The sequence below is a fragment of the Actinomycetota bacterium genome (genome assembly GCA_040905475.1).
In the GTDB taxonomy this organism is placed as follows: domain Bacteria; phylum Actinomycetota; class AC-67; order AC-67; family AC-67; genus DATFGK01.
In genome coordinates, this window is sequence record JBBDRM010000085.1 from 55,849 (window position 1) to 112,829 (window position 56,981).

General features: G+C 67.9%; 58 protein-coding genes (2 of these 58 only partly in view). 19 read left to right on the forward strand and 39 right to left on the reverse strand.

The genetic code is table 11. The annotated features are described in order from the left end of the window. Together WEB06_09170 and WEB06_09175 are read right to left on the reverse strand one after the other, a co-directional pair. Positions 1-115 carry the 5' end (the start) of a PIN domain nuclease gene (locus tag WEB06_09170; GenBank protein MEX2555790.1) on the reverse strand. It extends 287 nt beyond the left edge of the window, so the window shows 115 of its 402 coding nt (coding positions 1-115); it begins with the start codon at positions 113-115; its stop codon lies beyond the left edge, outside the window. Beyond that, positions 112-324 carry a type II toxin-antitoxin system VapB family antitoxin gene (locus WEB06_09175; GenBank protein ID MEX2555791.1) on the reverse strand — a complete coding sequence of 71 codons (213 nt, stop codon included), beginning with the start codon at positions 322-324 and terminating at the stop codon, positions 112-114. Before WEB06_09175 ends, WEB06_09170 begins: the two co-directional genes overlap by 4 nt. Before the next feature lie 131 nt (positions 325-455). Between WEB06_09175 and WEB06_09180 the strand changes: the two genes are divergently transcribed. The 4 genes from WEB06_09180 to WEB06_09195 are packed head-to-tail and all read left to right on the forward strand — an operon-like array spanning position 456 to position 3,692. Continuing rightward, the gene (locus WEB06_09180; protein ID MEX2555792.1) at positions 456-893 is read left to right on the forward strand and encodes an OB-fold domain-containing protein; all 438 of its coding nucleotides are present in this window, start codon (positions 456-458) and stop codon (positions 891-893) included. Next, a complete protein-coding gene (locus WEB06_09185) occupies positions 872-2,083 on the forward strand; it encodes a lipid-transfer protein (protein ID MEX2555793.1) in 1,212 nt (403 codons plus the stop codon). Before WEB06_09180 ends, WEB06_09185 begins: the two co-directional genes overlap by 22 nt. A 3-nt stretch (positions 2,084-2,086) precedes the next feature. Continuing rightward, complete coding sequence (locus tag WEB06_09190) at positions 2,087-3,235, forward strand: acetyl-CoA C-acetyltransferase (GenBank protein ID MEX2555794.1); 1,149 nt, start codon at positions 2,087-2,089, stop codon at positions 3,233-3,235. Between the two features lie 4 nt (positions 3,236-3,239). Beyond that, complete coding sequence (locus WEB06_09195) at positions 3,240-3,692, forward strand: VOC family protein (GenBank protein ID MEX2555795.1); 453 nt, start codon at positions 3,240-3,242, stop codon at positions 3,690-3,692. Positions 3,693-3,758: 66 nt separating this feature from the next. On the opposite strand, the gene WEB06_09200 is transcribed toward WEB06_09195, so the two are convergent. Then, entirely contained in the window at positions 3,759-5,156 is a 1,398-nt protein-coding gene (locus WEB06_09200) for a wax ester/triacylglycerol synthase family O-acyltransferase (protein MEX2555796.1), read from the reverse strand. A 56-nt stretch (positions 5,157-5,212) separates the two neighbouring features. On the opposite strand from WEB06_09200, the gene WEB06_09205 reads away from it, so the two are divergent. Then, positions 5,213-6,277: a serine hydrolase domain-containing protein gene (locus tag WEB06_09205; protein ID MEX2555797.1), complete on the forward strand. Its 1,065-nt coding sequence runs from the start codon at positions 5,213-5,215 to the stop codon at positions 6,275-6,277. An 86-nt stretch (positions 6,278-6,363) separates the two neighbouring features. Here the strand turns inward: WEB06_09205 and WEB06_09210 are convergent, their stop codons facing one another. The 11 genes from WEB06_09210 to WEB06_09260 all read right to left on the reverse strand — a co-directional run bounded on the left by WEB06_09210 (position 6,364) and on the right by WEB06_09260 (position 12,984). Beyond that, positions 6,364-6,963 carry a TMEM175 family protein gene (locus tag WEB06_09210; GenBank protein MEX2555798.1) on the reverse strand — a complete coding sequence of 200 codons (600 nt, stop codon included), beginning with the start codon at positions 6,961-6,963 and terminating at the stop codon, positions 6,364-6,366. Continuing rightward, complete coding sequence (locus tag WEB06_09215) at positions 6,963-7,103, reverse strand: hypothetical protein (GenBank protein ID MEX2555799.1); 141 nt, start codon at positions 7,101-7,103, stop codon at positions 6,963-6,965. Before WEB06_09215 ends, WEB06_09210 begins: the two co-directional genes overlap by 1 nt. Before the next feature lie 9 nt (positions 7,104-7,112). After that, complete coding sequence (locus WEB06_09220) at positions 7,113-7,451, reverse strand: type II toxin-antitoxin system PemK/MazF family toxin (GenBank protein MEX2555800.1); 339 nt, start codon at positions 7,449-7,451, stop codon at positions 7,113-7,115. Next, entirely contained in the window at positions 7,451-7,687 is a 237-nt protein-coding gene (locus tag WEB06_09225; GenBank protein ID MEX2555801.1) for a CopG family transcriptional regulator, read from the reverse strand. Before WEB06_09225 ends, WEB06_09220 begins: the two co-directional genes overlap by 1 nt. Positions 7,688-7,754: 67 nt before the next feature. Further along, positions 7,755-9,011 (reverse strand): RNA polymerase sigma factor, encoded by a 1,257-nt coding sequence (locus WEB06_09230; GenBank protein ID MEX2555802.1) that lies wholly within the window; start codon positions 9,009-9,011, stop codon positions 7,755-7,757. Positions 9,012-9,065: 54 nt separating this feature from the next. Further along, a complete protein-coding gene (locus WEB06_09235) occupies positions 9,066-9,503 on the reverse strand; it encodes a YciI family protein (GenBank protein ID MEX2555803.1) in 438 nt (145 codons plus the stop codon). Positions 9,504-9,534: 31 nt separating this feature from the next. Continuing rightward, a complete protein-coding gene (locus WEB06_09240; protein ID MEX2555804.1) occupies positions 9,535-9,963 on the reverse strand; it encodes a YciI family protein in 429 nt (142 codons plus the stop codon). Positions 9,964-10,103: 140 nt separating this feature from the next. Further along, positions 10,104-10,961, reverse strand: coding sequence for a sulfotransferase domain-containing protein (locus WEB06_09245; GenBank protein MEX2555805.1), 858 nt, complete (start codon positions 10,959-10,961; stop codon positions 10,104-10,106). Positions 10,962-11,115: 154 nt separating this feature from the next. Continuing rightward, positions 11,116-11,406 (reverse strand): NadS family protein, encoded by a 291-nt coding sequence (gene nadS, locus WEB06_09250; protein ID MEX2555806.1) that lies wholly within the window; start codon positions 11,404-11,406, stop codon positions 11,116-11,118. After that, positions 11,403-11,720 (reverse strand): type II toxin-antitoxin system RelE/ParE family toxin, encoded by a 318-nt coding sequence (locus WEB06_09255; protein ID MEX2555807.1) that lies wholly within the window; start codon positions 11,718-11,720, stop codon positions 11,403-11,405. The genes nadS and WEB06_09255 overlap by 4 nt, the downstream gene beginning before the upstream one ends. 451 nt (positions 11,721-12,171) lie before the next feature. Further along, positions 12,172-12,984, reverse strand: coding sequence for a class I SAM-dependent methyltransferase (locus WEB06_09260; GenBank protein MEX2555808.1), 813 nt, complete (start codon positions 12,982-12,984; stop codon positions 12,172-12,174). A gap of 671 nt (positions 12,985-13,655) precedes the next feature. Between WEB06_09260 and WEB06_09265 the strand changes: the two genes are divergently transcribed. Then, positions 13,656-13,817, forward strand: coding sequence for a hypothetical protein (locus WEB06_09265; protein ID MEX2555809.1), 162 nt, complete (start codon positions 13,656-13,658; stop codon positions 13,815-13,817). Between the two features lie 143 nt (positions 13,818-13,960). Here WEB06_09265 and WEB06_09270 read toward each other — a convergent pair whose 3' ends face one another. The 9 genes from WEB06_09270 to WEB06_09310 all read right to left on the reverse strand — a co-directional run bounded on the left by WEB06_09270 (position 13,961) and on the right by WEB06_09310 (position 21,830). Next, the gene (locus WEB06_09270) at positions 13,961-14,203 is read right to left on the reverse strand and encodes a hypothetical protein (protein ID MEX2555810.1); all 243 of its coding nucleotides are present in this window, start codon (positions 14,201-14,203) and stop codon (positions 13,961-13,963) included. After that, a complete protein-coding gene (locus WEB06_09275) occupies positions 14,200-14,436 on the reverse strand; it encodes a hypothetical protein (GenBank protein ID MEX2555811.1) in 237 nt (78 codons plus the stop codon). The genes WEB06_09270 and WEB06_09275 overlap by 4 nt, the downstream gene beginning before the upstream one ends. A 230-nt stretch (positions 14,437-14,666) precedes the next feature. Continuing rightward, positions 14,667-16,508: a hypothetical protein gene (locus WEB06_09280; protein MEX2555812.1), complete on the reverse strand. Its 1,842-nt coding sequence runs from the start codon at positions 16,506-16,508 to the stop codon at positions 14,667-14,669. After that, positions 16,505-17,359 (reverse strand): ABC transporter ATP-binding protein, encoded by an 855-nt coding sequence (locus tag WEB06_09285; GenBank protein ID MEX2555813.1) that lies wholly within the window; start codon positions 17,357-17,359, stop codon positions 16,505-16,507. Before WEB06_09285 ends, WEB06_09280 begins: the two co-directional genes overlap by 4 nt. After that, positions 17,359-18,177, reverse strand: coding sequence for a zf-HC2 domain-containing protein (locus WEB06_09290; protein MEX2555814.1), 819 nt, complete (start codon positions 18,175-18,177; stop codon positions 17,359-17,361). Before WEB06_09290 ends, WEB06_09285 begins: the two co-directional genes overlap by 1 nt. Beyond that, the gene (locus WEB06_09295; protein ID MEX2555815.1) at positions 18,174-18,656 is read right to left on the reverse strand and encodes an RNA polymerase sigma factor; all 483 of its coding nucleotides are present in this window, start codon (positions 18,654-18,656) and stop codon (positions 18,174-18,176) included. Before WEB06_09295 ends, WEB06_09290 begins: the two co-directional genes overlap by 4 nt. 617 nt (positions 18,657-19,273) lie before the next feature. After that, positions 19,274-19,801, reverse strand: coding sequence for a 2'-5' RNA ligase family protein (locus tag WEB06_09300; GenBank protein ID MEX2555816.1), 528 nt, complete (start codon positions 19,799-19,801; stop codon positions 19,274-19,276). An 80-nt stretch (positions 19,802-19,881) separates the two neighbouring features. Further along, positions 19,882-20,346 (reverse strand): hypothetical protein, encoded by a 465-nt coding sequence (locus WEB06_09305; protein MEX2555817.1) that lies wholly within the window; start codon positions 20,344-20,346, stop codon positions 19,882-19,884. Positions 20,347-20,564: 218 nt separating this feature from the next. After that, entirely contained in the window at positions 20,565-21,830 is a 1,266-nt protein-coding gene (locus WEB06_09310) for an alpha/beta hydrolase (protein ID MEX2555818.1), read from the reverse strand. Positions 21,831-21,894: 64 nt separating this feature from the next. Between WEB06_09310 and WEB06_09315 the strand changes: the two genes are divergently transcribed. Genes WEB06_09315 through WEB06_09325 form a run of 3 tightly spaced genes read left to right on the forward strand, consistent with a single transcriptional unit; the run spans position 21,895 to position 28,894 of the window. Continuing rightward, positions 21,895-23,499, forward strand: a complete 1,605-nt coding sequence (locus WEB06_09315) for an acyl-CoA synthetase (GenBank protein ID MEX2555819.1) — start codon at positions 21,895-21,897, stop codon at positions 23,497-23,499. Between the two features lie 14 nt (positions 23,500-23,513). Further along, positions 23,514-24,908, forward strand: a complete 1,395-nt coding sequence (locus tag WEB06_09320) for a wax ester/triacylglycerol synthase family O-acyltransferase (protein MEX2555820.1) — start codon at positions 23,514-23,516, stop codon at positions 24,906-24,908. 44 nt (positions 24,909-24,952) lie between these two features. Continuing rightward, positions 24,953-28,894, forward strand: a complete 3,942-nt coding sequence (locus WEB06_09325; protein ID MEX2555821.1) for an adenylate/guanylate cyclase domain-containing protein — start codon at positions 24,953-24,955, stop codon at positions 28,892-28,894. Positions 28,895-28,899: 5 nt separating this feature from the next. Here WEB06_09325 and WEB06_09330 read toward each other — a convergent pair whose 3' ends face one another. Beyond that, on the reverse strand, positions 28,900-30,216 hold the full coding sequence (locus WEB06_09330; GenBank protein ID MEX2555822.1) for a hypothetical protein: 1,317 nt from the start codon (positions 30,214-30,216) through the stop codon (positions 28,900-28,902). A 172-nt stretch (positions 30,217-30,388) separates the two neighbouring features. Here WEB06_09330 and WEB06_09335 point away from each other — a divergent pair, with 172 nt between their 5' ends. Genes WEB06_09335 through WEB06_09345 form a run of 3 tightly spaced genes read left to right on the forward strand, consistent with a single transcriptional unit; the run spans position 30,389 to position 33,397 of the window. Beyond that, complete coding sequence (locus WEB06_09335; GenBank protein MEX2555823.1) at positions 30,389-31,135, forward strand: acetoacetate decarboxylase family protein; 747 nt, start codon at positions 30,389-30,391, stop codon at positions 31,133-31,135. A gap of 4 nt (positions 31,136-31,139) precedes the next feature. Next, positions 31,140-31,757, forward strand: coding sequence for an RNA methyltransferase (locus tag WEB06_09340; protein ID MEX2555824.1), 618 nt, complete (start codon positions 31,140-31,142; stop codon positions 31,755-31,757). Between the two features lie 20 nt (positions 31,758-31,777). Then, on the forward strand, positions 31,778-33,397 hold the full coding sequence (locus WEB06_09345; GenBank protein MEX2555825.1) for a hypothetical protein: 1,620 nt from the start codon (positions 31,778-31,780) through the stop codon (positions 33,395-33,397). A gap of 11 nt (positions 33,398-33,408) precedes the next feature. On the opposite strand, the gene WEB06_09350 is transcribed toward WEB06_09345, so the two are convergent. The 6 genes from WEB06_09350 to WEB06_09375 form a co-directional block, all read right to left on the reverse strand. Next, complete coding sequence (locus WEB06_09350; protein ID MEX2555826.1) at positions 33,409-34,470, reverse strand: nitronate monooxygenase; 1,062 nt, start codon at positions 34,468-34,470, stop codon at positions 33,409-33,411. Then, positions 34,467-35,195: a CoA-transferase gene (locus WEB06_09355; GenBank protein ID MEX2555827.1), complete on the reverse strand. Its 729-nt coding sequence runs from the start codon at positions 35,193-35,195 to the stop codon at positions 34,467-34,469. Before WEB06_09355 ends, WEB06_09350 begins: the two co-directional genes overlap by 4 nt. Further along, positions 35,192-36,040, reverse strand: coding sequence for a CoA-transferase (locus WEB06_09360; protein MEX2555828.1), 849 nt, complete (start codon positions 36,038-36,040; stop codon positions 35,192-35,194). Before WEB06_09360 ends, WEB06_09355 begins: the two co-directional genes overlap by 4 nt. Then, on the reverse strand, positions 36,037-36,783 hold the full coding sequence (locus WEB06_09365) for an enoyl-CoA hydratase family protein (protein MEX2555829.1): 747 nt from the start codon (positions 36,781-36,783) through the stop codon (positions 36,037-36,039). The genes WEB06_09360 and WEB06_09365 overlap by 4 nt, the downstream gene beginning before the upstream one ends. A gap of 79 nt (positions 36,784-36,862) precedes the next feature. Continuing rightward, entirely contained in the window at positions 36,863-37,969 is a 1,107-nt protein-coding gene (locus tag WEB06_09370; protein ID MEX2555830.1) for a hypothetical protein, read from the reverse strand. 48 nt (positions 37,970-38,017) lie between these two features. After that, positions 38,018-39,085 carry a PaaI family thioesterase gene (locus WEB06_09375; GenBank protein ID MEX2555831.1) on the reverse strand — a complete coding sequence of 356 codons (1,068 nt, stop codon included), beginning with the start codon at positions 39,083-39,085 and terminating at the stop codon, positions 38,018-38,020. A 21-nt stretch (positions 39,086-39,106) separates the two neighbouring features. Here WEB06_09375 and WEB06_09380 point away from each other — a divergent pair, with 21 nt between their 5' ends. Together WEB06_09380 and WEB06_09385 are read left to right on the forward strand one after the other, a co-directional pair. Continuing rightward, entirely contained in the window at positions 39,107-39,682 is a 576-nt protein-coding gene (locus WEB06_09380; GenBank protein MEX2555832.1) for a hypothetical protein, read from the forward strand. Between the two features lie 177 nt (positions 39,683-39,859). Next, a complete protein-coding gene (locus WEB06_09385) occupies positions 39,860-41,230 on the forward strand; it encodes a hypothetical protein (protein MEX2555833.1) in 1,371 nt (456 codons plus the stop codon). Positions 41,231-41,268: 38 nt separating this feature from the next. On the opposite strand, the gene WEB06_09390 is transcribed toward WEB06_09385, so the two are convergent. Further along, positions 41,269-45,090 carry an adenylate/guanylate cyclase domain-containing protein gene (locus WEB06_09390; protein MEX2555834.1) on the reverse strand — a complete coding sequence of 1,274 codons (3,822 nt, stop codon included), beginning with the start codon at positions 45,088-45,090 and terminating at the stop codon, positions 41,269-41,271. A gap of 76 nt (positions 45,091-45,166) precedes the next feature. On the opposite strand from WEB06_09390, the gene WEB06_09395 reads away from it, so the two are divergent. Both WEB06_09395 and WEB06_09400 read left to right on the forward strand, forming a co-directional pair. Then, positions 45,167-46,099: an NAD(P)-dependent oxidoreductase gene (locus tag WEB06_09395; protein ID MEX2555835.1), complete on the forward strand. Its 933-nt coding sequence runs from the start codon at positions 45,167-45,169 to the stop codon at positions 46,097-46,099. Then, positions 46,099-46,596, forward strand: coding sequence for an SRPBCC family protein (locus WEB06_09400; protein MEX2555836.1), 498 nt, complete (start codon positions 46,099-46,101; stop codon positions 46,594-46,596). The genes WEB06_09395 and WEB06_09400 overlap by 1 nt, the downstream gene beginning before the upstream one ends. Here WEB06_09400 and WEB06_09405 read toward each other — a convergent pair. Then, the gene (locus tag WEB06_09405) at positions 46,577-47,764 is read right to left on the reverse strand and encodes an aminotransferase class I/II-fold pyridoxal phosphate-dependent enzyme (protein MEX2555837.1); all 1,188 of its coding nucleotides are present in this window, start codon (positions 47,762-47,764) and stop codon (positions 46,577-46,579) included. The genes WEB06_09400 and WEB06_09405 overlap by 20 nt on opposite strands. A gap of 90 nt (positions 47,765-47,854) precedes the next feature. Between WEB06_09405 and WEB06_09410 the strand changes: the two genes are divergently transcribed. Beyond that, the gene (locus WEB06_09410) at positions 47,855-48,331 is read left to right on the forward strand and encodes a nuclear transport factor 2 family protein (GenBank protein MEX2555838.1); all 477 of its coding nucleotides are present in this window, start codon (positions 47,855-47,857) and stop codon (positions 48,329-48,331) included. Beyond that, positions 48,331-49,113: an SDR family oxidoreductase gene (locus tag WEB06_09415; GenBank protein ID MEX2555839.1), complete on the forward strand. Its 783-nt coding sequence runs from the start codon at positions 48,331-48,333 to the stop codon at positions 49,111-49,113. The genes WEB06_09410 and WEB06_09415 overlap by 1 nt, the downstream gene beginning before the upstream one ends. Positions 49,114-49,585: 472 nt before the next feature. Here the strand turns inward: WEB06_09415 and WEB06_09420 are convergent, their stop codons facing one another. Continuing rightward, a complete protein-coding gene (locus WEB06_09420) occupies positions 49,586-50,758 on the reverse strand; it encodes a DUF222 domain-containing protein (protein ID MEX2555840.1) in 1,173 nt (390 codons plus the stop codon). Positions 50,759-50,804: 46 nt separating this feature from the next. Beyond that, positions 50,805-51,377, reverse strand: a complete 573-nt coding sequence (locus WEB06_09425; GenBank protein ID MEX2555841.1) for a QsdR family transcriptional regulator — start codon at positions 51,375-51,377, stop codon at positions 50,805-50,807. Positions 51,378-51,479: 102 nt separating this feature from the next. Between WEB06_09425 and WEB06_09430 the strand changes: the two genes are divergently transcribed. Further along, the gene (locus WEB06_09430) at positions 51,480-52,775 is read left to right on the forward strand and encodes a serine hydrolase (protein MEX2555842.1); all 1,296 of its coding nucleotides are present in this window, start codon (positions 51,480-51,482) and stop codon (positions 52,773-52,775) included. On the opposite strand, the gene WEB06_09435 is transcribed toward WEB06_09430, so the two are convergent. The 5 genes from WEB06_09435 to WEB06_09455 form a co-directional block, all read right to left on the reverse strand. Continuing rightward, complete coding sequence (locus tag WEB06_09435) at positions 52,772-53,986, reverse strand: hypothetical protein (GenBank protein ID MEX2555843.1); 1,215 nt, start codon at positions 53,984-53,986, stop codon at positions 52,772-52,774. The genes WEB06_09430 and WEB06_09435 overlap by 4 nt on opposite strands. Positions 53,987-54,093: 107 nt before the next feature. Beyond that, positions 54,094-55,224 (reverse strand): acyl-CoA dehydrogenase family protein, encoded by a 1,131-nt coding sequence (locus WEB06_09440; protein MEX2555844.1) that lies wholly within the window; start codon positions 55,222-55,224, stop codon positions 54,094-54,096. A gap of 1 nt (position 55,225) precedes the next feature. Beyond that, positions 55,226-55,720 carry a hypothetical protein gene (locus tag WEB06_09445; protein MEX2555845.1) on the reverse strand — a complete coding sequence of 165 codons (495 nt, stop codon included), beginning with the start codon at positions 55,718-55,720 and terminating at the stop codon, positions 55,226-55,228. Beyond that, positions 55,717-56,232 carry a MaoC family dehydratase N-terminal domain-containing protein gene (locus WEB06_09450; GenBank protein ID MEX2555846.1) on the reverse strand — a complete coding sequence of 172 codons (516 nt, stop codon included), beginning with the start codon at positions 56,230-56,232 and terminating at the stop codon, positions 55,717-55,719. The genes WEB06_09445 and WEB06_09450 overlap by 4 nt, the downstream gene beginning before the upstream one ends. Continuing rightward, positions 56,232-56,981, reverse strand: the 3' portion of a protein-coding gene (locus WEB06_09455) for a CaiB/BaiF CoA-transferase family protein (protein MEX2555847.1). 330 nt of this gene lie beyond the right edge of the window; 750 of the gene's 1,080 nt are visible here — the last part of the coding sequence; its start codon lies off the right edge, out of view — the gene reads right to left on this strand; it ends in the stop codon at positions 56,232-56,234. Before WEB06_09455 ends, WEB06_09450 begins: the two co-directional genes overlap by 1 nt.

Here is a 56,981-nt window from a genome sequence, read left to right on the forward strand (position 1 = left end):
TCTCGGTGACCGCCACCTGCACGTCGCGCGCAAACAAGCGCTCGAGTGCACGCCCAGCCGGGTGATCCGTGCCGCGAAGATGTTCGATCCACGCGGAGCTGTCGGCGACGATCACTTCTTAGGGTGTGCTCGGCCGCGGATCTCGTCCAGGTCCCCCGGCCAGCCCATCCCTTGCAAGTCGAGCATGTCGCGCGGTCGGTACCGGCGTTTCCCGACGAGCGATTCCAGCGCGAACTGAACGGCCGCCCGCTTGGTCGGCAGGTCGTAGAGCTTCATGACCTTGGCCACCAGCTCATCGTCGATCACGATGTTCGTTCGCCCCATGATCTGCATGATACACCTCGATACACATCGCCCTTCCTGGTAGGCGAGCCTATGGCCCTGGATCATGGAGTCCAGAGCAGCAACCAGCGCGATCGGTTGAAATCTGACGGGTCGTCAGAAAGAATGACGACGTGCCCGAAGCCCCTTCCATCACCCCGGCTCCTGCCGTCGACGGCTGGTTCACCACCGGCGCCGATCCGCACCTGATCGGCGTCCGCTGTCCGGCCTGCGGGACGTACGCGTTCCCGCCCGAGATCTTCTCCTGCCCGAACCCGCGGTGCGGGTCCTCGGACCTCGAGCGCGTGGCGCTGTCGCGTCGAGGCCGGGTCTGGTCGTTCTCGGTCAACCACTACGCCGCTCCCCCGCCGGCGCTATCCCCCGAGCCGTTCGAGCCGTACGCGGTCGCCGCGGTCGAGCTGCCCGAGGAGCGGATAGTTGTGCTCGGTCGCGTGGCCGACGGCGTCGCCTTGGATGAGCTCCAGATCGGCTCCGAGATGGAGATCGTCGTCGAGCCGATCATCCCGGGCGCCGACGAGCTCGTCTGGAAATGGAAGCCGGTGGGAGCTTGAGCGCGGGTCGCGTCGCGGTCGCCGGCGTTGGGATGCACCCCTGGGGCAAGTGGGGGAACAACTTCGTCTCGTACGGCGTCGTCGCGGCGCGCGCGGCGCTGGCAGACGCGGGCATCGAGTGGACCGACGTCCAGTTCATCGCGGGCGGCGAGACGGTGCGCAACGGCTACCCCGGCTACGTCGCCGGGGCGACCTTCGCGCAGGCGCTCGGCTGGTCGGGCGCGCAGGTCGCGACCTGCTACGCCGCGTGCGCATCGGGCGCGCAGGCGATCGACGTCGCGCGAGCGCGGATCCTTGCGGGGCTGTGCGACGTCGCATTGGTGGTCGGATCGGACACCACGCCCCGAGGCTTCCTCGCGCCGTCGGGCGGCGAGCGGCGGACGGATCTCGACTGGCTGCGGTTCCGTCTCGTCGGGGCCACCAACCCGACGTACTTCGCGCTGTACGCGCGCCGGCGCATGGAGCTATACGGCGAGACCGAGGCCGACTGGGCGCAAGTGAAGGTCAAGAACGCGCGGCATGGGTTGAACAACCCGAACGCCCGCTACCGCAAGGAGGTCTCTGCGGACGAGGTGCTCGCGAGCGCGATGGTCTCCGACCCGCTGCGGCTGCTTCAGATCTGCACGACCTCCGACGGCGCCGCGGCCGTGGTCCTCACATCGCTCGAGTACGCGAAGCGGCACGGGGTCCCAGACCCGGTCAAGGTCGCGGCCGTGTCGACGGTCACGCCGACCTACCCGCAGACGGCCATCGAGATGCCGTATCTATCGACCGACTCGGCGGCCGCCGTCGCGCCTCCCGAACGCCTGTTCCGCGACGCGATCGCCCACGCGGCGCTGGAAGAAGCGGGTATCGGGCCCGAGGATCTCTCGCTCGCGGAAGTTTATGACCTATCCACGGCGTTGGAACTTGATTGGTACGAGAACATCGGCCTGTGCAAGGAGGGCGAGGCTGCGCGGCTGCTGCACGACGGCGACACGACGCTCGGCGGGCGCGTGCCGGTGAACCCGAGCGGCGGTCTGGCATGCTTCGGCGAGGCGGTTCCCGCACAGGCGATCGCGCAGGTGTGCGAGGTGACCTGGCAGCTTCGCGGGCAGGCCGAGGGCAGACAGGTGGCGAATGCAAACGTGGGACTGACCATCAACCAGGGGCTGTTCGGACACGGCTCCTCCGTGATCTGTGTGAGGTGAGCGATGGCTGAGGCATACATCATCGACGCGGCGCGTACGGCGGTCGGCAAGCGCGGCGGCGCGCTCTCGAAGGTGCACCCCGCCGACCTGGGCGCACACATCCTGAAAGCGATCGTCGAGCGCAGCGGCGTGGACCCGAACACGGTCGACGACGTCATCTTCGGCTGCATCGACCAGGTCGGCCCGCAGGCCGGCGACATCGCGCGCACCTCTTGGCTCGCGGCCGGGTTCCCCGAGGACGTGCCCGGCGTCACGATCGACCGCCAATGCGGCTCCTCGCAGCAGGCGGTTCACTTCGCGGCACAGGCCGTGATGAGCGGGACGATGGACGTCGTGATCGCCGGCGGTGTCCAGAACATGTCGCTGATCCCGATCGGCTCGGCCGGACGCGTCGGCAAGGACATGGAGCTCCCACACACCTTCCACGGGTCCGAGGGATGGGTGAAGCGCTACAACACCGAACCCGTCAGCCAGTTCTACGCCGCCGAGAAGATCGCGGAGAAGTGGAACATCAGCCGCCGGGACATGGAAGAGTTCGCGCTCGAGTCGCACACCCGGGCTCGCCGCGCGCAGGCCGAAGGACGGTTCGACCGCGAGATCGTGCCGTTCGGCGAGTTCACGGTGGACGAGGGCCCGCGCGACACCTCGCTCGAGAAGATGGCTTCGCTGGATCTACTGCCCGGCGCGAAGACGCTGACCGCGGCGGTCTCGTCGCCGACCAACGACGCGGCGTCGGCGGTCCTCATCGCGAACGAGGCGGCGGTCAAGCGGAACGGCTGGACGCCGCGCGCGCGCGTCCACTTCCTCGGCGTCCGCGGCGCCGATCCGATCTACATGCTCACCGCGCCGATCAACGCGACGTTCCACGCGCTCGAGAAGACCGGCATGTCGCTCGACGACATCGACCTGGTCGAGATCAACGAGGCGTTCGCGCCGGTCGTGCTCGCGTGGCAGAAGGAGACGGGGGCCGACCTGGGTCGCGTCAACGTGAACGGCGGCGCGATCGCGCTGGGTCACCCGATCGGCGCGACCGGGACGCGACTGATGACGACGCTGCTGCACGAGCTCGAGCGGTCGGGCGGCCGCTACGGGCTCCAGACGATGTGCGAGGGCGGCGGCCAGGCGAACGCCACGATCATCGAACGCCTCTAGCGCGATGCCGGCCGTTCCCGCGCGCGTCTCGTTCGTCACGATCGGCGCGCACGACCTGGCCGCGCTGCGCGCCTTCTACGCGGGGCTGGGCTGGCGTGAGGCGATCTCGACCGATGGCTTCGCGGCGTTCGAGACCGGTGGAGCGATCCTCGGGCTCTTCCCGATCGAGGAGCTGATCACCGACGCGAAGCTCGAGGTCTCGACGGAGCGCCCGGCATTTCGCGGCGTGACGCTGGCGATCAACGTGGAGTCGGCCGAGCGGGTCGACGAGACGCTCGACAACGCCCGGGACGCCGGCGCGATGATCCTGAAGGAGGGGACGACCGCCGAATGGGGCGGCCGTTCGGGTTACTTCGCCGACCCCGAGGGCAACATCTGGGAGGTCGCGTGGATGCCGGGCTCGTGGTTCGACCCGAACGGCGGGCTCGTCCTGCCGGAACCTGAGCCCTCGGGGTGAGCGTCGTCCCAATGGTGACTGTCATGACAGACATGTCTGTCATGTCTGTCACCTTCGTGGGACGGCTCAGGCGCGGTCGGCGGCCTTCAGCAGCTCATCGAGGGATCCATGCAGGCCGTCGGTGATCCGGTGAACATCGGGGAGCAGCGACGTGCACGAGATCGCTGCGAAGTTCATCTGGTCGATGTAGCTCCACACGGTGACGTTCAAGCCTATGCCCTCGAGGATCGGACCGACCGAGTAGAGCGCCGCGAGCTTCGCCCCGGCGATGTACAGAGGGGCGCGCGGCCCGGGCACGTTCGAGACGACCAGGTTGATCGGCGGCCGATGCTTCGCCGCCAGCCCGCGGCGCGAGTAGGTACGCATGAACCAGTTGAACGGCCGAGGCGGCGCATACTCGAGCCAGCTCGCCATCGTGTCGGCACCCAGGATGTTCTGCACGATCTTCGCTTCCTTCGTGATCTCGTGGATCGCGCGCAAGCGTTCGACGGGGTCGGCGATGTCGGTACACAGCGAGGTGAACATGTTCGAGACCTTGTTTCCACCCAGCCGCGCCACGTCGTCGGGCTTGTCGGTGGCGACCGGAACGCCGGCGATCAAGGGCCGGTCGAGCCTCTCGCCGCGCTCCGCGAGGTAGCGCCGCACCGAGCTGCCGACGACGTCGAGGACGACGTCGTTGAGCGTGACGTCGAACGCGGTCTTGACCCGCTTGAAGTCGTCGAGAGCGAGCGAGGTCGTCGCGAAGGCGCGGCTCGCAGAGAGTGGCCCGTTGAACGAGGTTCTCGGCGCGTCGCGGATCGGGCGGGGCGGCCGGATCGTGGTCTGCTCGCGGTGACGCGCGAGGGCCTTCGCGCCGGCGCGAGTGCGCTTATACAGGGCAGGAACCAGTCGCAACGCCGCTCGCTTGTCGCTCCGGCCGGAGCGCGCAAGCGCTCGCGCGTCGGGGATCGGCTCGCCGCTCCACGGCTCGGCTGGAGGCTCCGGGTCGGCCGGCTCAGGGTCGACGCTGAGCACGTTCGCGAGAAGGGCGGCCGCGGCAACGCCGTCGGCGGCCGCGTGGTGGATCTTCGCGACGAACGCGACGTGGCCGTCCTCCAGTCCCTCGAGCGCCCACAGCTCCCAGAGCGGCTTGTCGCGGTCGAGTTGCGAGCTCGCGATCTTCCCGATGATCGCATCCATCTCCCGCGCGCCGCCGGGGGCCGGAACCGTCGTGCGCTTGAGATGCTTGTCGAGCGAGAAGTTGGGATCCTCGATCCACACCGGGTGGTGGATGCCCCGGGGAAGATCCACGATCCGCCGGCGGAACGGTGGAAGCAGGTGAAGACGCTTGGCGAGCTCCTCGCGGAAGCGCTCGAACGAGTAACCGCCGGGGACGTTGACCGGATCGATGACGCCGATCTTGAGCGTGTGCATGTGGAGCGTGGGCGTCTCCATGTAGAGGAAGCCCGCGTCCAGACCCGTCATGCGCTCCACGAGCGTCAGTGTCACACAATGCCGGGCGCCGTGGAAAGGCCCGGGCGTTGAGCGTCGAAAGCTTGATCTCGCGCGCGCGCCGGGACGTTGACGAGGGTCTGGTTCCGTCGTGCCAACTCGCGCTCGCGCGCGGCGGCGAGCTCATCGCGTTCGAGACCATCGGCGAAGCGAGCGCCGCGAGCCGGTACACGATCTTCTCGGTGACCAAAGCGCTCGTCGCCGCCGCGGTATGGCGGCTCGTGGGCGACGGGAAGCTACGCTACGAGGAGCGCGTCGCGGACCTGGTCCCCGAGTTCGACGCGAACGGCAAACGCTCGGTCATCGTGGATCACCTGCTGCTCCACACGGCCGGGTTCCCTCGGGCCCCGATGCGGCCCGAGGAGGGTGCGGTGCGCGAGGGTCGCCTCGCGCGGTTCGCGACCTGGCGGCTCGACCGGGAGCCGGGGACCAGCACCGAGTATCACCCCACCGCCGCGCACTGGGTTCTCGCCGAGCTGATCGAATGCGTCTCGGGTCAAGACTTCCGAACGTTCGTGACCGCGACGGCCGACGGCGCATTGACGCTGGGCTCCGGCGATGCATTGGACCTGGAGATCGGCGGGGATCCGGCGGACATCGGGACCGTGGAGCGTGGTGACGGCGACACGCTCGTGATCCCAGAGATCAGCGGCGATCTCTTGCTCCGCTACAACGAGCCGGCCGTACGTGCCGCCGGGGTCCCGGGAGCCGGAGCGACCGGGACCGCCGCGGATGTCGCTCTGTTCTTCCAAACGTTGCTCCACAACCCGGGTGAGCAGTGGAACCCCGAGGTACTCGCCGACGGCACCGGCGTCGTTCGCAACGCGATGCCCGACCCGTACACGCGGGTCGCGGCGAACCGGACCCGAGGCGTCGTCCTGGCCGGCGGCGACGGGTTCGAGTCGCTGCGTGGGTTCGGGCCCGGCGTCTCGCCTCGGGCGTTCGCGAGCCCGGGGCTCGGCGGGCAGGTGGCGTGGGCCGACCCCGAGTCTGGACTGAGCTTCGCCTACCTCACGAACGGGCTCGACGCGGATCTGGTGCGCGCGTTCCGTCGCTCGATCTCGCTGTCGAAGCTCGCCGCGGCCGTTCGCTGAGGGTCTTCATGGAGAAGAGCAGGCTTTCGGCGGGCTGCCGGGGGGAAGGTTGGCGCCCGACACATCGAGATCCTCGCGGGGAAGAGCTAGCGTTCGGAATCTTCTCTTTCCGCATCGTCGTAAAGCGACTCGATACGACGATCGGGGACGAGCCACATCAGGGCGACGAACACGTAGAGGCCCACCGACACCCAGCGGCTCACGAACGCGAACGCGATCGCGACGGAATAGAGCAGCGGAGAGGCCTTCCCCTTGCGGTCTTTTCCCAGCGCCGCCTTGAGGGCCGAGTCCGGGCCGTGCGCGGAGAGGATCTGACCCTGAAGGATGTAGTACGCGATCGCGGACAGGAGCAGGACGATCCCGTAGGCAGCCACCGGCGCCGATGCGAACTCGTTCCCCATCCAGCCGGTGACGAACGGTGTCAGCGAGAGCCAGAAAAGCAAGTGGATGTTCGCCCACAAGATCCTTCCGTTCACGCGCTTCGTCGCTTGGATCAGATGATGATGGTTGCTCCAGTAGATGCCGAGGAACACGAAGCTCAGCGCGAACGTGAGGAACTCAGAGCGCATCTCTGTCAGCGCATTCCATCCCGCCTCATCCATCGGCGGGGTGAGCTCCAGCACCATGATCGTCATGATGATCGCGATGACCGCATCGCTGAACGCCTCGAGCCGGGCCGTCGTCATCAGAACGAAAGCATAGACCGAAGCGGCAATCCCAAGAAGCGCGCGGAGCGCTCCACCTCGGCACTGAGCGCGCTGCGGTCCTTGTAGGCGATGAAGTACTCGTCGCACGGGGGAAGCAGATGCACCAGGGGCTCCTTCAACAGCCGCCCCTACAACGCGAGCGCGAGCCGAAGCCCTGCGTCCACTTGGTCAACGACCCGCTTCGGAATCGACCGCACCTTCCTCGTGAGGAATCTCTTGTCGATCGTGATCACTTGGGAAACGTTCGCGACAGAAGTCTTCGGCAGACCACTCTCGCGTCGGCTGAGCAGCACGTTTCCGGGAGCTTCCGCGAGTCGCGTTGAGGAAGTCACGATGACCGCCAGGATCGTCTGGATGCGACTGCGATTGAATGCATCGGATTGGACGACGAGCACCGGCCTCGAGTACCCGGGCTCGGAGGCGCGAGGGTCTGGGAGCGTCGCCCACCAGATCTCGCCGCGGCGGATCACCACTCCCCGGGCTCCACCGAAGCACTCTGGAGCTGCGCGTCGCCAGGCTCCAGCTCGGACGCCGTTTCCGAGTACAGCGCGTCGAGCGCCGCGGTCACACCATCGTCTCGATGGTCGTCCACGAACCGCCCGAGTGCACGGGCGTAGAGCTCGCTCCGCGAGACACCCAGGCGTCGAGCCAAACGCTCGGCCGCGTCGAAGAGCTCGTCGCCGAGCGAGATCGCCGTCTTCATCGGGAAAGTATAACCACAGTTATACCGGTGAGTCCAGAGCGACCTTCGTCGCGATCGCTCCCCCCGCCTAGCAGGCGGCCGCGCGCCCCAGCAGCAGCGCGCGCTCGCGGACGTTGAGGGTGAGCGACGCGGCGCGCTCGAACTCCGCGCGAGCTTCGTCGAAACGGCCGAGCTTGGCCAGGAGGTCACCGCGAACGCTCGGCAAGAGGTGGTAGCCCTTCAGAGCCGGCTCCTCGGTCAGCGCGTCCACGACCTCGAGGCCCGCCGCAGGACCGAACGCCATCCCAACCGCCACCGCGCGATTCAGCTCGACGACCGGCGACGGCGTGATCTGAGCAAGCGCTGCGTAGAGCGCCGCTATCCGGGGCCAGTCCGTCTCCTCGGGAGTGCGCGCTCTCGCGTGACACGCCGCGATCGCCGCCTGCAGCGCGTACGGACCGCTCGCGCCGCCGAGTTCCTCGGCGCGGTCGAGCGCCGCGAGACCGCGACGGATGAGGAGCTGATCCCAGCGCGCACGGTCTTGATCGAGCAATAAGATCGGCTCTCCCGCCGGCCCGGTGCGCGCCCGCAAACGCGACGCTTGGATCTCCATCAGGGCGACGAGGCCGTGCACCTCCGGTTCCTTCGATGCCAGCCCGGCCAGGATCCGGCCGAGACGAAGAGCGTCCTCGCAGAGCGCCGGCCGCACCCAGTCCTCGCCTGCGGTCGCCGAGTAGCCCTCGTTGAAGATGAGGTAGACAACCTCGAGCACCGACGAAAGGCGGGGTGCTAGCTCGTCGCCGCTCGGGACCTCGAACGGGACGTGCTCGTCGGCGAGGGTCCGCTTGGCGCGAACGATCCGCTGCGCGACCGTCGGCTCAGGAACCAGGAACGCCCGCGCGATCTCCTCGGTCGTCAGACCGCCGAGCAACCGGAGCGTGAGCGCGACACGCGCTTCCGTGGAGAGCACCGGATGGCATGCGGTGAACACCAGCCGGAGGAGGTCGTCACCGATGTCGTCGTCGATCGCGGCGTCGAGGTCCGCCTCGCCCGTCTCCTGCCGGATAGCGATCTCGTTACCGAGCTCCTCGCGTTTCCGTTCGAGGCGCTCGTTGCGGCGGAACAGGTCGATCGCACGGTGCTTCGCGGTGGCCATGAGCCATGCTCCAGGGTTGTCCGGGATCCCCGACTCCGGCCAGCGCTCGAGCGCCGCGACGAGCGCGTCCTGCGCGAGATCCTCGGCGACGCCGACGTCGCGGACCATGCGTGCGAGGCCGGCGATGAGCTTGGCGGACTCGATCCGCCAGACCGCATCGATGGCACGACGTGGATCGGGAGCCGTCACGGCTCCCGATCACACCATCTCCGATCAGCCGGAGCAAAGCCGGCGCGTTTGTGGCTACCGCTGTGTGACTTTGCTCTGCAGCTCGTCGCGAAGGGCCTGCTCGCGCGCGGCCGCCTCGGCCGGGAACACGTCCTCGGGGAAGTCGTTCGCTTCGAACAGCGGGCGGATCTCGGACTCACCCTCGCCGATCGCTGCGGCGAAGCGCTCGCTCCACTTCAGGCACACCTCCCAGGACGGGAAGTCGGCGAGGACATACCCGGCGATCAGTTCCTTCGTCTCGGTGAACGGGCCGTCGATCACCTTGACGATCTTCCCGCCGGAGATCTTCAGGCGCTTGCCTTCAGAGCTCGGCTTGAGCCCGTCCGCAAGGATCAGGTGGCCCGCCTTGGCCATATCCTCCATGAGCTCACCCATCGCCGCGTACTCTTCCGGCTTCCCCAGGACCCCCGCCTCGGAGTCCTCCGTCGCCTTGACCATCATCAGGAATCGCATCGTCTTCTCCCTTGGGTTCGAGTTGGCCGCTTCAGCGCTGTGTGCTCTCCGTCAACTTCCGTACGCGCTCCTCTTGTTCCCGAAGTTCGGGCGTGAGTACCTCGCCGAAGTCGTCCGCCTCGAATACCTGGCGGATCTCGATCTCAGACTCACCGGGCATGGGGTTGGGGGCGCGCTTCACCCATTCGATCGCCTCTTCCTTCGACTTCACCTCGAAGATCCAGAAGCCGGCAACCAGTTCCTTCGTCTCGGAGAAGGGCCCGTCGATCACGGTGCGCTTGTCGCCGGAGAACCTGACGCGGGCGCCTTTGGAGCTCGGCTGGAGTCCTTCGCCCGCGAGCATCACGCCGGCCTTGGCCAGCTCTTCGTTGTATTTGCCCATCGCGGCAAGGAGCTCCTCGCTGGGGAGAACGCCGGCCTCGGAGTCCTTTTCTGCCTTGACCATGACCATGAATCGCATCGCGGTCCCCTCCTTGTTTGCCCTGGTCCAGAGCTCGGTTCCGGACCTTCCGACCTGCCTTCTACCCCTACGACGAACGGGTCGCCGCGAAATCGACAGACCGCACCGATCTTTTTCGGGTCGCCGGCAAACGCCCCGATCTAGTCTCCGATCGCGATCTCTTGGCGCCAGGTCGGGATCTCGTAGCCGAGCAGCTCGAAGAGCCGCTGGTTGTGCTCGGCGTAGCGGTTGTAGAGAAGCTTCCGAGCTCCTGCCGTCTCCTCCGCATGCACGCGAACGCCAGAGTACGTAAGCGGTCCGTCGAACGCCTGGATGCCGAGGAACCGACAGATCTCGTCGAGCGCACGGGTCGTGTGTTCAGTGGCGTCCTCGCCGGTCAGCTGACCTTCGAGCCGGCTCTCGCGCAAGCTCCCGCGGTCGATCGTGGCAGCGCTCGCGTCGGTCACGCTGATCAGCACCCGGTCGCGTGGGAAGTACGGTCGGATGTTCTCGCGGAGGTGCTTGGCGTAGAAGCCGCGGTCGAGCATGCGGCGGCCGCGAAGTGGGTCGCCGAGGATGTGCTTGCGCACGTAGTCCTCGTCTATCCGGTCGGCGACCGGGAGGGTGCCGCTCCGCATCCGGTGGTTGATCTCCGACAGCAGCCGCGCTACCGGCTCGCGGAGGAGCACGATGATCTTGGCGTTCGGAAGGACCCGATGGAGTCGGCGCATGAAGCGGTTCGTGCGCATGTACTCCGGGGTCTTCTCGCCGCAAATCTTCCCGGCCCCGTCCCGGAAGTGCGCGCGGTACCAGTCCAAGCCCTCGTGCCAGTGCTCGTTGAAGAACCGCACCTCGCGCCGAGGCATGAAGATCCTGGGATGCTGCTTTAGGTTCCCGGCGAGCGAGGTTGTCCCCGCCTTCGACGCACCCACGATCACGAAATCTGGGAGCGGGCCCGCCGCGGCGGAGCCCATAGGGGGACGGACGTCGCTCAGGCGATTGCGAACCTCGCGAACCACCTCCGCTCTCGTAGAGCGGAGGATACTCACGACGCCGGCGAATGATACTGCGGCGCCGAGGCCATCTAACGACCCTGCGGCTCATCGGCCGCGATAACCGCGAAGCGGGGACGCGGTCCGTTCCAGCCGCGCGTTATGCCGCGTTGCGCCATCATTAGACCGTCAAGGATTCTCTGACTGCATCGGGATGTGTGGCGGCGACGCGGAGCAGAGCCCGGGCAGGGCCTTCGGGACGCCGGCGGCCCTGTTCCCAGTTCTGGAGCGTCGCGACGCTCACGCCGATCATGAAGGCGAACTCGGGCTGGGATAACCCGAGTCGAGTCCGGATCTTCCGCACTTGAGCGGGTCGAAACTCGAACCGCCGCGACGGAGCCTTCACGCCGCGCCGAATCTTTCCAGCCTCCCGGACGCTCGCGATCAGTTCCTCGAATTCGTTCGCCTTCACTTCAGTTCCTCCCGGACAACACGCCCCAACGTCTTGATCTGCGCTGCTGTGAGGTCATCCTGTCGCGTCTTCTCGAACAGGTAGATCATGTACAACCGATCTGCGGCTCGATCCCAGTAGTACAGAACGCGAAGGCTCCCACGCTTTCCCCGGCCGGGCTGATTCCAACGCACCTTCCGTAGTCCACCAGCCCCTCGGATCACCGCTCCCTGATCCGGCCGAAGGACCAGCGCTAGTTGGAGCCGCCGGATCTCCTCATCAGGAAGAAGAGAGCAGATGAGCCTTGTGAAGATGGAGGTTTCAACGACAACCACAAGTTACTATACGCCATTGGCGTATAGTGGTCAAGACCGAATGCCAGGGGCTTAACGACCCTGCGGCTCATCGGCGCCGAGCCGCACTTGCGCGGCCGATGTCCGTTAGCAGCCGCGAGTTAACTCGTCCGAACTAATGGCTCGATCAACCGGAGTCACCACCGGGCTTGCACGATGATCGCAGCACCCGTCCAATGTGACGTTGATGGACTACCGGAGTGGTCGCATTTCGAGAACGTACCGCCGACGGGTAGGACTAGCAAGGTTGGCCCGCTTCAGTGCTTAGGAATCGCTGACGCGCCGCGGTGTGCGAGGCGCGCCTGTGCGCACTCGCATAACACCGGGAGCATCAGAAGCACCGACGCGCCGACGCCCCAGAGGCGAACTCGGCGTTGAACTCCACGGGCCTACCTAGCGGCGCATAACGGGGGCCTGATTCGCGCCTCCACCGTCAAAGCGCAACGGTCACGCGCAAGAACGTCGCGGGAATGGAGGTCATGTCCTTGCGCGAGCTCTTGTTCTGTGTTTCGAACAGGTCCTCCAGTTGCCTCTGCAGATCCGCAGCGCGCCCGCTCTTGTCTGCGGCTTCGAAAGCATTCATGGTCGGCCCGTAGTATTGCTTGAACAGACCGACGAACTCCGCCGGTGTGCCGGAACAGTTGAAGATAAAAGTGTCACGCGCGAAAGATACTTTCTCGGCCGGAACTCCGGCAGCGACAAGGCGCTCGGTCACGCTGCTCTCGACGCCCCAGGTCATCGGGCTGACGAAGCCTTCCGGCGGTGGCGGCGTGAACGCCGAGCTGATCTTCAAGATCTGCGCGACCAGCGTCGGATCGTTGGGGATCCAGTTGCCCATGATGATGCGTCCGCCGGCCCGGGTGACGCGGACCATCTCGCTCGCCACATCGAACGGCTTGGGCGCGAACATCGCGCCGAAGATGCTTACGACCAGGTCGAAGCTCCGATCCTGCACTCCCTGCAGGTCGGAGGCATCGCCCTCCTGAAACCTGCAGTTGGCGAGTCCCAGCTCCGCCGCACGCTTGTTGCCTGCGGCGACGAGGTTGCTGGCGATGTCAACGCCCAGTACGTCGGCGCCGCGTTTCGCCGCAGGGATGGCGGTGGTTCCGTCACCGCATCCGAGGTCGAGCACCTTGAGGCCTTCCGTGATGTCGAACTTGTCGACGAGCGCCTCCCCGCTTTCGCGCATGGTCTCCGCGATGCGCGTGAAGTCGCCCTTTTCCCATAGCGCCTGGTTCGGATTCATCTGATCGCTCCTTCCTCCGTGGTTCACGGTTGGTGACGGCATCTAAGTTACCGCTGCCACCCTGTGCGCTTCGGTTTGACGCCTAGCGACCCTGCGGCCCATCGGCCGCGATCAGAACGAAGTGCCGACGCGGTCCGTTGCAGCCGCGAGTCGAACTTCATGAAAATCATCAAGGCTTCGATCCATCTCGGTGAATGGTAGCGTCGCCGGACCGGGAGCGGGGCTTTGGAGGGAGAACGCGGTCGGACAGGCCGATGCAGCTTATGAGCTGAGAGCTCGTCGAGTTAGTTGGCCGCCCCTGCGACTGACCCGGTTGTGCTGCGAGCACGCATTCTTGGGTGTCGTTCGCCCACCTGTTCTCCCGCGTCTTGGATGAAAGGAGATGCACGTGCGCGCCATCGGCTTGGACGTCCACCGCGACTTCTGCGAGGTCGCCATCATCGAAGATGGGGTGATCCGCTGCGCTCGACGGGTCCGCACCCACTGCACGCCTTCGCCCACGCGTTGGAGCGCGACGTGGGCGCACCATCGCCGCGGTCGCCGTCGCACGAAAACTCGCAGTGCTGTGCTGGCATCTGCTCACCAAGCAGGCAGGATTACGCCTATCAACGCCCGAGCCTCACAAGATCCGCAAGCTCGAGTTGCTTGGTGGCGCGCCGCAGGCGCGAGGGGTGCGACGCACGGGCTATCGCAACGCCGAGGTCGCAAGCCAAGAGCGCGCCATCGCGGCGCAAGCGGAGGCTTCATACGCGCGCCTGGTCGCGGACTGGAAGGCGACCAGACCGTCGGGCAAGAACAAGGGCGCGGGTGCCACCACCGGGACGCGCATCTGATGAAAGCTCTCGCTCTCAAGCGGCGCGGCAGGCATCAGTCCCACACCTGCGCTTCGCTTCGGGGTCACCCGCACCCCGAACGGATTCAACCAAGGAGGGAGTGAGTGCGTCCAATCAGTTGACTTTCATCCTTAGCTCGCATGTCAACGCCCCGCGGAGCGAGCTCCTGGACCCAGTTCGCGGGCTGCTTCCTCCGAGACCTCGACGGGTGCGAAGAACTCCGCCGGGTAGAGATAGTCCTCACCGGACTCGTCTACCACCCTCAAGAAACCCTGAGCCGAGGCTGCGGCATCGGGAACAACGGCATAGAGCTTGCGCGGCTCCAGATCCTCCGCACCATCGTTACGAAGGCAAACCACGAAATCCGTCTTCCGAAGTGCGCTCATGAGTCCAGCAATCGCTTGATCTTGAACGTCCGGCGCCCGACGCCGTGCGCCTCGTACCAGTGTACTTCGGCCTGACGGATCGTCCCATCCCTCAGTTCCACCAAGGCCTTGCCCTTGAGCTTCCGCCATCTACCGCGCCCGAATTGCCTGATCAGTCGCGCACGCACACGAACGGAGACGCCTCGAGCGATGACCTCCACATCTGAGATGTCGCCAACAATCCGGAAGTACATGAGGGGAGGCTACCGCCCCATGCCGACACTCACGCTCGGTCGAGCTAACGAACGACCCTGCGGCTCATCGGCCGCGATCGACGCGAAGCGGCGACGCGGCCCGTTGCAGCCGCGAGTTCGACGGCAAGTCACATCCAACACAGGCTAACCGGTTTGTCATGTCCTCACGGCTAGGGGCTCTTCAGGCCTCCCGAGCCAGCGCCATCTCGGGACAGGATATTTCGGACGGCCTAAGGACATGGGACGCCAAGAGATAGCGCGTTTAGGCCACCGCTTTCGAGGATCCCTTCGAGCGACGCTTCCACCTTTTCCGGCTCCGCGCGGCCTAGGCCGGCCTTGTAGCGTTCGATGAACTCGGCCTCGCTGAGCCCGAGGTCTCTGATCTGTTCTTCCAGCGTGGGGAGAGGCTCGAGGCCGAAGAGACGGATGGCGTCTTCTGTCGTCGTCCGCGGATCGACGAGCTCGTCCCAGTGGCGGCGAACGAGCGTTGCGACCTCCTCGCCGGGGCGTTCGAGAAGCTGCCCGGCGTAATGGGCCTCGGCGGTGCCCCATTCCACGTTCGACTCCCTGGCGAACGGCCAATCGTTGAAGTAGATGTTGGGGCTTCCGAGGTCGATGGCAGGCCCGGTGTCCCACCCTTCATACATGCGGATCCCGTAGGGCTGGTCGTCGAGCCAGGAGCGCAGAGCGTTGCCCGCGCCCGTGGTGGATCGGCCGGCGAGCCATAGCGCCACCACGGTCCTCGCCTGCCCGATCGAGGTGCACGGACCTTGCGATTTGATGTCGCCGACGCGCGGCAATTCCGCATTCGGTTCGAGCTCTCTCCGCTCGAGCCGGGCGGCGTATTCCTCGACTTCGTCGGCGTTCCATCGGGCGACGAAGGTCTGCTCCGCCGACGGCAGGCCGACCGCCCACGACGCCACTCGGGAGGCGAGCGACATCTCGGAGATGCCGGCTTCGAACCGCGTGCCCCACAGCGTGCCCGTGTGGATGGTCCCCGGATCGGCAGACGGCTGGCGGAAGGACTCTTCGTAGATGTTTCCGAAGCGTTGGGAGATCGTCAGGCCTCTCGGCGTCGAGACGAAGTCTTGGAGAACTCCCGTGACGACGGTGCGCCATCGCTCCATCCACGGGGCGTAGGCGCGGTACGCGCAGTAGCGAACGCCATCGTGGGCCTCGCAGATCAGCGGCTCCCGGGTGGCCACCTGCTCGGCGTCGAAGATCCGTTCCCGTCCTTGCGGGCGTGTCTGACCCCAGACGCCCGTCGCGACGACCGCGATCGCCGCGAGGGCGGCGGCGACTCGGCCGAACCTGGGACCGTGACGCAGTCGCGCAGCCGCCAGAACGAGCGCTGCGAGGCCCGTGAGGTAGACGAGATGCCAGCCGGCCGGCCGAAAAACGAGCTCTCGCGCGTTCGCCTCGTCGAAGTTGATCCAGAACGCGCCCCACCGCAATGGGGAACCGACATCGCCCGCCTGGTACAGCTGCGTCCGCTGCATCAGGTAGAGCTGAATACCCCCGAGGGCGATCAGCCCCACGCTCCCCGCGATGATCGAGGGGACGACCCTTCCAATGAGCACACCGCACGCCCCCAGGAAGAGGACCATCATGGGGCCGGATGCAAGCTCGTTCACGCTCGGAGACCACACCCCGCCGATCAGCTTCAGATAGCCGACCTCGGCGGCGGTGAGAACGGCAGACGCGGCGACGGGATAGGCGAGCGCGAGCAGATGCGCGGAGGTACGCGACAGCGCCGACATCGGTTGCGCATCCAAGAGCTCTTCGGTGCCCGTACGCCGAGCACGCGTGGCAGCGACGTTGGACGCGAGGTAGGCGGCTACGGCAAGCGGCAGGATGGCCATCGTGATCCAGGAGTCGTCCCGATGCATCACGGGAGCCCGGGACCAGGTCACAAAGACGATCAAGGCAACGGAGAGCAGCACGCCGAACAGGAAGATCGGGCGGCGCAGGATGATGCGGCCCTCGACGTGGGCAAGCGCGACGGTCGCCCGCCATCGCGGGCCCGGCCGGCTCTCGACCTCGATGCGACGAGCCTCCGTGGCGCTGCTCATGCGACGTCTTCGAGCAGGTCCCGGCCGACGAGGAGCATGTATCCGTCCTCGATCGTCGGCTCGGTGAGCTCGGCGCCCGGCGGCGGATCGCCGATGCTGCGGAGACGTCCTTCTCCTGTCCGCCACGACAGTCGCGCGCCGGCGGCCCGCTGATCGGCGACCCAGACCCTGCCTCGGGCGAGCTCCGCCAGCTCGCGTGGCACTCCCTCGAAGACGCTCGCTCCGCGACGCAAGACGACGACGCGGCTGCACAGCGCTCGGACGTCCTCGGTCTGATGGGTGGAGAGAAGGACGGCCCGACTCTCGGCGAGGTCCGAGACCAGCTCGCGGAACCGGAGCCGCTGCTCGGGGTCGAGCCCCGCGGTGGGCTCGTCCAGGATGAGGAGCGACGGGTTCCCCAGCAGCGCCTGGGCGAGCGCGACGCGCCGGCGCATCCCACCGGAGAGAGCCTTGATCCGCCGCCCTGCGACGCTCGCGAGACCGACGACGTCGAGGACGCGCGCAACCTCCGCGTGCCGCTCGCGCCGGTTGGTCATCTCCTTCAGGATGGCGACGTAGTCGACGAACTCGAACGCGGTGAAGCTGCGGTAGAAGCCTGGCTCCTGCGGCATGTACCCCAGGCGGCGGCGGATCTCGACCCGCTGCCGCGCGTTCGACGGGTCGCGGCCCAGGATGCCGACCCGCCCCTCGTCGGCGGAGAGCACGGTCGCGACGATCCGCAACAGCGTCGTCTTGCCGGCGCCGTTGGGCCCGAGCAGGCCGGTGACGCCATGACCCGCCTCCAGCGTCACGCCGTCCAGCGCCTGCGTGCCGCCGAAACGCTTCCGGACGGCGGTCAACGAGATCGACATCAGCGCCTCCTCATCTCGAATCGTTCGCTACGGGCAGCGATCACGAGCGAGGAAACGATCGCGACGAGGGCGAAGAGGGCCTGGAATGGCCCGCGGAATGCCGCCAGGTCGTCGCGCGTCGCGGCGTATCCCACCGTGGTCAGCGCGATCCAGACGCCGGCCACCGCGCCGGCGGCGACCAGCGTCGTCGACACCTTCGTGGTCAGGGCAAGGGTCGACAGGGTCAAGCCGAGCGACGGCAGAAGCCAAGCAGCGGCGGTCCAGCTCAGGCGGGGAAGGAAAAGCGTTGCCACGGCAGCGAGGATCGTGGTGGTGGCGAGAACGGCGGCGGCTCGGAGGAACAGCAGCCGGAAGCTTCGCATGGGAGCTGTGAGGCCGATCTCGTACGTGGGGTCCATGCCGGGCCCGTAGGCGACTGCGACCCCCGCCACCGGCAGGAGCGGCGCGAGCATGAGGAACAGCAGCAGGCCGCCGGGCCCGGCGTGCGCCGCGCCGACGGCGAAGCCGAGCGCGGCCGCGACCGCCGCGATCCACGAGATGCGGAGCGATGGGGTTGCGGCGATGAGCCGGGCGACGTACTCGGGGATCCCCGCGCGCACCATCAGCGCCTCGATGGGACCGCGCCGCGGCGCGTGGATCTCCGCGACGACCCCGCCCCAGATCCTCTCCAGGCTCGCTCGCTCCACGGAATCGCTCAGCCCGGCGCGGCAACGCGCGCAACGGATCAAGTGCGCCTCGACGGAAAACGACAAAGCGGCGTCAGCACGGCCATGCGCATAGGTCTGAAGCAAGGCCGCGTCGGCGTGCCAGTCACTCATCCCAGCTCACCCCTCAGCTGCGCGCGGGCGCGCATCAGCCGCGTCCTCACGGTCCCCGCGGGGATGCCGAGCAGACGAGCCGCCTCCCGGGCGGTCAGGCCGTCGAGGATCGTGGCCTGAACGACGGCCCGCAGCTCCGGCGAGAGGCGATTGAGCGAGCCGGCCAGGTCCCCGTGCTCCACACCGAGAAGCACCTGCTCCTCGGCGGACGGCCACGACTCGGCGGCCGGACGCAGCACCGGCGCCGGCCGGCGCCGGAGCCGGTCGACCAACCGCCGGATCGCGATCCCCCACAACCAGGCGGCCACGTCCCCCTCGCCGCGCCAGCGGCGGGCACCGCGCCACGCGGCGACGAAGGTGTCCTGCACCGTCTCTTCCACGAGGCCGGGGTCCGCGCACCGCCGCGAGAGCCGGACGTGGAGCCAGGGTGCATGCCGCTCGTAGAGCGTCCGCAAAGCATCGCGGTCGCCTGCGGCCACTCCCGCCAGTAGATCTCCGTCCTCCGGTCTATCCCCCGACGTGTCCCTCACGACCTCTCTGTCGTGCCGGCCGGTGGAAAAGGTTCGCCGTCCACACTCCTGAGCCAACCGGCCCGAAGCAAAAGGGTCCGTTTCGAGTGGCGGCCTAACAACCCTGCGGTTCAGCGGCCGCGATCGGCCCGAAGCGCGGAGGCGGTCCGTTGCAGCTGCGAGTTATCCGGCAACCACCGACCACAACAGGCAGGACACGGCGACCGCAAATCATTTCGAGCGCCCCGGCTTCCCGAACCACTCGATCCGACCACAATGAACACACTTCAAGATCGTGGCCTGCCGATCCGCAAAGTCGAATCCAAGAAGCGTCATTACGGCCGTGTTCAGAAGTCGTTTACGCACGATGAATTCATCACCACCGCAGTGAGCGCACGCCACCGGCTTCCCAAGAACATCGACCGATGTGGCACGCCGAGGAGCCCGTCTCAACCATCCCATCGTTACCTCACCGCGCCGGGATAACGACTCTCCGGCTAATCGGCCGCGATTGGCACGTAACGCGGATGCGGTCCGTTGTAGCCGCGAGTTATACGGTGCAGCAAAACCCGAAACTCCACTCTTCATCACCCCGTTAACTCCCCAGTATGCATGACGCTCATGGGCAACCCATCCAGAACGTAGAGCGCCATTCCACGAAGGACAAAATCTCTCTCAATCCGCGCCTGCATGAGGTCTTCGGCCTCCGCCTCCGTAACCGGCGACCGACTCCGCAAGGTGCAGTGCGGGAAGAAGCCGTGCGGCGAAGGCTTGAACCGGATGCCGGAGGAGATGATGCGCCCATGCAGGGCTTCGAATGGCGCCGGGTCCTCGAGGGCGAAAACGAAGACATCGGTACCAGGGAAGCGCAAGGAGTCACCAAAGCGGGCAACAATGGGTGGGGTGCGGGCCGCAATCTCATCGAGCAAGCGCAGTACTGTCGCGGGGTCCTGTCCGGGTTCGATGACGTCGACGCCGCCTGATCCCGCGACCGTGATCTCAACCGGCAGCGCGGCGCGGAACCCGTCGCGGTGTCTGCGCCGGATCTCCATGATCCGAGATGCCACCGGCTCAGGTACATCGAGACACACGTAGGTCCCCGCCTCGAATGCCATCTATTCGTTATCAGCCGACCGGATAACGACCCTGCGGCTCATCGGCCGGACGCGCGCGGACGGTCCGTTGCAGGCGCGAGTTAGGTCGCCGCCGCCACATCGACCAGAATCCTGTACGTCGCGTAGCCGAACACCCCCAAGCTCGCGAGATCGACCGCGAGATCGATCCACACTTGTCGGGAGACCCAGGTCGCCCAGTTGTAGGGCCATTTCTCCTCAACTTGCGGTTCCTCATCACTGTAGTAGCACAGCCACATCGCATACTTGTTGAGAGCAGCAAGTATCACTTGCAGTGAAACCCCGGCGAGAAAGAGTACGGCTAGAAGTCGAGCATGCCCAGCGTCGGCAATGACCGACGAGATTCTCTCATTGGTCAAGAGAAGAACGGGGCCGCCGACTCCGTACGCCACGAGCCATGCACGGAGAGTTGTGGCGTGCCCCTCATACGCCTTATACAGCGTCTCGTCGGGGACGGGAGGCGGTGTGGATGACTGTAAGGCGGAGGGCAGATCCGGTTCCTCCGGCCCACGCTCGTCCTCCACCATCGAGTCGACCTAACTCCTACCTATACGGACCCGGCAAAGAACTAGATCCGGTCCGCATATCGCGCGGGCCCGGCGAATCTGCTCCGTCCTGATTGCGCCAATCACCAGCGGATTCCTATGGGGCGTTGCGTTCGTACCAGAGAGTTATCCCGCATCTCTGGTCAGTATAAGCCGCGCGACGACGGCTCTGATCGGGATCACTGAGTCGAGCGGCCCGGTCAGACGATCGTTTCGGGCATGCGTGGCGGAGTCCGAGGTTCGATGAATCCTGCGCTCGCCATCGCATCGTCGAGGAAGCGCGTGACTTGGCCCGACCACAGGAACGTCAGGTGTCCGCCCTCGTACCAGAGAACGTTCGGCCGGTCCCAGTGCGCCCACAAACGGTGCGCTTGCTCCGGCGTCGACATCCGGTCCCCAACCCCCGCGTACATGTGAACGCGCTCGCGGGGGATCGTCATCGGGTACGCGAGCGGCGAGACGGGGCGGAACACATCTTGGAGAACAGATTGATCGATGCCGTTCTCGACGGCCTTGCCGCGCAGCCGCCTCGGCATGTGATGGTCGATCAGGCCCGGCATGTCGCACAGCGGCGCGCCGGCGATCAGCAGCTCGAGATCCGGCTCCAGCGCCGACAGCAACGATGCGGTGTAGGCACCGAGCGACATCCCATGCACGCCGACGCGTTCGGCGCCTTGTGTGCGCAGCCATCCCATCAGCCGCCGGATGTCCCACATCGCTTGCGCCATGCCGGCGATGAAGTCCAGGACGTTGTACGAGAGCAGTTCCGCGCCCGACATGCGGCTCGCGCGGCGCGGGCCGTGCAGCGGCAGCACCGGGAAGACCAGGTTCACGTCGAGCTCCTCGGACAGCCGCTTCGCCTTGAATGCGAAGAAGTCGGAGGTCGGCACCCCCGTCGAGAAGCCGTGCAGGCACATCAGCCACGGCCGGTTGGGTTTGCGCCGCACGACGTACGCGTACGCGATTCGGTTCTTCGCGAAGGTCGCCCACCGTGCCGCGTTCGGTTCGCCGGGATGCGTCTCGTACTCGCTCGGCCACGAAAGACGCTCGTACCAAACGTTCATCGCCCACAGGCGCCGCACGCGGAGATCCGTCAGCGGCGGCGGATCGCGATGATAGGAGCGCGGCTCGGCGATCCAACCCTCACGCGCGTAAAGGTCCGCGGCGGTGGCCAGCTCGGCGGCGAGGCCCGCATAGTCGGCGTCGGTCGGATACCGGCTCGGGTTGCGCATCATGCCGAGGAACGCCTCGTCGAGCGCGACCTGTGCGGTCAACGCGAGCGACGGGCGCGCTTTCGGAAGGTCGTCGGTGCCGCGGAGGCCGAACCGTTGCTTGATGAACGCTTCGACGGCGAAGCCTGCGGCGCGCGGTGGCGCCCAGAGGATGCCGATCCCCGGCATCCTCGCGACGGCTCGTCCCACTCGTTGTGCTACCACGATGGCCTGTGCAGGCCGGTTGGAGGCCATGCGATCCCCCTCGCCCAAGCCTGAACTTCCGTCATACTATGGCCTCCTCACCTCGAGGAGAAGCATGGGCTACAACCTCGCCGACCTGTTCGAAGCGGTCGCCGATGCCGTTCCAGATCGCGAAGCGGTGATCGTCGGCGAGCGCCGATCGACCTATTCCGCGCTCGACGAGCGCGCGAATCGCCTGGCCAATCACCTGCTCGCTTCGGGCGTTCGCCCAGGCGAACACGTCGGGCTCCAGTTGATGAACGGCGCCGAATACCTCGAAGGGATGCTCGCGTGCTTCAAGATCCGAGCGATCCCGATCAATGTGAACTTCCGATACGTGGAGGCCGAGCTCCGCTACCTGTTCGACAACGCGGATCTGGTCGGGCTCGTCTACCACCGGCAGTTCGCCTCCAAGGTCGCTGCGGTCGCGCCGGAGACGCCGATCCTCGAGCGTTTCCTGGTGGTGGAGGACGGCTCGGACGAGCAGCCGGCGCCGGGTTCCGAACCGTACGAAGACGCGCTCGCGGCGGCGAGCCCGCAGCGCCCGAGTGTTCCCGACCGGTCGTCCGAAGACCTCTACTGCGTGTACACCGGCGGCACGACCGGGATGCCGAAGGGCGTCGTCTGGCGGCACGAGGACATCTTCAAGGCGGCGATGGGCGGCGGCGACATCACCCAGATGGGCAACCACGTGACCGGGCCCGAGGAGCTCGCTTCGCGCATCCCCGAGACCGGCCTCACCGCGCTCGCCACCCCCCCGCTGATGCACTCGAGCGCGCACTGGCTCGCGTTCCAGACGCTGTTCACCGGCGGGACGCTGGTGATGACGCCGCTCGGACGCTTCGACCCGCCGGCGATCTGGGATCTGATCGCTCGCGAGAAGGTCGTGATCCTCGTCGTGGTCGGCGACGCGATGGCGCGGCCGCTCGTCGACGAGCTCGCGGCGAACCGCGACCGCTACGACACCGCGAACCTGTGGGTCATCGGCTCGGGCGGCGCGATGCTGTCCGAGACCACCAAGAAGCGGATCCTCGAGCTGCTCCCGGATCGCATGATCGCCGACGGCTTCGGGTCGTCGGAAACGGGGGTGCTCGGCTCCAAGGCCGGGCGCGGCGGCGCGACGTTCGTGGTGAACGACCAGACGTTCGTCCTCGACGACGACGGCAAGAAAGTCGAGCCCGGCTCGGGCGTGGTCGGACGACTCGCGCGCCGCGGCTTCATCCCGCTCCGCTACCACAAGGATCCCGAGAAGACTGCGAAGACCTTCATCGAGCTCGACGGCGGCCGGTACGTGCTGCCCGGCGACATGGCGACCGTCGAGGACGACGGAACGATCACGCTCCTCGGCCGCGGTTCTCAGACGATCAACACCGGCGGCGAGAAGGTCTTCCCCGACGAGGTCGAAGGCCCGCTCAAGGATCATCCGGCCGTCGAGGACGCGATCGTGGTCGGCGTGCCCGACGACCGCTGGGGCGAACGCGTCGTCGCCGTCGTGCAGCCGCGCGATCCCAGCGCCGCGCCGACCCTGGAGCAACTCCAGCAGCATTGCCGCGAGTCCGTCGCCGGCTACAAGGTGCCGCGCGACATCGTGCTCGTCGACAAGGTCGTGCGTACGCCGGCCGGGAAGCCGGACTATCGATGGGCAAAGGAGCGCGCCATGGAAGCGCTGGTGTCGTCGTGAAGCGTCTGTCGGGTATGGACGCGACGTTCCTCTATCTGGAGACGCCGGAGATGCACATGCACGTCATCGGCGTGCTCCTGCTCGACACCTCGACGATGCCCGGCGGCTATTCGTTCGAGAAGATCCGCACGATGCTCGAAGACCGCATCCACCTGATGCCGGCGTTCCGCCGGCGGCTCGTGACGGTCCCGTTCGGTCTGGGCCATCCGGTGTGGATCGACGATCCAACCTTCGACCTCGAGAACCACGTGCATCGCATCGGCGCGCCGCCGCCCGGCGACCAGCAGGCGCTCGCCGACGTCGTCGGCGACATCGCGAGCGCGCAGCTGCGCCGCGACCGGCCGCTGTGGGAGATGTGGGTGGTCGAAGGGCTCGAAGGTCAGCAAGCCGCGGTCGTGACGAAGATGCATCACGCGACGATCGACGGCGCATCGGGCGCCGACGTGATGGTGCACCTGCTCGACCTCACGCCCGAGATCGAGCGCAAGGCCAAGCCCGAGGAGCGCTTCATCGGCGAGCGGCGCCCGTCGGACGTCAAGCTCCTGCGCGACGCGCTCGTGACGCAGATCGCCAATCCGGTGCGGATCCTCGGCGCCATGGGACGGGCGACCGGAAACGCCGCGAAGATGTTGCGCTCGATGACGAGACGGTCCGAGGGCGGGGCTGCGGCGCCGTTCCTCGCGCCGCGCACGCGGTTCTCCGGACAGTTGACGCCGCATCGCGCGGTCGCGTTCGGCCAGGCCTCGCTCGACGACCTCAAGGAGATCAAGAACGCGTACGGCGCGAAGGTGAACGACGTCGTGCTCGCGATCTCGACCTACGCGCTGCGCAACTACTTGCTCGCGCTCGACGAGCTCCCCGACAAGCCGCTCGTCGCGGCGTGCCCGATCTCGGTTCGCGTGGAGGGCGTGGAGCGCGAGTCGGCGAACCAGGTGTCGAACATGCTCGTGCCGCTGCCGGTGCAGCTCGCCGACGCGGAAGAGCAGCTCGAGACCATCATCGCCAGCACGAAGCGGTCCAAGGAGCTGGCGAACGCGCTCGGCGCCGAGACGCTCATGGACTGGGCCGAGTTCCTCGCGCCACGGCTGTTCACGAGCGCGATGCGCCTCTACTCCGGATCGCGCCTGCCCGATCTGCACCCGCCGGCCCTGAACTGCATCGTTTCGAATGTTCCGGGTCCGCCGGTTCCCCTCTATACGGCCGGCGCCCGCATCCAGGCGATCTTCCCGATGGGGCCGCTCCTTCCGGGCGCCGGCATCAACATCACCATCCTGTCCAACATGGGAAACGTCGACTTCGGCATCATCGCGTGCCGCGACACCGTCCCCGAGGTGTGGCGCATCTCCGACGGTCTCGCCGAGGGCATCGGGGTGCTGCTCAAGGCGGCTCGCGCCCGGAATGTCCCGTAGCGCGCCCCGGCTCTGACGGGTACCGTTCCCCTTTAAGGGGATCATTGACGGGGGAAACGGTCGATCGCGCGGGCATCCTTCGCCCCTATCTGCCGCGCCTGGCGATCGAATGGCTCGTCCGGCACCCGGACGAGACCTTCCGCGAGATCGACGGAACGCTGGTCTTCGTCGACATCTCCGGCTTCACGAAGTTGTCCGAGCGGCTCGCGCGCCGGGGAAAGGTGGGCGCGGAAGAGCTGACCGAGACCATCGGCGCCTGCTTCAAAGAGCTCCTCGCCGTCGCGTACGAAGCCGGCGGCAGCTTGATCAAGTTCGGCGGCGACGCGCTCCTGCTGCTGTACCGGGGGGTCGATCACCCCGCCCGCGGTTGCGCGGCTGCGGTCGGCATGCGCGCGACGCTGCGGCGCATCGGCAACATCGTCACGCCGGGCGGACGGGTCCGGCTCCGCATGTCGGTCGGCGTCCACACCGGCACGTTCCATTTCTTCCTCGTCGGCGACGAGCATCGCGAGCTGCTCGTGACCGGTCCGGCGGCGACGCAAACCACCTTGATGGAGCAGACCGCCGAGGCGGGCGAGATCGTTGTCAGCCCGACCACCGCCGAGTGCCTCCCCGCTAAGTGGCTCGGCGTGGAGAAGGGACCGGGCCGGCTGCTGCGCTCCGCCGCGGCGACCGTCGAAGCGACCGTCGATCCCATCCCCGACGAAGCGTTCGATCCCACGCCGAGCGTACCCGTCGCGATCCGAGAGCATCTGCTCGCGGGAGAGTCCGAGCCCGAGCATCGTCAAGCCAGCGTGATGTTCCTGCGCTTCGAAGGGAGCGACGACGTCATCTCCGCCGAGGGACCGGCCGCGCTCGCCGACCGTCTGGCGAAGCTCGTCGCGACGGCGCAGAAGGCGGCGGGCGCGCGAGGCGTGACCTTCCTCGGCAGCGACATCGACCGCAACGGCGGCAAGATCATCATGGTCGCCGGCGCGCCGCGCACGACCGGCGCGGACGACGAAGCGACCCTCCTCGCCGCGCGCGACATCATCGAAGAAGGCCCTCCGTTGCCCCTCCGGATCGGGATCAATCGCGGACACGTGTTCGCCGGAGACATCGGGCCGGAATACCGGCGCACATACACCGTGATGGGCGACACGGTGAACCTGGCTGCTCGGTTGATGGCGGCCGCGGAGATCGGCGAGATCTTCGCCGCGACCGACGTGCTCGAACGATCGCGCAGCCGGTTCGCGACCCGCGCCCTGGAGCCGTTCACGGTCAAGGGCAAGGCCCGGCCGGTGGAAGCCTTTGTCGTCGGGCCGGTCGTCGAGGAGACGATCCGGGACGCAGAGTCCGGGACTCCGTTCATCGGAAGGGAGCGCGAGGTTGGGCTGCTGCTCGACGCCCTCGAGGAGGCCCGGTCCCGCAAGGGACGGGTGATCGAGGTCATCGGGGACCCAGGGATGGGCACGTCCCGGCTCGTCGAAGAGGTCCGCCGACGGGCGTCCGGCCTCAAGGTAGTCACGACCAGCGGCGGGCCCTATGCCGAAGGCACACCATATTTCCCGTTCCGGAGCTTCATGCGGGAGCTGCTCGGGATCCGATCGGCGGGAGCCTCGGCCTCCTCGGTCGATGGGCTCCGCGCGCGCGTTGCCGCCGACGCGCCCGACATCCTTCCGTGGCTCCCTCTGCTCGGCGCCGTGATCGATATCCCGATCCAGGCCACGCCCCAGACGGAAGCCTTGGACGAGGGATTCCGCCGCAGCCAGCTCGAGCGGGTCACCGTCGACTTCCTGAGCGTCGTCCAACCGACGCCCGCCCTGTTCATCTTCGAGGACGTGCACTACTTCGACGAGGCTTCCGGCGCCCTCCTCCGCGCGCTGATCGCAGCCGGAGCCGACCGCCCTTGGCTCATCCTCCTCACGCGGCGCGCGGGGCGCGGCAGCCGGTTCGTGACCGACCAGCCGCATGCGCGGACGCTCGGGCTCGCGCCGCTCGACCAGGACACGGCCACGGCTTTCATCGAAGCGATGACCGGCGACGCTCCGCCGTCCGAGAACGAGATAGCCGCGCTCGTCGCGCGGGCGGGCGGCAATCCGATGTTCCTTCGAGAGCTCCTCGGTGCCTGGCGCACGGCCGGAACGATCGACGATCTGCCCGACACGGTCGAGACGCTGATGACCGCGCGGATCGACGGCCTCCCACCCGCGGACCGTGCGGTGCTCCGCGCCGCTGCCGTGCTCGGTGTCGCGTTCGATCCCGGCCTGCTCTCCGCGGTGCTGGACGACCGGGCCCCCACGACGGACGACCCGATCTGGCGGCGGCTCGCAGACTTCGTGTCGCGCGACGCCCGCGGCCGGTACCGCTTCGCGAACGTACTCATCCGCGACGCGGCCTATGAAGGGCTGACCTTCCGGCGACGGCGCGCGATGCACGCCGCCGTCGGCGAGCGGATCCTCGCTTCGGGACCGGCGGCCGTCGACCAGCAAACGGAGCTCCTCGCCCTCCACTACTTCCATGCGCAGGCATGGGAAGAAACGTGGCGCTTCGCGCGCATCGCCGCCGAGCGCGCACAAGCCAAGTACGCCAACATGGAAGCCGCCCGCTTCTACGGCCAGGCCCTGGAGGCGGCCCATCGGCTCAGCGGGGTCGGGGAGTTCGAGCTGGCGCAGGTCGCCGAACGCCTCGGCGACGTCCGGCGGCTGGGCGGCGAGTTCCGCAAAGCCGCCGACGCCTACCGCACCGCCCGGCGATTCTCGAAGCAGACGTCCGGCGTATGGCTGGCGCAGGTGTTCCTGAAACACGCTCAGGTGACCGACCGGGTCGGTCGCCTCACCGATGCCCTGCGGTGGATCCGTCGGGGGCTCGATGCGCTCGAGGGGATCGACGGCGACGAGGCGGGACGCATGCGCGCGCAGCTGGCCGCCTGGTACGGCGCCTTCAAGCAAGGCCAGGGCCGTCACGCGGACGCGATCCGATGGTCGGAGCGCGCGATCGAGCTTGCCCGCGCGACGGGCGAGCGCCGCGCCCTCGCTCAGGCGTACGTCATCCTTGACTGGACGAACGTCACGATCGGAAAGACCGGGGATCACTCCTTCTCTCATCAGGCGCTCGAGATCTACCAGGACTTGGGCGACCTGGTCCGTCAGGCCGTGGTCCTCAACAACCTCGGCGCCTTCGCCTACTTCGAGGGGCGCTGGGACGAGGCCGCCGCGTACTACGAGCGCGGACGCCTGGCTCGCGAGCAAACCGGCGACCCGGTGAGCGCCGCGCTCGGCACGGCGAACGTCGGTGAGATCCTGGCCGATCAGGGGCGCCTAGCGGAGGCCGAGCCCATCCTTCGCCACGCGGTTCGGATCTGCCGCGGCGCGGGCGACCGCAGCTACGTCGGCTTCGTGCTCGGCGTTCTCGGCCGCGTGCAGGTGCGGTCGGGCCGTCTCGAGGAGGGCCTGGCGTCGCTCCGAGAAGCCCGGGCCGGATACGACGCCGTCGGGGAGCGAGGCGGGGTCGTGGAACTCGACGCGCGGATCGCCGAGAGTCTCGTGCTCCGCGGGGACGCCGCCGATGGCGTAGGGCTGGCCCGCGACACCCTCGATGCCGATCGATCAGGCGGCGAGGAGACGAGCGTGCAGGCCCCGATCCTCCATCGCGTGCTCGGGATCGGTCTGATGCGACTCGGCTCCTTCGACGATGCGCGCGCGTCGCTGGAGCAAGCGGTCCAGGCGGCTCGCCAGCGCGGAGCCGACTACGACGCCGCGCTCTCCATGCGAGCGCTCGCCCAGCTCGAGCGAAGGACGGAACGCGAGGCCTCCGGCCTCGAGAAAGAAAGCGCCACGATCCTCGAGCGACTGGGCGTCTGCGCGGTCGCCGACCCACCCGGCTTCGGCTCGGTCGCCGGGCCGGCATCCCTGCCGGCCGGCTCCGCGATCGAGCTGGAGAAAACGCAAGGAGCCCGAGCGATCACGCTCGAGCCCCTTGACGTCGCCGAACCGATGCGGTCCTAGCGCCGCTACTTGAAGATCGCCGGGTCTCCCTCGGGCAATAGGATCGTGAAGACGGTGTCGCCCGGCCGCGTCCGGATGACCTCGACGATGCATCCGTTGGTCAGGTCATCACCGCTCGGCGGGCTGTTGTGGCACCGGTCGAGCACGACCACCGTGCCGTTCGCGAGCACCTTGTAAAGGGGTTCGCCATTGCCGGGCGGACCCACGTTGGGACATATCGTCGTGTCACACGCGATGGTCACCGTCGTCAGCCCCTGCGCGTTGGCCGGCGGGATGAACGTCAGCAGGTTCGACTTGCAGGTGAAGCCCTCCGGGCAGGTCGTCTGCTCGTAGACCGTGAGCAAGCACGGGTGCTCGGGGCATTCGCCGGTGTCCACCTCCACCTTGCCGATCCAGTTGTCGCTCGAGCTCGCGTTGCTGAGGATGCCGCTGTTCCCGGTGCAAAGCTCGAACTCGCAGTCGCTCGACATCCCGGTGACGGCGAACGCTCCCGAGGTCGCCGACGTCACCGATGGATCGCTCGTGGCGACGAGCGTATGACCCGTCACCGTGCCCACCGTCGTCTTGGTGGCCATCAGGCCATCGAACGTCGCAACGCCGTTCGACACGGCCACAGGACCGCCGCCGAACAACGTCGACGATCCGGGGTTGGCGCCGAGGGCCAGTGAAACCGTTCCGCTGAAGCCCGTGACCAGGTTGTTGCTCGCGTCCTCGACGCGCACGGTCACGGCCGGCGTCATGGTGGCGCCGGAGATGACGTCGGTCGGCTGCTGCCCGAACGCCAGATGGACGGCCGCCGGTTCGCAGCCGCCGCTCACCGTGAACGTCAGCGTGGAAGGACCGGTCACGATGTCGTTGCCTTGTCCGTTGAAGTTGTTGGACTGCTTCGCTTGCACGCCGAACGCGTACGCGCCTTCCGGACAGGGCGTCGTGGCGACGAACGTCACGGCCACCGACTCGCCCGGAGCGAGCTGGCTGCCGGAGGCCGAGCGCAGCTCGATCACCCCGCCGTTCAGCGTCGCGGTCCAGGACTTGCCGGACGGAGCGGAGCTGATCGTGGGGGTCCCGATCCCCGTGAAACCGGGGGGGATCGTGATGTTGGCCGATCCGACGGGGTGCTGGGAGGTCGGCAGGTTGGTGATGGTTACCGTCAACGAGGTGGCGGTCTGACCCGGCCCCCCGCCCGGCGCGATCGAGGCGTCGAACTCCTTCTTCACGGGCCGAGCAAAGCCGGTCGTCGCCAGGGCCATCAGCGTAACAACGGCCACGGATACGGTCAGCGCGCGCAACGCGATGCTTCGATTATGGTCGGCCCCCGACATGAGGCACCCCCCTTGATCGCTCGGCCCGGCGGGTTGCACCGGACCATCCCGAACACACCCGACGCCGGCCACGCGGGACCGGCACCCTTCTAGGTACCATGCGAGTATAGGTGCCGGTCAAATGTCGCGAGTAGCGCATTTGCGCTAGAAAAGGGACGAATCTGTGCCCTCAGTGGAAAAATACACTATCCAGGGACGGACCCTCTCGCTTCCGATCGAGGTGCGGTCGGCCCGCTCGGGAGCGGCCACCTTCGTCGTCCCCGCGGCCGCCGCGCAGGCCCTGATCGCCCCGACCGGCCTCCAGGTGGCGGAGATGCGCCCGAGCAAGGCGATCGCGAGCATCGCATTCGTGAAGTACGAGGACACGGATCTGGATGCCTACAACGAGGTAGCCGTCGCGTTCCTCGTCCGGCTGCACGATGCGGAGCCGGCCCCGGCTCGGCGGAAGGCCCTGGAGGTCCTTCGCAACAAGACCGGCGTGTACATCCATCACCTCCCCGTGAACCAGGGCTTCACCCTCGAAGCCGGTCGAACGATCTGGGGTTATCCCAAGTTCATGGCCGACATCGACATCGACGAGCGACCCGGCGCGACGACCTGCACGCTTCGCCACGATGGAGCACACGTGCTCACGCTCACGGTGAACAAGGGGATCCGACCCTGGCCGCGCGTCCCCAACCTCCCGACCTACACGTTCCTCGACGGCGTGTTGCGACGCACGCCGTGGGAGACCTCGGCCGACGGAACGCGCGGCCGCGTCGGCGGCGCGTCGGTGGTGCTCGGGGAACACCCGATCGCCGACGAGCTCCGTTCGATCGGGCTCCCGAAGCGCGCGATGATCTCGACCACCGTCGAGCGGGTCGGTGCGCGTTTCGGCGCCGCCGAGGTGGTTCGTCCGCTCACCACAGCCGTTCGCTGATGGTGTGACGCAGACCGGCGAGGAACGCGACGTAGGTGTCGGGCCGCATCCGCAGCCGTGGCCCGACGATCCCCGTTTCGATCCCGAGCTTCTCGCCGCAGGCGACCGTCGTAACGTCGTCGACCGGTATCGGTACTGGCGGCTCGAGGCGATCGTCGCCGACCTCGACACGCGGCGGCACCCGTTCCACGTGGCGATCGAGAACTGGCAGCACGACCGGAACATCGGAGCCGTCGTTCGCAACGCGAACGCCTTCCTCGCAGCCGAAGTGCACATCGTCGGACGACGCAGCTGGAACCGCCGCGGCGCCATGGTCACCGAGCAGTACCAGCATCTGAGACATCACGAGAGCATCGGTCAGCTCGCGACGTGGGCCGCGACCAACCGGCTGCCGCTCATGGGCTTCGACAACGTGCCCGGCGCGGTGCCGATCGGCTCCGCCGATCTGCCCCGCGCCTGCGTCCTGCTGTTCGGGCAAGAAGGCCCCGGACTCTCCGACGAGGCACGCCGGATCTGCACGCAGCTTCTTTCGATCCCCCAGTTCGGCTCCACCCGCTCGATCAACGCCGGGGTGGCGTCGGGCATCGCGATGTTCGAGTGGATCCGGCGCCACGCCCGATAACGGGACAAAGCAGGAGCCCGGTGGGCCTCCGCCGAACCAAGCCACCGATGCGTCGCCTCGGCGTTCGCCCGCTCCTCGCTCTCGCTGCTCTGCTGGCCGTGGGGCTGGCGCCGCTGACCGCCCGGCCGGCCACGGGTCCGACCGACGTAGCCGGCGTCCCTGCCGCGCAGGTCGGTCAGCACGGCCCGCTCTCCGATTTCACGTCCGGGCCGCTCGAGCTCGTGGGGCATGCCGACATGACCCCTGCCGGCGCGACCGTCCCGCTCGGCAACCACGGCGCGGTCGCGCTGATCGATGACTGCGCGTACGTCGGCCGCTGGCACGACTACGCGGGCGTCAACGCGATCCAGATCGTCGACGTCTCGAACCCCACGAGCCCCGCCGTGGTCGGCGGCGTGCCGGGCTCAAACCTCGAGGGCGCGGTCCTCGAGGGCGCGGTCGCGCGCGAGATCCGCGCGATCGATCTGCCGAGCGGCTTCGAGATGCTCACGGTGCTGACGTTCTCGAAGTTCACGGATCAAGGCATCCTGGAGCCGGGCTTGAACGCGCTTCATTTCTATACGTTCCCGAGCGGCGACTGCACGCAGCCGGTGCTCGCGGGAACCTTCCAGCTCCGCAACTTCCGGCCGCACGAGTTCTTCCAGTGGATCGATCCGGACCCGGCGCACAACGTCGACGGGCATCCGCGCATCCTCGAGTACATCACGACACCGCTGGGCGGCACCGACGTCCTCGTCGTCGATGCGTCGAAGCCGTCGGCCGCCAAGATCACGGGTCTCTGGGTATCGGGCATCCCCCTGCTCAGCCTCCGTGAGCGCAACCTCGATCCCGCGCTTCCGATCGGGCTCGGCGCCTACACGCACTCGATCTCGCTGTCTGCGGACGGGCGAAGGGCGTACATCTCGCACTGGGACGGCGGCTTCTTCACCATGGACACGAGCGACTTCGCGGCGCGCAAGCTGCTAGCGTTCTTCAAGCCGGTCGGCCTAGCGAGCCTCCCGATCCCCTATCCGCTGAGCCAGTTCGGCAATACGCACAGCGCGGTTGTCGCGGCCGGTTCGCCGACGGCCGTCGTGGGAGACGAGATCTACGTCACGACCGATGGATGTCCGTTCGGCTGGCTGCGGACCTTCGACACCGGCTCCGCTACGAAGCGCCCGAAGCAGGTCGGCGAGTTCCGGCTCGCGGAGAATCAAGCGACGAACTGCGCCGCCGAAGGCCTCTCCGCGTCTCGGAACGCGGCGGGCTTGCCGCTCGACGGAACCTTCACGATGCACAACCAGACGGTTGCCGGGAGCTTCGTGGTGACGTCGTGGTACGGCGGCGGGCTGCGCGTGATCGACGTGTCGAACCGGGTCGAGCCCACGGAGGTGGCGGCCTTCGTTCCGGAGCCGCTCGCCGAGATCTCGAGCATCCCCGACACCCCCGCCCCCCCATACGGCAAGACGGAGTCCGTCGACGACGACTGGTGGGTCTCGACCTGGTCGTATCCGATCATCCGGGACGGCCTGATCTACGTCGCCGACGTCCGCAACGGCCTCTACATCCTGCGCGCGACCCCCGGCTCCCCGCTCGGCGCGGCGATCGACGGCATCGCGTTCCTCGAAGGCAACTCGAACCTCGGCAACTTCCTCGACTGAGCGCGGGACGCCTAGCCGAGCCGTTTCAGGGTCTCCTCGGCCTCGCGCACGATCCGTCCGATGAGCTCGTCGACGCTCGGAAGATCCTCGATCACGCCGACGACCTGACCGCTCGCCATCACGCCGTAACGGAGGTCGCCCTCGACCATCGCGGCGCGCAGCATCATCGGCGTGTTCGCCGCCATCAGGACCTGCGCCCAGGTGAGCTCGTGGGTCTTGCGCCTCGCGATCCCTTCCCGCAGCATCGCGCGGAGCGGCGTTCCGGTGAGACGCCGGAACTCGAGCGCGTTCCGCAACGCCCGGAACAAACCTGTGGTCGCACCGCTCCGCTCGAGCTGCTCGACGAATGCGGTCCGGAGCACGCGGTGAGGGACGCCGTCGACCTTCGTCGTCACGACGGTGTCGGTTACCTCCTTCGACAGATAGAACGCCTTGACGGCTTCGGACACCGGTGACTCCTTCGTCAGAAGGAACCGCGTGCCCATGGCGATCCCCTCGGCTCCATAGCTGAGCGCCGCGACGAGCCCACGGCCGTCGAAGAAGCCGCCGGCGGCGATCACCGGCACCGATCCGCCGAGCGCGTCCACGACCTGCGGCAGGACCAGCGAGGTGGGCACGGGTCCTGTATGGCCCCCACCTTCCCCGCCCTGCACGAGGACCGCGTCGACGCCCATCAACGCGACCTTCTCCGCGTGCCGGCGAGCGCCGATCGATGGGACGACGAGCACACCGCCGCGGCGCAGCCGGTCCATGACCTCGGCGCGCGGCGCCATCGCGAACGAGGCGACGCGCACGCCCTCGGCCGCCAGCAGGTCTGCGCGCTCCATCACGTCGGGTTGGTCCGCGCGCATGTTCACGCCGAACGGCTTGGCCGTCAGCGCCTTGGTCTCTTTGATCGCGGTGCCGAGCTGGTCCAGGTCCATGGTCGCCGCGCCGAGGATCCCGAAGCCGCCGGCGTTGGACGTCGCCCCGACGAGCGCCGGGCCGGCGACCCAGCCCATCCCCGTCTGGACGATCGGATGCTCGACACCGAGCAGCTCGCAGACCCGCGTCCGCAGCGCGGGATGGGTCACGGCTTGACCTCGGTCTTGCGGAGGTCGCCCGGGTCGAGCACCTCCCGGATCAGGCTCAGCTCCTCAGGGGTGGGAGCCCGCGTTTCCGGCAGGTCGTCGGGGACGACCGGCGAGAATCCGGTGTTCGCGAGCACCTCGTCGATCGTCACACCGGGATGAAGCGAGCGAACCCGCATCGCTCCGTCCGACGTTTCGAAGTCGAAGACACACAGGTTGGTCACGACCCGGCGGAGGTCGGCGGCGCCGCGGTTGGTTCCGACGCCCGATATCACGTCCACGCGCTCAACGAACGTCCGGGCGCTGTGATTCTGGATCCAGTACGAGGTTGCGTGATTGATCGTGTTTCCCGGCGCGCCTCGCACGCCGATCAGCTGCACCTTCGGTCGGGCGTGATCCCCGAGCGCCGAGATGTTCTGGTTGCCGTGGAGATCGATCTGCGTCGCGCCCATCATCACGTGTCGCCGCCCGGCCCACACCAGATCGAACACGGCCCTGAACGGCACCCAGCCTTCGACCGTTTTCGCGTCGGAGCCGATCGGAAGGTCGTTCGCGACGAGGAGCGCTTCGCCGTCGGAGATCAACAGATTGGGCTCGAAGGTCGCGCGAGCGAGCCGCACGCCGAGCGTGGGGATCACGCCGAATGCGCTCGCGAGCACGGCTCCATCGCCCCGCCACGACTCGGCGCAGGCTACGACGCAGACTTCGTCGCGAGTGGCGTCGCTCACGAGTCCACCACGGCTCGGTAATCCTCGTCGCTCACGTCGACGAATCGCTTTCGGTAAGCGCTCCAGGCGTCCGAGTCGGCGGCCGCGCCCGCGTACTCCTTCAGCCACCGGCCCGGCACCGGGTAGTCCGGCTCGCACGAGGTGAAGTGCGCGCCGAGAGGAACCTCGACGATGCCGTCGACCATCGTGCGATTGATCCGCAGCGTGTGGACCGATCCCTCGCTCAGCAGATCCTCGGTCTCGACCAGGCGCTCGCACGTGACGAACCGCCGTTCCGCGGCGCTCAGGAACAGGTCGTCGAAGTAGAGATCGGGCCCGAGGAACTGGGCGTTGCCGCGCCGGTCGCCGCGGTTCAGGTGGACGAACGCGGCATCGAGCCGCAGCGGCGGCAGGGCGACGACCTCCTCCTCGCCGTAGGGAGAGCGCACGGTCTTCAGCGTCGGGTTGATCCGCATCACGTCGGACCCGAGCCCGGCACGCGTGGGAAGGAACGGCACGCGCCACGACGCCGCGAGGAGCGAAAGGTAGAACATCCCCTCGTCCATCTCGGTCGCCTCGACGGCGCCGGATTCGCGCGCGGCCCGGAAGTGGGGGTCGAGCGGGATGCTGTCGAGCGTCACGAAGCCGAACACGACGCGCTTCACCTTCCCGGCGGCGCACAGCATGCCGACGTCGGGTCCGCCGTACGATGCGATGGTTAGGTCCTTTACGGGGGAACGCGCGATCGCGCGGATCACCGCCATCGGCTTACGGCGCGAGCCCCAGCCGCCGAAGCCGATCGTCATCCCGTCGCGCAGCTCGGCGACGGCCTCGTCGATCGTGGTGCGCAGGTCCGGTGCGGTCACCGGTCGAACCGCGCCTCGCGCTTGTCGATGAACGCCCGGCGCGCCTCGTCGGAGACGCCGGAGAGGTTCAGCTCGAAGGTGAAGCCTTGCTCGAACCGGTAGGAGCGCTTCACGTCGACGGGGTCGATGCCGTTGAGCGACTCCTTCGCTCGGCGGATGATCGTCGGAGACTTCTCCGCGATCGTCGCGGCCAGCTCGCGCGCCGCCTTCGTCAGATCTCCCGCCGCGACGACCTTGTAGACCGAGCCGTACGCATGCAGCTCGTCGGCGCTCGCCTCCTCCCCCGTGTAGACCATCGCGCGCATCCGGTGCTGCGGCACGAGTCGCGCCAGATGGGTCGCGGCGCCGAGCGCGCCGCGGTCGACCTCGGGTAGCCCGAACGTCGCGTTGCTCGAGGCGATGACGATGTCGGCGTTGCCGGCGATCCCGATGCCGCCGCCGAGGCAGAAGCCGTGGACCGCCGCGATCACCGGGACCGCGCACTCGTACACGGCCGCGAACGCCTCGTAGCAACCGCGGTTCACCCCGACGATCGCTTGCGGGTCGGCCTGAAGCTCCTTGATGTCGACCCCGGCGCAGAAGCCGCGCCCCTCGGCGCGGACGATGACCACGCGGACCTCCGGGTCGGCGCCGGCCGAGCGCACGAGGTCGGCGAGCTCGAACCAGCCGGCGACCGGCAGCGCGTTGACGGGAGGAACGTCGATGACGACCTCGGCTAAACCGTCGGCGACGCTACGCGTGATGGGCACCTGGACCCCGGTTTCTGACGACCCGTCAGATATTCAGGCTAGCCGATGGTTCTCCGACCCGCTAGTGACTGCGTCAGCGCAGCAGCCGGATGACGACGTCAACGGCGACGGTCGCCAGGAAGATCGCGGCGTACGCGAGCGCTCGCCACCCGGCGAGCGGCCTCGGAACCCGGAGACCTTCACCGGTCACATCCTCGGCGGTGATGGGGCGAACAACCTGCCATGAACCGAAAACGTCACCCACTTCCGCTGAGTGCCTGACGCGGAGCATGAGACCTCGCACGGGACGTCCGCCGCGGAACAGCGCGCAGCGTGACATCGCGGGAGACAGGTCGAGCCACCACGGCGGCCGGGGTGTGCCCACCGACTCGTGGAAGAGGACCGCTACGTTCGGTACGTCGCCCGCGCCGTTACGCAGGAACGGCAGCGACGATCCGTGAGCGCTCCAGAGGAACGCAGGCCGTCCGAGACCGAGGGCCTCCTCGGCGCGCCTGCCGTCCGCCCAGCCGACGCTGCCGGGATCGTCGTGTGCATATCCCTCGTCCGGACGCTCGACGATCACCCCCGGAGACGGGTCGGCGCCGGGACGTCCGAGGGAGCCGAAGTCGTCCCAGGGCGCGGCCGGCCAGTTGTCCAGCGCGTCGGCGAAGACGTTCGCGGGCAGCCCTCCCTCGACCGGGAACCGCTCGTTGTTCGTGAACGGCAGGAACGGGGCGTCGTCGATCGACACCGCGCGGACAGAGGAACGCGGTACGACGAGCGGCTCCTTGAACGTGTGATACGCGAACTCGAGATGATCATCATGGATCGTAAGGCCGGTCGGGCGCGAGGCTCGACGGAAGCTGACTACGGCGACCACGACGCCCCCCACGGCGATCGTTCCCCCGAGTAGGACGGCGACGAAGACCTCTGCAGCGTCGGGAGGATCGCCGAACGAAAACACGAACGAGGCCAGAAGGAGCAAGCCGGTTGCTGCGAAGCCGCACACGAGAGCTCCGGCGCCGTACAGCATCGCCCAAGCCCGCTGCGACGCGCGCGCGCCCTCGTCGGCGAAGCGGATGTGCCTCGATGCCCGATCGGAGCCTGCCCGCGGAAGCGGGGACGGCCGGGCCGGCGCTCCCGTGCTGGACGCGAAATAGGGGGCATCCCAAGCGTTCCAGGCTCGCCTGTCCTCACTCATCCCTTCTGTGTTCGGGCGGGCGGCCCCCGGGATTGAGCTGGTTCCTGGTCAGCCCTCTGGGCGTTCGGGAAGGACGATCACCGAGCCGGTGGCGGTCGCGACCTTCTTTCCGTCGGCGTTGACCACGTCGGCCAGCCCGACGGCCAGCGTGCGCCCGCGGTGGATCACGCTCCCGTGTGCGGTCAGATCGCGGCCGTCCGCGATGCCCGGCCGCAGGAAGTTCACCTTGACGTCGATCGGCCGGTAGGCGGCGCCGGCCTCGAGCGTGGTCGTCACGGCCGTCGTGAGCGCGGCGTGGGCGAGCATCGCGATCGCTCCACCCTGGACGGTCCGATTAGGGCTCGTGAGCCACCCGGTCGCCGGCATCGTGAACGTGACGCGCCCCTCTTCGGCGTCGCGCAGCGTCATCCCGGTGAGGTAGTGGATCGGCGGTTGCGGAAGCTCGCCTTTGATCTGGCGCCCGAGGATCTCGAGGCCGGGCATCGTTCGCCAGAGGTCCCACGGGATCGTCTCGCCCATCACCGGCCGCTCCCACGGATCGGGCGTGGCTTCGACGGGCTCCTCGATGTCGGGAAGCTCGCCGGGGTGCTCGAAGCCTTCGAGCCGCGCCAGCACCATGTTGGCCGACGTCCCGTGCGCCACTCGCTCGCCGTTACCGTCCTCGATCCACACCTGTGTGATCGCCAGCGGGCGCCCGTCGTGCAACGGGTAGCCCGTGGCTCTTATCGTGCCGCCGGCCGGACACGGCTTCAAGAAGCTCATCGAGAGCTCCCACGTCGTGAACGGGGTGGCCGAAGGGAGGTCGATCATCAGCGAGGTGCCGAACGCCGCGTCGGCGAGCACCATCAACGGCCCGGCCGAGACGTGCTCCTGCGAGGAGAGGAACCAGTCGGCGCCCGGCAAGGTGAACGCGGTGTGAGCGTCGTCGGCCTCCGTCCACATCAACCCCATCAGGCGGGAGACGGGCGGCCGGACGCCCCGGCCTTGGGCGGCGAGCCGGCCGATCTCGCGCCCGGTCAGGCCGAAGCTCCGCGGGTCGGGATACCCGCCGCGAACAGGCTCTTGCCAGGGAGCGATGTCCATCTCGATGATGGCGACGATACCAGGGCGATACACTCGTCTGGAAAGAGGGGTGCGATGTTCGATACCGACACGCTGGTCGCGGATTGCCTGACGGCAGTGAAGGGCGAGGCCGACGCGCGCCGCGCCGTGCGCGAGATCCTGGTGCGCACGCTGGCCAAGCCGGAGCCGGTCGCGCACGCGATCGGCAAGGACCTCGGCGGCATCGATCTGATCTACAACTCGGAGGAGCTGACGGTGCTGAACGTCATCTGGGCTCCCGGGATGGCCATCTATCCTCACGACCACCGCATGTGGGCCGTGATCGGCATCTACGGCGGCGTCGAGGACAACACGATGTACCGCCGTGGCCCCGAACAGATCGTGGAGGCCGGTGGCAAGAGCCTGCGAGAGAGCGACGTGATCGCGCTCGGCGCCGACGTGATCCACGCGGTGGCGAACCCCGAGCGCCGTTTCACCGGCGCGATCCACATCTACGGCGGCGACTTCGTGAACCAGCCGCGGAGCCAGTGGGACCCGGACACCTTGATGGAGCAGCCCTACGACCTCGAGCAGGTGCGCGCGCTCTTCGCTCAAGCGAACGCGGACTGGGCCGCACAGCTCGGGCACGACCTCGACGAGAGGATCGACTAACGGGGTCCGGTTTTACCGTTTCGACCGATTCTCGTCGTAGGTGTTAAGAAACTCACAGCGAACGAGTGACGCACGCCACCACAGAACGGACGTTTCCTGCTCTATCGTGACGATGACGTCAGTTCGGTCGCGGTGCTCGCTGTGACCGGGGATCGGCAGGACTAGGGGGAGGGAAGCATGAGACGCCCGATACGTCTGGGGATCTTGGGTTCGCTCGCCATCACGATGCTGTTCGCCAGCGTCGCGTACGGCGGTCCGGTGAAGAAGCTGTACACGGTCGATATCTCCGCGGCGGCTGCGCCGGTCACCGCCGGGCAGGCAGAGACGTTCGATGTGACGATCACGAACAAGGCCGTCACCCAACAGCTGGGATCGTGCAACCTGACGCTCCCGGACTCGCTCACCGGGATCAGCGCAACCAACCCGCAGGTGGGTACGGCGACGGTGGTCGGGAGCGTCATCCAGCTTCGGGATCTCGCGACTCCGCCGCTTGGCAGCCGCACGTTCACGTTCACCGCAACCGCGCCGACGCCGGGGACGTATACGTCGGCGGTCGACTGCCGTCAGGCGAACAACTACTCGGCCGACCAGCCGAGCAACAAGTTCACGCTCGACGCGGCCAACAGCACGCTGAGCTTCACCGCGGTCTCGTCTCTTCCGAGCGCGGACCTGCAGATCGTGACCGCCGGCGCGACGCCCGACCCGGAGGTCTTCGGTGGGAACACCGTTCAGTACATCCTGGTCGTCACGAACAACGGGCCGTCGGCGAGCGGAACCACCGTCACCGTCAACGACTCGGTGACGGGTGCCGGAGCCATCACGTTCATCGCCGGAGACGGCTGGACATGCAGTGGGTCCGGAGCGTCGGCCTCCTGCACAGGCGGGCAGCTTGCGAGCGGGGACAGCCGCTCGATCGAGGTTCGCGTGCAGGCCGACGTCGTGTCCTCGGAGACGTCGCTCACGAACACGGCCGGCGTCACGCAGAGCGGGGAGGCGAACGACCCGGCGTCCGGGAACAACACCACGTCGAAGACCACAGCGGTCAAGCCCGGAGGCTCGAACGGGTCGGGGTTCATCTCGAACGTCTCGGGCGGAACGGTGATGACCGAGCCGTCCGCAACCGCGCTCAACCGGTTCGTCGGCTCGGTCACGTTCCCCGGACAGGAAGGAGCGACGGGCGGGGGATTCCTCTACTCGATGCACCAGGACAGCGACACCTGCGGCTTGCTGCCTTGCAACTTCGCGATGTTCATCGACGTCATCCCGGCCGCGTACGACAACCCTCAGACCGAAGGGGTCCGTGTCGTCCTGAGGTGCGACGCAACCGTGTGCCCGGGAACGAGCACGGCCATCCAGATGTTCGTGCGCGACGAGACCGGACAGCAGAAGCTCGTCTTCGGCTGCACGATCGCCGGGATCGTCGACCCGGTCCCATGCGTCGAGATCGTTCGCCGCCTGAGCGGCGGGGCGAACCACGGCGACCTCGAGGTCACGATGCTCTTCCTCGCAGGGGATCCGAAGATCGCGGGGATCCAGTTCGGGAGCTGAACGGGGTGATGCGAGGGGGGCGGCCCCTCGCTTCGTCGTCACGGAACCGTGGCCGCCTCGGACCCCTCGATGGGGGGATCCCGGACGAACACCACGCCGAGCCGGTCGAGGATCTCGGCGCTGGCCTCGAGGTCGCCCTCGTCGCCGAACACCTGCGCCCGGGCGCGGAGCGCCAGCGCGACGTCGAACTCGGCCTTGCGCGCGTGCGCCAGATCCAGGCTCTTCGCGAGCGCCTCCTGGGCGGCGGGAAGATCGCCGAGCCACGCGAGCGCGGTGCCGCGGAGCCTGAATACCGTCGCCGCGACCTGCTCGGCGTCGGCTTCGCCCGCGATCCGGTCGTCGACCGCGTTCAGCACTTCGAGAGCGCGGCCGGGATCCCCCGAGAGCAGCAGACCCTCGCCGCGGCGGACCTCCGCCTCGATGGCGTCGGCGGTAGCGCCGGCCACCTCGGCTGTGGACCGGGCTTCCTCGAGCGTCTCCAGAGCGTCCGCGAAGGACCCCCGCCGGCTGAGCAGCCGGCCGAGCGCGCTCAAACCGAACGCAACGCTCGCGCGGTCACCCGCGGCCTGCCACACGCGCACGGCCTTGCGGAGATGCTGCTCGGCTTCGTCGAGCTTTCCCTGATCCGAGAGGATCTCGCCGGTGTTGGCCGTTCCGGTGGCGGCGTTGATCGTGTCGCCGATGCGCTCCCACGCATCGCGTCCGCGCTCGTAGAAACGGACGGCCTCGTCCCAACGCCCCTCGTAGTACGCGCGCGCGCCGAGGTTGTTGAAGACGACGCCCTGGCCCCATAGGTCGCCGAGCTCCTCGTACAGCGCCAAGGCTCGGTCGGCGTAGACCGCTTTCTCCCACTCGCCGAGATTGACCAATGCGGCCTCAAGGAGGGAATACGCGTTCGCGAGCGCCGCCTTGTCGCCGCCCAGCTCCGCATGGCCGATGGCCGCGATCGACCACCGGACTACCTCGCCGCTGCGTCGCTGATCTTTACGGACCGAGGCGTACGCGACGGCGACCTGCGCGCGCCGGCTCGCAGCCTCCTCCCCTGCCAGCGGCTCGAGGAGGCGGTTGGCCTTCCCGAACCACCGGACCGCTTCACTGAAGCGGCCCCATGCCTGGCGGACACGGCCTTGCTTGAGCATCAAACGCGCGCGAGAGAGCGCATCGTGCTCCGTGACGCGTCCCGCGACCCGGTAGGCCTCTGCGGCCTTCGAGAACTCCCCGATCCGCTTGCGGACGTCTCCGAGGATCTCGTACGCCGACGCGACCTCCGCCGGCGGGATGTCCCCGTGACGGCGCGCCGCCTCGATCGCTCGATCCTGGAACTCCGCTGCTTCCACGTTCGCGAAGACCGAGCGCGCGCGTTCCGAGGCGATGTTCGAATACCGCCAGGCCCGCTCATAGCGACCGGCGTGGAAGAAGTGGAGCGAAAGCGTGTCCGCCAAGTGATCGGCGTCCTCGGCGCCGGCCTCGAGCGCGTCGCCGACCGCGGCATGGAGCCGGCGGCGGAGACGGTACGGCAACGCCTCGTACGCAGCATCCCGGATGAGGGCGTGACGGAACCGGAAGCCCGAGACGTCCGCCTCGATGAACTCGTCGAGGCGACGCCAGCTCAGGTCGTCGAGTGAGACGTTTTCGGGGACGACGGCTTCGGCGATCCGCCGGCTGAAGTGCGGACCGAGCACCGAGACGCGCTTCAGGAGCGAACGGTCGCCCGGCGCCAGCCGGTCGATGCGGGCCGTGATCAGCGCTTCGACGGATTCCGGAAGCCCCTCGATCCCACCGGCGGCTCGGGCGGCGGCGATCAGCTCTTTGAGGAAGAAGGGATTGCCTCCGGAGCGCTCGGCGAGCGACGCCAGCTCGTGCGGCGGCAGCGGCGTCTCCTCGGTTTCCGCGTCGGCCAAGGCGGCCGCGGCTGCAGCGTCCAGCGGCTCGGGTCGGACGACGACCAGATGCGGTCCGGCTCGGGCGGCGAACCCCTCCGAGACATCACGGCGGGTGACGCAGATCAGCCACGGATGCTCGGCGACGCCCGAGGTGATTCGGGTCAGCAGGCCGGCCGACGCCTCGTCCATCCAGTGGACGTCTTCCAAGATCCAGAGGGTCTCTCCGGCGACGGTCGCACCGAGGAGGGCCGACGTCGCCTGCTCGAGTCGCGCCTTCCTGAACTCGTCGTCGAGATCGAGGACCTCTTGGGTCGCCGGGATGTCGATGTCGAGCGGCATCGCGATCAACGGAAGCCACGGGGCGAGCTCGGGAGCGTTCGATGCGACAAGGCTCGTCAGCCGAGCGGCCGCCGCTCCGTTGTCGTCGTGCTCGCCGATGACGAGCAGCGCGCGAAGCGGCGCTCGAAGGGCACCGTACGGCGTCGAGGATCCATAGAGCTCGCAGGCGGCCGGGACCACTTTCATCCCCGTCGCTTCGTTGCGCAGCTCCTCGATGAGCCGCGATTTGCCGATGCCGGGCTCCCCGACGATCTCGACGACCCGGCCGGACCCTTCCCGGGCCGACGCGAGCGCCTCCCGCAGGGCCTCCATCTCGCGCTCGCGACCGACGAGCGGCGCCGTCGACCGAGCCGCCTCCCCAAGCGCTTTACCGGCGCTCCCGACCGCGTACGCGTGGACCGGTTTCGCCTTTCCCTTCACCAGGAACGGCTCGAGCGCCACCGTTTCGAAGCGCGTACGGGATCGCTCCAGGACCGACGGCACCGTCAGGATCTCATCCGGCTTCGCCTTGGCCATCAGCCTGGCAGCGAGGTTCACCGCGTCGCCCATGACCGTGTACGTCCGCCGGTACGGCGGGCCGATGTCGCCGGCGAAGATCTCACCGCGATTCACTCCCACGCGCACGGGCAGCGCGCCGGGCCGCCCCACGATCTCGCGCAGGGAGAGAAGCATCCGCTCCTCGTCGTTGCCGGACGCGGTCGGGGCGCCTGCGGTGAGGATGATCTTGCCGCCGTCCCGGTCGACATCGGTGCCGAGGAAGCAGACGCCGTGACGGTCCGCCGCGTCCTGCACACCGACCACGAGCTCGTCGAGCGCCGCTGCCGCCGCGTCTCGCCCACGCCCGTCGATCAGCCCATCGGTCCCGTCGAAGTGGAGAAAGGCGATCGTCGCGCGTTTGTGCTCCGGCTCATCGATCCCGGCGAGGACCTGCTCGCGGATGGGCCCCGGGATGCATCCCACGAGCTGCTCGGCAGAGACCGACACCATGTGCTCGACCGGAAGCGTCGACAGGCCGCCGGGCTCGCGGCGAAGAAGCACGCCGTCGCCCTTCGGCTCCCCCGTCAGACCGGCGGGGATCAGAGCAGCGGTGGCGTGGCTGATGACGATCTCCCCCGCCTTCGCGGTGGACTCCATCGAAACCGTCTCGCTCGCGGCGGGCCCGGTGATGATGAGCTCACGGTGCGAACGGCCGACGAGAAAGAAGTCGAAGGAGCCGCTGTGCACGCCGACCGACATCCTCAGGGTGACGCGCCCCGCGGCCGACGTGATCGCTCCGATCTCGCGGAGCGCCCGGCGCATGCCGACGGCCGCGCGGCAGGCTCTGATCGGATGATCCGGCCCGGTGAACAGGAGGAGCAGAGCGTCGCCGCCGAACTTGATCAGGCCGCCGCCGTTCCCGTAGGCGACGCCGAGCAGCCTTGCGAAGCATGTGCCGATCGCGTCGGTGAGCTCTTCGGATCCGACCTTGCCGAGGCGGGCCAGGCGTTCGGACAGCTTCGTGAAGCCGGAGATATCGACGAAGGCGACGGAACCGTCGACCGTTCGGTGAAGATCCTGCGGGCTTTCCGCGAGCCAGTTGATCAGGAGCCTGGGCAGGTACGGACGCAGAAGCTGTTCTTCCCGTTCCGCGTCGCGCATCCCGATCCCCCGAAAGCGTCGGCTCACCCCAGCCTAACCGGGCCGCCGCCGGCCGCCATTCACTACGATGCACCCGATGGGTCGCACGGTCACTACCTGCATGGGCCGCTTCACGCCGGCCATGGTCGGCCTGGTCCAGAACATCCTCCCCGAGGTCGAGTTCGTTCCGGCCGGCGAGGGCGCCTCGAGCGACATCCTCCTCGTCATGCTCGACGATCGGGACGCGGTGACCGGGATCGTCGAGGCCATCACGCCGGAGGTTCGTTGGGTGCACGTCTTCAACGCCGGCATGGACCGATTCCCGCTCGAGGCCGTCGGCGACCGGGTACTCACCGGCTCCCGGGGAGCCGCCGCGCCCGCGATCGCCGAGTGGGTTCTCGCGGTGATGCTCGCATTCGCGAAGCAGCTGCCGGCGTCGTGGGTGACTGAGCCGCCCGAGTACTGGGGCGCCGCCGGACTCGCCGATCTGCGGAACAAGACGCTCGGCCTCATCGGCCTCGGCGAGATCGGTCGCGAGGTCGCGCGCCGCGCGCTCGCGTTCGACATGAACGTGCTCGCGGTTCGCCGCACCGGCACCCCGTCTCCGCTGACGGGCGTCGAGGTCGTCACCTCGCTCCACGACATGCTCGCCGTCTCGGATCACGTGGTCGCGACGGCGCCGGCGACGCCCGCAACGAAGCATCTCCTCGACGCCGGAGCGTTCGCCGCTATGAAGCCCGGCGCGCATCTGGTGAACATCGCGCGGGGGTCTCTGATCGATCAGGACGCGCTGCTCGCGGCGCTCGATGCCGGAACGGTCGCGATGGCGTCGCTCGACGTGGTCGAGCCGGAGCCGCTGCCGGCCGGACACGCGCTTTACACGCACCCCAGCGTTCGGGTGAGCCCACACATCTCGTGGAGCTCGCCGGACACGATCCAGCGCACGATCGAGATCTTCGCCGAGAACCTGAGGCGCTACGACGCCGGCGAGCCACTGCAGGGGATCATCGACGTGAGAGAGGGCTACTGATGCCCAGGCTGCGGGCGGAGTCGCTGGCATTCCTGGATACGGCTCCGAAGCGGTGGATCTTCGAGGGTCGCGTCGGCGCGCCGCCGGAGAAGGTTTTCGACGCGATCAGCGCCGATCCGGGGACGTGGACGTGGTTCCCCGGGTTCACCACCGGCCGCTACGTCGGCGAGGGACCGCACGGGTTGGGCGCCATCCGCGAGATCAAGGTCGGCCCGAGCATCTATCGCGAGACGGTCGTCGCGCACGACCGGCCGAACCGGTGGGCGTACCGGGTCGATCAGACCACCGTTCCGCTCGCCAAGGCGCTGGTCGAGGAATGGACCGTCGAAGCCGCCGAACGTGGGAGCACGGTGCGCTGGACCTTCGCGATCGACCCCCGCCTGATGTTCCGCGCGATCGGGCCCGCCGCCTCGATCGTGCTCGGCCGCGTGTTCCGGAAGGCGATGGCCAACCTCGACGCGGAGCTGAACGTACGCGCTAGCCGCGAGCCTGCTTGAGTGCCTTCTCGAACCCCGGCAAGGACCGCTCGACCATGTCGTCGTTGGCCGTAACCGAGATCCGGAACCATCCCGGCAGCTCGAAGATCCTTCCCGGCAGCACGAAGACGTCGTGCTCGGCGAGCATCTCGGCGAACGCGACGTCGTCCTCCAAGGGCGAGCGCGCAAGCATGTAGAAGGTCGATGCGGGCGAGTTGATGTCGTATCCCATCTCGCTCAGCGCGTCGTGGAGCCGGTCGCGTCTGCGTTGCAGCTGTGGGATGTCGACCGACAGGTCCTCGAGCTCGGGGACCGCGTACTGAAGCACGCTGTTCGGGAACTGGAAACCGCCGAGCACCTGGGACAGAAAGACTCCCCCGCGGAGCTCGTCTCGGTGCTCGATCTCGGGATGAAGCGCGATGTATCCGATCCGCTGCCCGGGTGCCAGCAGCGTCTTTCCGTACGTGTAGATGACGAGGCTGGATGGATAGTGCTTCGCCGGGCTCTCGAACGCGTTGCCGTCGAACAGGATCCGACGATACGACTCGTCGGAAAGCATATAGATCGTCCGGCCGTTGCGTTCCGAGGCCTCGGACAGCACGCTCGCGAGAGCCGCGAGGTCGGACGCCGGGTAGATCCGGCCACTCGGATTGTTCGGCGAGTTGACGATGATCGCGCGGGTCTTTGGGGTGATCGCGGCTTTGATCGCCTCGACGTCGAGCTCGAACGTCGGCGGCTGCAGGACGACCTTCACGGGACGGCCCGCGGCGACCATGATCATCGACTCGTAGAAGAACCAGGGAGGGCTGAGGTACAGGACCTCGTCGCCGGGATCGACGACCGTGCGCAAAGCCACCGACAGCGCGCCGAACGCGCCCGGCGTCAGGAAGATGTCCTCCGGATCGAACGACGTCCCCACGAGCGCCGACTGAGTGGCGGCCGCCGTCTCGCGTGCCGGCTGCTCGTTCGTCTTGTACGCGAACCAGTCCTTGGTCTGGGGTACCGCCCATCGCTGAAGGGTGTCGACCAGCTCTGGGAGCGCCATGTCGTGTGGGTTCCCGTAGACGAGGTCACAGATCGTCGGGTCGCCTTCCCGTTTGGCCATCGTCGATTCCATGAAGAACCACAGAACGGGAGCCAGCGCCTGCATGGACTCCGTGAGCACACGAGCGATCGGCTGATCCGCCACGACTTCCCCCCCGTAAGACAGGCCCTCATTATCGCAGGCCGTCCCGGAGCCGGTCTGCGGAGAACGGCACGCTCCCGGTAGTCTTGGCCCATGCCCGGCCAGCGCCCCAGCCTCGAGGAAGTCGCCGACCGCATCGCGATCGACGACCTTCTCGACGCCTACGCATCGGCATTAGATTCCAAGGACTGGGACGCCCTTCGCACGCTCTTCACGCCCGATGCCGTCGTCGACTACACCGAGGAGGGCGGGGTCCGCGGAACCGTCGAGGATGCGATCGTCTGGTTCCAGAAAGCGATGGCCCCGTTCACCGCGAGCCAGCACTTCGTCACGAACCGTCGCGTGAAGGTCGACGGCGACGAGGCGAAGGTCGACGCGTACATCTTCAGCCCGCTCGGCATGCCGAACGACAACCCCGGCGGCCTGACGCTCGTGTTCGCCGGCGGCACCTACGAGGACGTGCTCCGCCGCACGCCGGACGGGTGGCGGTTCGCCGCCCGCACGATCCACGCGTCGTGGTTCCATGCCGGCTTGCAGGGCGGGGCCGCGCCGCCGAAGACCGCGGGCTGATGCTGCTCGAGGGCAAGGCCGTCGTCGTCACCGGCGTCGGGCCCGGCATCGGACGTGAAGCGGCGCTCGCGCTCGCACGCGAGGGAGCGGACGTCGCGCTCGGCGCCCGCACCGAGGAGCGCTTGCGCAAGGTCGCGGCGGAGGTCGAGGCGCTCGGGCGCAAGGCGATCTTCGTTCCCACGAACATCGCGAGGGAAGAGGAGTGCCGCGCGCTCGCCGACGCCGCGGTGCAAGCGTTCGGAAGGATCGACGCGCTCGTGCAGAACGCGTTCAAGCAGCCGCCGATGCGCACCATCGAGGAGGAGTCGGCGCTCGAGTGGGAACGCTCCTTCAAGATCAACGTGATCGGCTCGATCTCGATGGCGAAGGCCGTGCTGCCGATGATGAAGGAGCAGCGCTCGGGGTCGGTGGTCTTCGTGAACTCGCTTTCGGCGCGGAACTCCGACGCGACGCTCGGCGCGTACGCCGCGGCTAAGGCGGCGCTGCTGTCGGTCGCGCGCACGCTCGCGCGCGAGTGGGGCGAGTACGGGATCCGGGTGAACTCGGTGGCGCCGGGCCATGTATACGGCCCGAACCTCAAGTGGTACTTCAATCATCTCGCGGAAGAGCAGGGCCGCACGTTCGAGGAGGTGAAAGGCGAGATCGACGCGCTCTCGCCGATGCGCCGCATCGCCACCTCGGAGGATGTGGCAGGCGCGATCCTTTTCCTCGCCTCGGATCTGTCGGCCGGGATGACCGGTCAGACGCTGGACGTGAACGCCGGCGCCTACATGGCGCTTTAGCCGCCGGTGGGTTCAAGGCTCGGCCGGGCGGCGATGATCCTGGCGGTGCTGCTGGGCTTCATCTGGTGGTCCATCGGCACCGACAAGAAGACGGCGTGCGGCGGGGAATGGAAACCGCCCGGGGCCAGCTGCACATTCGTGCTCGAGGGAAACTCCGTCGAGCTCAGCGGCGAGGCCTCCGGCTCAACCGCGCGAGGACCGATCGAAGTCGAGGTCACCCTCGTCAGCGCCGGGGGCTATCGGTGGAACTGTTCTGCCTCGGCGTCAGGGTCGCCTCGATTTCCCCGCGAAACGACGGTCGATTGCGGAGACGTCTCTCCGGTACCGGCAGCACATGTGGGATCGCAAGCAACGTGCCGGGTGAGCGGGACGCATGGTGGCGTGTTCCGATGTGTGGCGAGGCGAGAGTTGGTGCCGAGGCCCGGCCCCAGCACAGGGCCAACCGCGTGACCGCGAAATGATATTTGGGTGGTTACGCAGATCGAGGCGGCGAGCGGCCGGCGTGCCGTTCGCGCTTCACCCAGGACCACGCTCCGGGCTCTCCTTGAAGACACCAGCCCCGGTGCGTCTTCATTGCGTGGTGGTATCGGCATAACCTCGCGAGGTTGTCGAGCCGTGTCGGCCCACCCTCCGCCAGCGGGACGATGTGGTCGATCTCGAGACTCTCACGTTCGTCGCAGCCGGGTACGACACAGCTCTGGTCCCGCGCTTCAAGCGCGGTCCGGAGCCGAGCCGGGATCGTCCGACCGAAGTGCGCGACCGCGCGCACATCGGCAGCCTCGTCGAGCACCGCTTTCACGACACCGTCTGACGCGAGCCGACGGGCTGCGGAAACCGGCACCGGCCCGAACCCTGGGATCCGGCAGGTCTCGCCGCTCATCGTGTGTCCTCGCTGCCAGGCCGCGTGATCGACGTGGACGTGCACGACCGCGCGCGGACCAGAAGATGAGTCGTCGGCGAGCGAAACCAGCGCGTCGGCTGCGTACGCTTCGCGGCGCTCCGGCGTCCCGACTCGGCGAGCTTGATCTCGCATCGCCCTACCTCGTGCCATCACGGAAGCGATCAGCCGGGCGCTTGCGTCCGGCTCGAGACGAGCGTCGAGCCGGACGGCTCCGTCGGCTTCCGTCCAGTACCGGAGATAGCGGCTCCGATGTAGCCGCTCGTCCGCATCCGGATCGCGCACAGCGGACGCGATGACCTGACGACACCGTTCGCGCAGCCCCGCCACCGATTCGACCTGTGCCGCGTCGAGCAACGACCGTTCTGCCGATGGATCGGCGATCGCAGCGCCACTGATCTCTTTCGCCTGGTGCGCCGACAGGGTTCCGGACTTGAACGCCTCGCGCGTCGCCGGCAACTCATCGAGGCTACGGCCGGTCTCTAGGGTCGCGATCGCCGCGCCGATCGTGCTTTGCGCGCGCGCTGCCATCCACTGCGCCGGCGTACGATAGCCGAGCCGCTGCCAGAGATCCGTTCGTTCGACTCGACGCCCTGCGATCGTGCGCCCCGCGACAGCGAGACGCTCTATCTCCGCGAAGGCTTCGACCAACTCGGCCGCGTCGCGGCCAGAAAGACTCTCGGGCTCCAACTCTCGGACGATCGTGCGAACGGTTCCGACAACGTTGCGAAGCCTGCGATGCAACATGCCGCGAGCGTAACAGGAGGGTGTGACAACAACGCCGGGTAAAATGTCAACGCAGCAACAACCGCATGATCGCGACGGCCTTGTCGAGGTCGATCTCCTCACCCGCGATCAAGTCCGCGTACAGGAACGCCTCGGCCGTGCGCACGAGCGCGTACGCCATCGTGTGCGGATCGACCGACAGCGTGATCTCACCGCGATCGACGAGCTCGCGCAGCCACTCCTCGTGCAGGCGGATCTGCAGCGCCTGCACCGGCCCGTGCTTCGACGCCACGATCCGCATCGAGGTCAACGCATCCTCGCGCTCGAGGAACGCGCGGTAGGCGGGGAACGTCGACATATATCGAAGGCCGCGTCGCTCGGCGTCGACCACGCGATCGACCCCCTTGCCCCGCGCTTCCTTCACCACCCGGCGGAAGGTCGCCTCGGCGAGCGACGCGATCACACGGCCGGTCAGCTCCTCCTCGTTGCCGGCCCAGCGGTACGCCGTCGCCCGGGAGATGCCGAGCTCCTCCCCCAGCCCGGCCACATCGAGCCGCTCCCCACGGACGAAGTGACGCCGCGCCAGGTCCAGCAGATCGTCGGGCGTCGGAGCAGAGCGGGTCCGGACTTGCATCGCCATGCGCGAAGACCTTCCTCTTGACCGCGTGAGACAACTTAGCATATAGTCTCACATGAGATAAGTACATACTTTGTCTCACGAAAGATCGAAAGAGAGGGCCCAGTGCCAGGCAGACGCACGATCGCGGAGATCGCCCTGGGCGCCGTGCTGCTCGGCCCGGCGATCCCGCGCGTCTCCCCCGCCGCCTCCGGCTGCGCCGCCTTCCCCGGCGAGCGCTGGTTCAAGACCACGCCCGTGAACGTGGACATGCATTCCGGGAAGCTTGCCGACGCGATGGATTGGGCGACCCAGCACGCCAGCACGTCGACCTTGGTCATCCGCCATGGGTGTATCGCCGGCTGGACGCGGCTCGACCGGACGACCTCCGAGGTGGCGCTCGACGGCTGGAGCATGACCAAGAGCGTCACGTCGATGCTCGTCGGCCGCGCCGTCACGATGGGCTTGTTCGATATCGACGAGCCGCTGTCGACCTGGATCCCCGAGGCCGACGCCAGCCACGGCGCGCTCACGGCACGCAGCCTGCTCACGATGAGCTCGGGCCTTCATCACAACTGGTTCCGCGACCCGCCGTTCGCCGGCGAGCTGATGCCGGACCAGGTGCGCGACGCGTTGTCCCTTCCCTTCGATCACGCGCCGGGCACTTGGTGGGAGTACCACCAGACGCCGGTGACGCTGCTCCTGCACATGTTGGAGCGAGCGGTCGGCGTCGACATCCAGAAATGGGCCCAGGCGAACCTGTTCGGCCCGATCGGCATCGAGCCGGGAACGTGGAGCTGGGAGCGCGATCGAGCCGGCAACACCGAGGGCTGGGCGCATCTGTACATGCGGCCGGCGGACTGGGCCCGTCTCGGCTACTTGATGCTCCGCAAAGGAAGCTGGAAGGGAGCGCAGCTGATCTCCAAGACCTACGTGATGAAGTCGATCTCGCGCATCCCGATCAACGGCGCGTACGGATACCTTTTCTGGCTCAATGGCGGCGACCGCTACGTCTTGCCCGACGTGTACGGTCCGGACGGCGGCACCGGGAACCCGTTCGTCGCCGCGCCCTCCGATACGTTCGCGATGGTCGGGATGCGCAACCAGCGAACGTGGGTGATCCCGTCGCTCGACATGGTGATCGTACGGATGGGCGAGCCCGGCGAGGTCGACGCAGACACGCGCAACAGTGTCTGGCAGTCACAGACCGGCGTCATCGACCACGAGCTGCTTCGGCGCATCATGCAAGCGGTCACCGACGTCGACGTTCCCGACCCCGGCCCATACAAGATGGGCGCGCCTATCGTTCCGCCGACCGACGACGGTTTGATCGGCGACGCGCTTCAGGCCGAGGACGTGGCCGGCGGCCTGGGAGTCCCCGGCTTTGGGCCGGAGGGCTGCACGCCCGCGGGCTGCGTCTAGGTCGGCCCCACCCGCTTCGGTTTCCTTCGCTTCGACGCACTCGAGGCAGCGGGAGGTTTGTCGTCGTGGCGATGGAAGAACTGCGTGAGCCCGGGCCACAGCACCTCGCGGCCGCCTTCGCCGCTGAGCATCGAGACGTGGCCGCTGGGACACGCCAGCGTTTCGACCTCAAGCACGGAACCGAGCGCCTGCGAGGAAGCGCCCGGCACGATGTGATCCCGGATGGCCAGCGCCACCAGGATCGGCGTTCGCACACTCGACAGGTCGATAGCGCGGCCCTCGACCGACATCCGGCCCTCGTAGAGCGCGTTGGTCCGGTACAGCTCGACCGTGTCGAAGAACAGCGCACCCGGGATGCGTCGCTGTTCGTACGCCCATCGGCTGAGCGGATCGTAGATCCTCCGGTATTCGGGGTCGCGCCGCCTTCTCACGGCGCGGGTCACGCTGCGGAAAACCTGGGGGCGGAGCGCATGGAACGACTCTCGGATCGCCGCGGCCGAAACGCAGCCGTCGGCATCGATCAGCAAGACCGGCTTCAACAGCTTGTGGGTCATCATGGTGCGCATCCCGCCGGGAACCGCGAGGTCGACAGGCGCGGCGATCGCGGCGAAGGATGCGATCCGGTCGTGAGGCCATCCTCCGAGCCGGATCAGACATAGCGTCGCCCCCGAGCAGTACCCGGCGAGGTGGACGGCCGGCGTGCCCGCCTCGGCTAGGACGCGCTCTTCCGTTTGCAGGAGGGTCGCGACGCAGGCGGCCAGGTCCCGGCGAGAATCTGCTCGCCCGGCGTCGCCCCAGTCGAGCACGAACACATCGAAGCCGGCGCCGGCGAGCGCGCCGACGAGACTATGTCCGGGTGCCAGATCGAGGATCCAGGGCCGCGAGACGAGCGCGTGCACGAGGAGAACCGCCGGCCGTTTTCGCGCTCCACGAAGACGCCGCAGCGTCGCCGAGCCGTCCTGCCAGACCATGTCGAAGGGAGTTTGTTCGACGGGTGCCCTGTGGACGCGCTGGAGCCGGTCGATCAGGTGCGGCCAGGAGGCCCCCCACAAAAGCCCCCGAAGCCAGAGGTCTCGATACCTGCGCCCCAATCGGCGGACGGGGCCCGCCTTCAGAAGGGCGTGACCCGTGCCGGAGGAGACGGAGGACCAGGCGAAGATCAGGGCAAGGGCTATAGCTACCCAGAGGATGGCGACCGTCCTCACCGTCATCGGATGCGCTCCCACGGCGCTTGTGAATCCTTTCACAATCTTGCCTTACCGCCCCGTGGGACGTCAATCGCCTATTTGGGTGCCTTCGGAGAAAGGGGATCGCCGCCTTAGGTCAGCCCGTCCGCCGTCACGAACGGCTCCGCGGCGTCGAGCTCCGCCGCGGCGACGCGCTCCTCCAATTCACGCGGGCCGAACCAGCTCAGCTCCAGTTGCTTCGCGCGGCGGAAGTACAGCTGCATGTCGATGTCGCGCGTGAACCCGATCCCGCCGTAGACCTGCTGGCCGAGTTTCGTCACCCGGCGATACACGTCGCAGCCGTAGAGCTTCGCCATCGCGGCCAACGTGTGGGCGTCCTTCCCCGCGGCGCGGGCCCACGCGGCTTCGTAGACCAACGCCTTCGCGCCGCCGATCTCGGTGTAGGCCTCGGCCAGCGGATGAGCGATCGCTTGGAACGACCCGATCGGCTTGCCGAACTGAACCCGCTCCTTCGCGTACTCGACCGCCATCTCGTGCGCACGTTCGGAACCGCCGTTCGCTTGTGCGGCAAGCGCGATGAGTCCGTCGATCATCGCTTCCTCGAAGACGGCCCAGCCGGAGCCGGGATCACCGAGCGGCTCGGCTTCGACACCGTCGAACGTCACCTGGAAGTCCGGCCCGGAGCCGAGGGTCTCGGTCTTGCGGAGCGTCACGCCCGTACCATTGGGATCGACCAGGAACAGGCCGACGCCGGCGTCCCTCCGCGCGAGGACGACGAGCCGCATCGCCGCCGACGCGAACGGAACCATGATCTTCTCGCCGGTCAGGCGCCCCTCTGCGGCGCGCATCGCGACGCCTTCCTCGGAGGCGCTTCGCTCGGGCTCATGCCACGCAACGGTCACGATCGCTTCGCCCGACGCGAGACGCGGCAGCCATTCGCGGCGTTGTTCCTCGTTCCCGGCCGCGCGGATCAGCCCGGCGCCGAGCACGCTCGAAACGAAATAGGGGGACGGCAGAAGCGACCGGCCGAGCTCCTCGCAGACGACAACCATTTCGAGGACGGTCTGCCCGACGCCGCCGTACTCTTCCGGGATGCTCAGGCCGAGCAGCTCCATCCGCGCGAGCTCCTGCCATGTCTCCGCCCGGTAGCCGGTCGCGTCCTCCTCGAGGGTCTTCACGATCTCCGGCGTCGCGTGCTTGCCACAGAGGTCGCGCACCGCCTCGCGGAGTGCTTGCTGCTCGTCGGTCCAGGTGAGATCCACATCAGTCCTTTCGCTTCAGAAGCTCGAGCGGGCCCCGCGCGTCGGGCGCCCATGCGTTCCCCGCCCGCTTCCACGGGTTGTCCGCTTCGTCGCGCGGAACCGCGACCCGCGCGATGCACTCGGTCGCGCGCTCCTCCCCCACCACGAGCGAGACGTCGACGTCGGCCCAGGTGCAGCCGGCGTCGTCGGTTGTGACCGAACGAACGACGCCTTCGAACGCGAGCGCGTCGCCGGTGCAGATCGAGCGGCGCATCCGGAACCGCAGCTTCCCGAGCCGGCCCATCGGTCCCGTCCAGTCGGTCAGGTACCGCTCGATCCATCCCGCCTGGTTCGGGGTGTTGAGGAAGATGTCGCGCGTACCGGCGCGGTTCACAGCCCAGTGATGGTCGTGATGCTGCGGCTGCCAATCCCGCGAGGCCGAGGCGCCCATGATCACCATCCGCGCGGTGACCTTCACGTCGAGCCGCGGGAGCGCGTCGCCGGGCTGAGGCGTCACGGCTGTGCCTCCCGCTTGTAGGCGAACATCTCGTAGGTCTCGACCCCGGCGACCTCGCCGTCCTGGTTCGTGTAGGTCACGTCGATGATCCAGGAGCGCCCGGTGCCGAGCCGCGTGGTCTTCGGCTCGGAGATCTCGCGGATCCGCTGCGTCGTCATGATCCGATCGCCCGGGCGCACGGGGACGCCCAGCGTCATCTCGCTGTACGCGACGATCCCCTCCGGGAGGTCGAGAGCCTTCTTGAGCTCGAAGTGCAGCGACAACGGCATGCGCGTCTCGGTCCGGCCCGGCACGAATTGCAGCGGACGCATCCACGCCGACAGCATCGATGGCGGCGCGACGAAGCCACCACTGACGCGCTTGGCGAGGAGCTCGTCCCAATACAGCGGGTTCGCGTTCTCGGTCGCCTCGACCCAGTGCAAGATGTAGCCGCGCTCGCACACGATGTCGCCGGGCGGGTCGGCGAGCTCACGCCCGACCCAAGATTGAACGTCCGCCTCAGCGAGCGCCATCAGGCGATCTCCTCGGGCCCGGCCCGGTACGGCCCGTCGCGGCGCGCGCTCCCCGCCAGCACCGGCCCGACCTGACGGAACGTCCCGTGCTCGGGATGCTCGGCGTCCACGATCGAGCCGCGCGCGGCGTGGTGCGGATCGCGTGCGACTTCGGCGATCGAGAGCACCGGCGCGACGCAGGTGTCTTTGCCCGCAAGCTCGGCGACCCACGCGTCGCGGTCTCGGCTCGCGAACGCCAACCGGAACGCCGCGCGGATCTCATCCTGACGATCGCCGTCGAACTGCGCCTCGATGAACCGCTCGCAACCGAGCGCGCGGCACAGGTTCGCGAAGAACGCCCCCTCGATCGCCCCGACCGCGAGCCAGCGGCCGTCCCGCGCCGGATAAACGTCGTAGCACGCGTACTTGCCGGTCAGCAGCGCGGAGCCCGGCGCGACCTCCTCCCCGGTCGCCAGGTGCTCGTCCACGAACAACGACATCAGATGCAGCACGCCGTCGGCCGTCGAGACGTCGAGGAAGGTCCCCTCGCCGGTCGCGTTCCGCCGGACCAGCGCCGAGGCGATCGAAAGCGCCGCCTGCAAGCCTCCGGCGGCCGCGTCGGCGATCGTGGCGCCGGGGAACGCCGGGCCGCCGTCCACGCGCGTCCCCTGCGTCGCCAGGAACCCGCCGACGGCGAGGTAGTTGATGTCGTGCCCGGCCCACGCGGCGTACGGACCTTCGCGTCCGTACCCGGAAACCGCGCAGTACAC

Coding starts and splice junctions, on each gene's coding strand:
- WEB06_09175 (MEX2555791.1), bottom strand. CDS start 324: ATGGGGCGAACGAACATCGTGATCGACGATGAGCTGGTGGCCAAGGTC.
- WEB06_09185 (MEX2555793.1), top strand. CDS start 872: ATGGAAGCCGGTGGGAGCTTGAGCGCGGGTCGCGTCGCGGTCGCCGGC.
- WEB06_09190 (MEX2555794.1), top strand. CDS start 2,087: ATGGCTGAGGCATACATCATCGACGCGGCGCGTACGGCGGTCGGCAAG.
- WEB06_09195 (MEX2555795.1), top strand. CDS start 3,240: ATGCCGGCCGTTCCCGCGCGCGTCTCGTTCGTCACGATCGGCGCGCAC.
- WEB06_09200 (MEX2555796.1), bottom strand. CDS start 5,156: ATGACGGGTCTGGACGCGGGCTTCCTCTACATGGAGACGCCCACGCTC.
- WEB06_09210 (MEX2555798.1), bottom strand. CDS start 6,963: ATGACGACGGCCCGGCTCGAGGCGTTCAGCGATGCGGTCATCGCGATC.
- WEB06_09225 (MEX2555801.1), bottom strand. CDS start 7,687: ATGAAGACGGCGATCTCGCTCGGCGACGAGCTCTTCGACGCGGCCGAG.
- WEB06_09235 (MEX2555803.1), bottom strand. CDS start 9,503: ATGCGATTCCTGATGATGGTCAAGGCGACGGAGGACTCCGAGGCGGGG.
- WEB06_09240 (MEX2555804.1), bottom strand. CDS start 9,963: ATGCGATTCATGGTCATGGTCAAGGCAGAAAAGGACTCCGAGGCCGGC.
- WEB06_09260 (MEX2555808.1), bottom strand. CDS start 12,984: ATGAATCCGAACCAGGCGCTATGGGAAAAGGGCGACTTCACGCGCATC.
- WEB06_09270 (MEX2555810.1), bottom strand. CDS start 14,203: ATGAGCGCACTTCGGAAGACGGATTTCGTGGTTTGCCTTCGTAACGAT.
- WEB06_09275 (MEX2555811.1), bottom strand. CDS start 14,436: ATGTACTTCCGGATTGTTGGCGACATCTCAGATGTGGAGGTCATCGCT.
- WEB06_09280 (MEX2555812.1), bottom strand. CDS start 16,508: ATGAGCAGCGCCACGGAGGCTCGTCGCATCGAGGTCGAGAGCCGGCCG.
- WEB06_09285 (MEX2555813.1), bottom strand. CDS start 17,359: ATGTCGATCTCGTTGACCGCCGTCCGGAAGCGTTTCGGCGGCACGCAG.
- WEB06_09290 (MEX2555814.1), bottom strand. CDS start 18,177: ATGAGTGACTGGCACGCCGACGCGGCCTTGCTTCAGACCTATGCGCAT.
- WEB06_09300 (MEX2555816.1), bottom strand. CDS start 19,801: ATGGCATTCGAGGCGGGGACCTACGTGTGTCTCGATGTACCTGAGCCG.
- WEB06_09305 (MEX2555817.1), bottom strand. CDS start 20,346: ATGGTGGAGGACGAGCGTGGGCCGGAGGAACCGGATCTGCCCTCCGCC.
- WEB06_09310 (MEX2555818.1), bottom strand. CDS start 21,830: ATGGCCTCCAACCGGCCTGCACAGGCCATCGTGGTAGCACAACGAGTG.
- WEB06_09315 (MEX2555819.1), top strand. CDS start 21,895: ATGGGCTACAACCTCGCCGACCTGTTCGAAGCGGTCGCCGATGCCGTT.
- WEB06_09320 (MEX2555820.1), top strand. CDS start 23,514: ATGGACGCGACGTTCCTCTATCTGGAGACGCCGGAGATGCACATGCAC.
- WEB06_09330 (MEX2555822.1), bottom strand. CDS start 30,216: ATGTCGGGGGCCGACCATAATCGAAGCATCGCGTTGCGCGCGCTGACC.
- WEB06_09370 (MEX2555830.1), bottom strand. CDS start 37,969: ATGAGTGAGGACAGGCGAGCCTGGAACGCTTGGGATGCCCCCTATTTC.
- WEB06_09380 (MEX2555832.1), top strand. CDS start 39,107: ATGTTCGATACCGACACGCTGGTCGCGGATTGCCTGACGGCAGTGAAG.
- WEB06_09385 (MEX2555833.1), top strand. CDS start 39,860: ATGAGACGCCCGATACGTCTGGGGATCTTGGGTTCGCTCGCCATCACG.
- WEB06_09390 (MEX2555834.1), bottom strand. CDS start 45,090: ATGCGCGACGCGGAACGGGAAGAACAGCTTCTGCGTCCGTACCTGCCC.
- WEB06_09395 (MEX2555835.1), top strand. CDS start 45,167: ATGGGTCGCACGGTCACTACCTGCATGGGCCGCTTCACGCCGGCCATG.
- WEB06_09400 (MEX2555836.1), top strand. CDS start 46,099: ATGCCCAGGCTGCGGGCGGAGTCGCTGGCATTCCTGGATACGGCTCCG.
- WEB06_09410 (MEX2555838.1), top strand. CDS start 47,855: ATGCCCGGCCAGCGCCCCAGCCTCGAGGAAGTCGCCGACCGCATCGCG.
- WEB06_09415 (MEX2555839.1), top strand. CDS start 48,331: ATGCTGCTCGAGGGCAAGGCCGTCGTCGTCACCGGCGTCGGGCCCGGC.
- WEB06_09420 (MEX2555840.1), bottom strand. CDS start 50,758: ATGTTGCATCGCAGGCTTCGCAACGTTGTCGGAACCGTTCGCACGATC.
- WEB06_09425 (MEX2555841.1), bottom strand. CDS start 51,377: ATGGCGATGCAAGTCCGGACCCGCTCTGCTCCGACGCCCGACGATCTG.
- WEB06_09435 (MEX2555843.1), bottom strand. CDS start 53,986: ATGACGGTGAGGACGGTCGCCATCCTCTGGGTAGCTATAGCCCTTGCC.
- WEB06_09450 (MEX2555846.1), bottom strand. CDS start 56,232: ATGGCGCTCGCTGAGGCGGACGTTCAATCTTGGGTCGGGCGTGAGCTC.